This window comes from Clostridium nigeriense (genome assembly GCF_050585245.1).
Taxonomy (GTDB): Bacteria; Bacillota; Clostridia; order Clostridiales; family Clostridiaceae; genus Clostridium; species Clostridium nigeriense_A.
The window spans coordinates 57,672-115,342 of sequence record NZ_JBNOOF010000007.1 but is presented as its reverse complement, the minus strand read 5'-3'; the positions used below and the strand labels follow the sequence as shown (position 1 = coordinate 115,342).

Below are 57,671 nucleotides of genomic sequence, written 5' to 3'. Positions count from 1 at the left end.
CTAGCTGATATTTCAGTTATTTCTTGCTTTCCTATGTTCTCTTTAAGCCATTTTACGAACTTAACCATAGCGACTCCATCTCTCACTTGAGACACTTCCCAGTTAGCTATCTCTACATCATTTTTTATAGCCTTTAAATTAGTAGTTACATTAACTTCTCTTATTATCTTTACTTCTTTATTTAAAGCAGTAAAGATCTTCGAATTTAATTTATTTGGATCAAGTATTACTGTTCCAGTTAATACTTTTACATCATCTTCAATATCATCATACCCTTTAACTGTAAATCCTTCAGCTTTTAGCTTAGATTCAGTTATATCATCAACTTTATCGCTATCTATATAAAGAGTTGAATAGTTGTTTCCAACTATCACATAAGAAAGAGCTACTGGATTAAACTCAATATCATTACCTCTTGTATTACATAACCATGCTATGTCATCTAAAGAAGATAATATAAAATAATCAGCGGATTTTTTAGCCATATTTTTTCTAACTTCATTTAGCTTTTCACTAGCTGATTTTCCTGCATACTTTTCATCATGTAAAAAAATTTTATTTTTAGGTAATTCACTTCTTGTATTCCACACATTTTCTAATAAATCTTTTTCCATGTTGATAGTAAAGTTTTTTTCATTAGCTATCTTTAAATATCCTTCATACTGATTAACAGAAAATAATCTTCCATCAAAACCTAACACTTCATTTATTTTTAAGTTATCATTTATCCACTCTTCAATAGTTGGATATCCTGGAGTTCTCATTTTCATAAGAGAAATTCCACTTCCATTAAGCTGCTTATCAGCTTGAATAAAATATCTTCCATCTGTCCAAAGATATGCTTCTTTTAATCCAACTAGAAGAGTCCCTGCAGAGCCTGTAAAACCAGATATAAACTCTCTTCCTTTAAAATATTCTGCTACATATTCACTTTGATGAGAATCACTACTTGGAATAATATAATAATCTATATTTTCTTTTTTCATAACTTCTCTAAGTTTTTCTAAATTACTCATAACTTTTGCCCCCTATGTTAATTTTCTAATTATTATTATACCTATATAAATTACTATAATCCATAGTATACCAATTTTTAATTTACATTATTTTCTGAATGTTTATAACACAGATAAATTTTCCTACATAATTTATTCTTCTACCTTTTTACCAAAAATTTGTACTCATATACATATAAAAACATTATCTTAATTTAATTTTTCTTATTATTAGACATAAATTTTTCAATTTCTTCTACAGTTTTAATCATTTCTTTTGTTAAAACTTCATAACCATTGTCTGTTATTAATACATCATCCTCAATTCTTATTCCTATTCCCTCTTCTTCTATATAAATACCTGGTTCAACTGTATAAATCATACCAGCCTCAAAAATAACATCTCTATTTTCAAGTTCTATATCATGAGTATCCATCCCCAAACTATGACCTATACTATGATAATAATATTTAGACACATCTTCTTTACTAGTTATAAGTCCTAATGAAATACATTCTTCTGCTATCCATTCTTTAGCCTTTTTATTTAACTCTAAAAAGCTTACTCCTGGTTTCATTTCTTCTATTACTTTTTCATTTACTCTTAAAACTGCATTATAAACTTCTTTTTGTCTATCATTGAATTTTCCATTTATAGGAAAGGTTCTTGAAATATCACCATTATAATATTTATATTGAGCTCCTAAATCAAATAAGATTAAATCTCCATCCTTTAATTCAGAATCATTAGTTACGTAATGTAAAACTGTTGCATTCTTTCCTGCTGCGGCAATGGTTTTAAATGCTAAATCCTTAGCTCCATTTTTCTTACATATAAAGTCAAAATAAGCTTCAAGTTCATACTCTTTAATTCCTGGTTTAGAGTTTTTCATAAGCTCATTTACTCCATCTATAGTTATAGATATTGCTTTTCTTATTCTATCTACTTCCTCTTCAGTTTTTATAAGCCTTAATGATCCAATCAAGTTAAATGCATTTTTAATATTTATATTATAGTATTTATTCTTAATTTCATTTAAAAAATCATAAGATACATTTCCCTTTTCTAAGTCTAGATAAATATTTATCTCCTCTTTATTAAGAATAAGCTTATCTGTAAAAGCATCAAAATCTCCTAAGTATCTTACCTCTTCAACTCCACAAATATCAAAAACTTCGTCTTTTCTAATAGTCTTTCCTTCCCACTTTTCCCTAATAGGATCAACCTCTTTTATAAATAGGTATTCCTTAGCTATACCATTTAGCTTAGATAAAACTAATATATGATCTTCTTCATCTATTCCTGTTAAGTAATAAAAATTTCTATTAGGTGTAAAAGGATAATTTTCATCTGCTGTTTTCTTAGGAGATTTTCCAGCAAATAATATTAATAAAGAATTATCCTTAATCTTATTTAATACCTTCTCTCTATTATTTTTATAAAATTCTCTTTTCATTATTAAAACCCTCCTTATTCCATAGCTAATACCTTAACACTTATAACATTTGATAAACTTCTCAAGGTATTAACTAAATGCTTCAAATCTTTCTTCAAATTTGATATATCTAAGGTTATAGTTACATTGGCAGCCATATTTATAGGTATATCTTGGTTAATTGTTAATATATTTCCCTTGTTAAATGCAATGCAGTCTAGGACCTTAGATAATGTTCCAGTTTCATGTGATAATAGTACAATTAAGGTTATCTTTTTAGTATTTAATCCCTCAGACATAGGAAAAACATAATCTTTATACTTATAAAAAGTACTCCTACTTATCCCTGCTTGTTTTACAGCTTCGCTTATATCCTTTGCCTTTCCTGTTAAAAGATTCTCTTTAACTTCTAATACCTTTTTGAAAATTTCTGGTATAACCTTACTACTTACTATGTAATATTTTTCTGAAGCCATCCCATCACCGCCCTTAATAAAATAAAAAAGCTATATAATTTAATATTATATAGCTTATTAACTCTAAAATACATATTATTCCTAAAGTTTATTTATATGAATTCTATTGGACTTTTTAGTCCTTTCTATATAACTCTTAAAAAGCGAAACCACAATAGAAATAACTCCACCTAATGCAAATCCCATCTCAACATTATTAAAAAATAAACCTGCTAATACTCCTAAGCCAACTCCATATGCTAAGAATATAGCTAATGTTTTAATTTCATCCTCACTTAAAAATAAGCTATCAAGCCATTTCATATCTCAATCACTTCCCTCTATTATTTATGTTTTTATTATATATTATTTTTATAATAAACTAGTTACAAAATTATTACGTATTGATTAAAAAATATTAAATCTTACATTAATTAGGATATTCTACATTAGAAGTTTCGAAACTAATAAAATTGATACAATAATAGCTGTTAAATCTGCCAATATCGCCGCCCATACTGTATGCCTTATTTTTTTTATTTGAATGGCTCCAAAATATACTGTTACAGTATAAAAGATAGTTTCTGTAGTCCCCATAATTACTGAAGCTATCAACCCTATGTAGCTATCTGGTCCATAAGTCTTTACTATGTCTGTTAATATACCTAGGGCACCACTCCCTGATAAAGGTTTTACTAATACTAAAGGAACTATTTCTTTAGGCAGCCCAATAAGACTACTCACAGGTGATATTATATTATTTAATATATCCAGTAGTTTTGCCTCTCTAAATATGTTTACTGCAATTATCATCGCTAAAAGATATGGAAAAATATTAAGACATACTTTTAATCCTTCCTTGGCCCCTTCTATAAACCATTCATAAACCTTTTTGCCTTTTATCATTCCATAAGTTATTATAATAACCACTATTATAGGAATTATACTTTTTGTTATATATTGAAACATATACTCATCCCCCTAAAAATATCTCTGTAAAATCTTACAAAGAATTACTCCCGTAATAGCTGCAACTGTACTTGCTAATACCGCTGGTAAAATTATCGCTCCTGGATTATTAGATCCTACAGCTGCTCTTATAGAAATAACCGTTGAAGGTACTAACTGGATGCAAGCAGCATTTAAAACTAAAAATAATGACATATCATTAGATGCAACTCCCTTTTCCTTATTAAGTCTATCCATTTCTTGCATAGCCTTTATTCCAAAAGGAGTAGCTGCATTTCCGAGTCCCATCATATTAGCAGTTATGTTCATGACAATAGCTCCTAAAGCTTTCTCATCCTTGGCTGCTTCTTTAAAAATAATTTTCAAAATTGGTCTTAATAGCTTAGCAAGCTTATTCGTAAATCCACTCTTTTCAGCTACTTTCATAACTCCACACCAAAAGCACATAAGGCCGACTAATCCTATTATCATTGTAACTGTTGAATCTGCTGAATTAATTATAGCCTTAGAAATGGCCTCTCCATTTCCAGTAAATAATCCAAATAATATTCCTAGAAATATCATTACAAACCAAATATAATTTATCAAACTCCCACCTCTTAAAATTACTTATATAAATATATGACTTGAATCTAATATTTATTAGTGATAGGATGAATATATATAACATTAATTATGTTTAAATACATAAAGGAGAGTAATTATGAAGGAATCAAACTTAAAACTAGCTCAACAAGATATAGATGAGGCTCTTAAAACTGTAGAAGACATGGTGAAATTTATAGATGATGCTGATCTTCCTAAGGATGTATTAAAAGAAAAGTTTCTTACCTTAACAGAGAAGGTTCAAGAACTAGAAAACATATTAAAACTTGAAGGTATATTATAAATAATAAAGAAAGGAGCTATCAGATTAGCGGCTTATAATCCGCCATTGATAGCTCCTTTTTAATTTAGAGTAATTAAAAATATATTTACTTTAATAAATTTTTTACCTGCAATACCAATAGAATCCTTATCTATTTTTAAATTTACTATAATTTTAACGGAACAAAAAATATTTCATTCTCTATTTCACTAATAAAACCACCTATTTTATATACTTTATTAAGCAAATTCATATCTATTACTTCATTTACTTTACCACTAGCAATAAGTTGCCCACATTTCATTACTATTACATTATCACTATATTTTATTGCTTGATTAATATCGTGCAAAACCATGATAACAGTTAAATCTTCTTCATCATTTAATTCTTTAACAAGCTCTAATATTTCAACTTGATGATAAATATCTAAATATGTAGTAGGCTCATCTAAAAATAATATTTTACTTTTTTGAGCTAATGCCATAGCAATAAAAGCTCTTTGTCTTTCTCCTCCTGATAAACTCATAACAACCTTATCTTTTAAATCTTCAAGTCCGGTCCTCTTTATAGCCCAATCTATTATCACATCATCATTTTCATCATGTCCTTGAAAATACTTTTTATGAGGAATTCTACCATAAGAAACTAATTCTTTAACAGTAATATCACTAGGAACTGTATTTTGTTGATGAACCGTTGCTATTTCCTTGGCTAAATCTTTTTTCTTTATTTTTTGGATAGCTTTATTATTTATTATTACTTCTCCAGATGTAGGCTTATTTAGCCCTGCAAAAATGCTTAATAATGTAGATTTACCACTACCATTCGGCCCTAATATAGTTGTTATTTTTCCCTTTTCAATTTCAACATTTAACTTACTAATAAAACTTTTATCTTTATCATAAGAGAAACATAAATCCTTTGCTGTTATCATTACTTTAAGTCACTCCTTCTTAAAAGATATAAGAAAAATGGTGCTCCAAATACACATGTTACTATTCCTACAGGTATCTCATTAGGTCTCATTAGCATTCTACCAATAGTGTCTGCAAATAAAACTAAAATTGCTCCTACTAATCCACTACACGGAATTAAATATTTGTGATCAGAACCTATTACCATTCTACAAATATGCGGTACTAATAAACCTACAAAAGATATAACTCCTGCTATTGCAGTTGATATACTAGCTAAAAATACTGCCACTGCTGTAACTATCACCATATAAATATCAGAATTAAATCCTAAACTTTTTGCATTTTTACTTCCTAAAGATAATATATTACAAACCTTGCTTAACAATATTGCTAAAACTATCCCTATTACAGAATATACTAATAGTATGTTTACATTGCTCCAATTAACTGTAGCTAAGCTTCCCATCATCCACTTTTGTATATTACTTGCACCTAATCCAGCACTTATAGTAATCATAGATGAAAATCCTCCTAGTAATGCATTGCAAGCAGCCCCTGCTAAAACTATTCTTATAGGAGATAATCCCTTCTTATATGCCATACAATAAATAATTGCGCAACATACTAATCCACCTAGAAAACCAAATAATGGTCTTAAAGTTGTAACACTAGGCATAAATACCATAAAAAATACTGTAACTGCACATGCTCCAGATGATATACCTGTTACATATGGATCTGCTAATGGATTTCTTATTACGGCTTGTAATAAAACTCCTGAGATAGCTAAGTTAGCTCCAATTAATACAGCTATAATAACCCTTGGCATTCTCAAATCCTTTATAATAGCTATATTTTCATTTGATTGTCCAAAAAATATACCACTTATAAGCTCTTTATATTCAACATTAATACTACCTAATTTTAAAGAAATCAATACATTTACTACTAATAATATCCCTAACAATATTATTATTGATATCTTTAATTTTTTATTTGCAACTATCATAACTATTCCTCATCACCATGAACTATATCACTTAATAAATCTAAACCTTCAATAACCTTAAGATTTGCACTCATTCCAAAGTAATTATTATCTAAATATATTACTTTACCTTCTTTAACAGCATTTATACTTTGCCAAGCGGTATCCGTAGCCATTTCAGCTTCTAAAGCAGCCTTTGTTTGTTCTGGTAGAGCATGAACCATAACTAGAATCATTTCTGGATCGAGCATAGCTAAATCCTCCTTGTTATATGTAATAAAAGATGTACTATTATCCTCAACTATATTTTTTCCACCAACTAACTCTACTAGGCTTCCAACATAAGATTTTGCTGTTGCTATCATTGTTGCTCCAGGCGCTGCAAATAATACAAGCACGTCTTTCTTTTCTAAAGATTCAGCCTTTATTTTAACTTCCCCTTCTTTTTGCTCTATCTGATTTAATAAATCATCTGCTTTTTCTACTGCATTAAATCTTTCTCCTAAAGTTTCAATCGCATTCTTTAATCCATCTAAGCTTTCTAAAGAAACAAATTCACTGGGAATATTATTTTGTGTAAATAATTCCATATAATCTGATCCTAATGTATCTACTGAAACTACAATAGATGGATTTAATGATTTAATGATTTCTAAATCCGGATTCATTGGATTTCCAACTTCAACTGCTCCTTCAGTACTTGATGGTAATTCATATGATGTGGTTGGTACCCCAGAAATCTTTACTCCTAATGCATCTAAAATTTTAACTACAGCGACTGATGTAGCAACAACTACCTCTTCGCCATTTTCACTATTACCTTCTATAATATTTTCATTACTTTCTGAGCTACAGCTAATCAATCCTAAAGTCATTAATCCTGCCAATATCATAGATAAAATTTTTTTACATTTCATTATATATATCCTTCCTATAAATTATTTTTAATAATTTACTATTTCTTCTTTCTCTTAACTACTATTAAAGCTCCAACTACTACAACTAAAGCTACTCCTATTATCACTATAGCCCCATTATTATTTTTAGTTGTGCTTTCTATTTCTTCTTCTCTAACTTCTTCAGTTGATATTATTTCTTCTTCTGATTTTTCTTCTATTTCCTCTTCTATTGTCTCGATTAAATTTAATGTTTCTATTTTAGGTATAACCTTAAACTCAACATCCCTTTCCATCGGACCTACATATATTAAAGCATCCATATCTGCATCTACTTTATCAACTTCTACCTTTAATTTAACTGTTCCCTCTTCATTATTATCTTCTACTAATTCAACTGGAACTTCTTCTCCATTAACCTTAATTCTATAGTTTTCCATATAATCACTACCCGAAAATCCTATAGTATAAATAATATGTTCTTTTGTAACTTCTAAAGTCATTGTCGGTAAAAGGTAAGTTCTCGACATCGCCATTCCAGTTTCAGATTCATGATAAACATCATTTTCAACTTCATATATTCCACTTACAATATCATCCGTTATAGCATATACATTTTTGCTTCCCAAAGTAAAAAATATGCCTAAAACCATTGTAATCATTAATACTTTCTTTAATTTATTTAATATTTTCATCCCTAACTCTCCTTAAAAATTAAAATCAAATTAGGAGGTAAACAAATAGATCTACTATTTTATTTACCTCCCTTTATAATACCTTCTAATGAAAAAGTAAGTTACTTTCTTTTTCTTACTAAAACTGCTCCTGCTGAAGTTAAAATTAATCCTAATCCAGCCATAGTTGCCGAGCTAGCAACTGCTCCTGTTTGTGGTAATGTTTCTACTTTATACTCTTTAATAAATGTTAATGTATTTTCTAATAATTCAACTTCGAATTCTACTTCTTTTGCCATTGGTACAACATAAACTTTAACTTTTATTATATCGCTTAAACTTGATACTTTAAATCTAAAGCTTGTAGTATCCCCACTTGTAGTTTTACTTGCACTTACATATGATCCATTAACATAAATCATATGATTTTGCATTAACTCTGCTCCTGTAAATGTTAAAGTAACGTAATATTGACCTTCTATTTCCTCAACATTTGAAATTTCATTTAAATATTTTCTAGCCATTGCCTGACCTGTTGCACTCTCATGCTTTACATTATTTTTAATAGAATATAACTTTCCTACTGTTACTTTAGTTTCCTCTTCTGTATTTGTTTCTGAAGTTGTTCCAGATGTAGTGTTGCTTTCGCTTCCAGATGTAGTTCCTTCTGTAGTATTTTCAGTGTTACCTGTGCTTCCACTATCATTTGAACTATCAACTAATACAAGTGTATCATTTAATAAATTAACTCCAAAATCAACGTTACTACCCATTGCATCAACATAAGCTGAAACCTTTAGTGAATCTTCTAAACTTCCAACTACAAATCTTAAACTAACAACATTATCACTTACTGATTTAGTAGCATCTACTTTATTTCCATTAACATATATTATATGATCCTTCATCATTGTTGATCCCATAGATGTAAATTTCAATGTTACATAGTATTTACCATCAATAAGTTCAACCTTTGATACTTCTTCTAATGCTTGTCTAGCCATTTTTAATCCAGTATCACTTTGATGTGTTACTTCATTTTTTATTGTATAAGTCTTAGTTGCTGAACTTTCAGCATTGCTTCCATCATTTGAGTTTTCATTTCCTGAATTTCCAGAGTTGTCTACATTTCCTCCAGTATTTTCAGATTCACTTTCCTCACTATCTCCCATATTATTTGAGCTATCTTCTGAAACCTTTTCTAATGTATTCATATCATTAACTAAATCAATTGATTGAACTTCTGTGAATCCCATTTGTGGAACAGATATAGTCATCTCTATCTCAACCTTTGAATCTATTGATGGCACTTCAAATGTTACAGACTTATCTTCATTTATAACAGTGCTAACAGCTACTCCATTTACTTTAGCTGTTGTTCCAGTTATATACTGTAATCCACTTTCTGTATACTTCATAGTCATTGTAATTTTTCCGTCTTTTACAGTAATAGTTGTTTTATCTTCTATATATTTTCTGGCTCTACTTTCTTCTTCTGTTCCAACCTTATATATAGCATTAGAAACTTCGTATTTTCCATCTTCTAAAACATTTTCTTCTTCATCAACAGAAGTATCACCTGAATTACTATCTTCAACTTTTACTAATGTATTCATATCATTAACTAAATCAATTGATTGAACTTCTGTAAATCCCATTTGTGGAACAGATATAGTCATTTCTATCTCAACCTTTGAATCTATTGACGGCACTTCAAATGTTACAGACTTATCTTCATTTATAACAGTTCTAACAGCTACTCCATTTACTTTAGCCGTTGTTCCAGTTATATACTGTAATCCACTTTCTGTATACTTCATAGTCATCGTAATTTTTCCGTCTTCTACAGTAATAATTGTTTTATCTTCTATATATTTTCTAGCTTTGCTTTCTTCTTCTGTTCCAACCTTGAATATATTATTAGAAACCTCATACTTTCCATCTTCTGTAGACTCTTTTGCATTCACCTCAGATTTTGTAGTGTTGTCTAGTTCTGTAGCACCTACAACTCTAAAATTTCCTGATAACACTGTAGTTGCTATCATAACAGCTGCCAATAATTGACATACCTTTCTTTTTAACATATATATCCCCCTAAATGTATTTTTTGGATTATTTATATTAATTGACATATTATAAAATTTCTTTCATAATAAATGAGATTGATTATTACTTTCTATTAGATGATATCATACTATATTTTTTTTATTTTAACGATATTTATATTTTTTTTAACAATATTTCGTTATTGATTAAAATCATTATTTTTTCTATAGAGGGGGTTCCTAAACAACTATGACTTCTCCTAATAATTTTGCAGATTTTTTTAATGCTTTTATGTTGCCTACTTCAATTTTAGATCATAATTTCAATACTCTATGTACTTATAAATATGAATTGAATATAAAAAATTCAATTTATACCTCAAAAGCAATTGAAATTCTAAAAACTTATGATTTTGTACCAGGAGTTATTTCTATTGATATATTTATCAATATTAAATATACATCTATACAATTTTATCACTACGATAATAAACCTATGTATATTTTAATTGGACCATATACTATCAAAGATACTAATGAAAATAATACAAATGATATTTTATGTATAAATAAGACGAATCTAGATAATGCCATAAAACTATATACATTCATTATAGAAAATAACTCTTTAATTTATCCTGTTAATAAGGACAAATCGCCTTGTGTTAGTCGCGCTATTGAATATATTGAAAAAAATTACACGAATGAAGTTTCTATAGATATGCTTTGCAAAGAACTAAATATTAACAAATGCTATTTTTGTAATATTTTCAAAAAAGAAACAGGCTATACATTTATTAATTATCTTAACAACTATAAAATAGAAAAAAGTAAAAAATTATTAAAAAACCCAAATCTATCACTACTTGAAATTGCCATCGCTGTAGGCTTTAATAATCAAAGCTATTACAGCACAATATTTAAGAAAATAACATCTAAAACACCTCTTCAATTTAGGGAAAGTATCTTAAAACATTAAAATATAAATATAATACAGGTAATATTATTTATGTAGTATTTTAAAATATTATCTAAATTGATTTTTCCCTAAATTTATACTTATTCAACAACTTATTATACTCTATCACTATTAATTCCTAATAATAGGCCACAGCATATACTTCTATAATTAAGTTGTATATATCTGAACATAAAAAAGAAGCTGTTTATTAAATTTTAATTTAACAGCTCCTCTTTTATTTAACTATGACCTTAACTCACATTTTTCTCAATGATTAGCTACCCATTCTAATCAACATACAACATATATTATTTACACATAGTCAAAATCTGAAAACGTTTAATAATTTGTTAATATTATTATAACATGGTTTTTATTTCCTAACAATATATAATTAAAAAAATTTGTATATTTTAAATTGTTATTTGTATATATAATTAAATAGAAGTGCAAAGATATCTTTACACTTCTAAACTAATTCCTATTTACAACTATCTCTTTCTATTAACTCATAATTAAGAACAAATTGAGATTCATCTAATTCTCTCTTACTTAAAAGCTTAATAAGCATTCTCATTGCTACTGATCCCATATCATAACTCGGTTGCTTTATTGTTGTTATTTTAGGGTAGAAAACAGATGCCATAATATTATCGTTAAATCCTATAACACTTACATCTTCTGGAACTTTTTTACCCTTTTCTCTTAAAGCATTTATAACACCCATAGCAATTTCATCAGATGCACAAACTACTGCATCATATTCTTTATTGCTATTTTCAAAGTATTCTACAGCATCATATCCACTTTTAACTTTTAAGCCTCCAGCATATACTAAACCGTCTTCTACTTTTAGCCCTTTATCCTTTAATGCTTCTTCATAACCTATGTATCTATCTTCCCAAGCATTCATATTGTCTCTTTTTGCACCTGCAAAAGCTATTTTAGATAATCCTTTGCTTAGTAGGTAGTTTGTAACTTCCTTTGAAGCCTTTGTATTATCAATAGTTACGCTAGGTAGACTTTCTTCTTTATCTTTAGTCTCAACTAATACAGTTGTTAGATTTAATTCATTTATTATATCTAAAGTTTCTTCTTGTAGTGATGAACTCATATAAATAACTCCATCAACCATCTTTTCTTTTAATACTCTTAAGTATTCCTTCTCTTTTTCACTGTCGAAGTCTGAATTACATAATATAACATTATAATCATAAATATTAGCAACATCTTCAGCCCCTCTAACTATCTCAGGATAAAATCCACTTGATATATCAGGAACTAAAATTCCTACTGTCTTTGTTCTTTGAGTTTTTAGACTTCTTGCTACAATATTAGGTCTATATCCTAACTTACTAATAGCGTCTAAAACCTTCTTTTTCGTGTCCTCGTTTACAACATCTATGTCATTCAAAACTCTAGAAACAGTTGCAATTGATACCCCAGCCTCTCTAGCAACATCTTTTATAGAAGTAGCCATATAACACATCACTCCATTTTTAAATTTATACTTTTATCTCATTTTAACAATAATTATACTATTTGCAAATAGTTTATACAATATTCAAGACTATTCTTTATAACAACTCACTATAAAATAAGTAAAAAGTTAGAAATTTCATAGAAACTTCTAACTTTTTACTTTAAGATTTTCCTACTTTACTACTCTAACTGTCATATTTAATTTTTCACCATTAATAACAGTTTCAGTATAATCAGCTTCTTCATTTACAGCAATTTCTTGAGTTAATGTTTCTCTCTTTATTACATCTGAATACTTATTAATAACTTTAATTAAAGTATCATTACCTGAAACAAATAATTCTATCTTATCAGCAACTTCAAATCCTTTTTCTTTTCTCATGTTTTGAATTTTTGAAATTACTTCTCTTAATTGTCCTTCTTCTTTTAATTCTTCTGTAATAGTAGTATCAAGAACAACTCCAATTTCACCTTCACCAGCAAAAGCGTATCCTTCTAACCCTTGCATAGTTATAAGTACACTTTCACTATTTAATACTATTTCAGTTCCATCTACAGTAATAGTTTCAGTTCCACCACCTTGTAGCTTTTGAGCTAATTCCATTTGGTTCCTTGAAGCTATTTCTTTTCTTATTCCTGGAATTAACTTGCCGTATTGTCTTCCAAGTACAGGTAGATTAGGCTTAATTTCAAAATTAACATGTTCTGATAAATCAGCACCAAATTCTACTGACTTAATATTAAGCTCATCTTTTATAATATCTCCATAGTAAGCTGGAATAGCATCTGTTGATAATAACATCTTTGAAAGTGGCTGTCTATTCTTAATGTTAGCAGCATTTCTTGCACTTCTTCCAAGCTTAACTATTGTATAAGCTAAATCCATTTCTTTTTCTAATTTTTCATCTATAGCACTTTCATCTACTAATGGCCATTTACATAAATGTACACTTTCTTCTGCAGTTTTATCTAATCCTATTACTAGATTTTGATAAATTTCTTCTGTTACAAAAGGTACAAATGGAGCTGCTACCTTAACTAGAGTAGTTAATACTCTATATAATGTAACATAAGCACCTATCTTATCTTCTGTTAATTCTTCAGACCAATATCTTGCTCTATTTCTTCTTACATACCAGTTAGATAACTCATCTGTAAAATCTTCAATACTTAATGCAGCTTGGGTTATTTGATATGAAGCTAAGTTTTCATCTACTTCTTTTATTAAAGTATTAAGCTTAGACATTATCCATTTATCCATTACATTTTCTGATTTAAAATCTTTATAGTCTAATGGATTGAAATTATCTAATTCTGCATATAACACATAGAATGAATATACATTCCATAAAGTGCTTAAGAATTTTCTTTGTGCTTCTTGTACATCATCAATGGAGAATCTTGTTGGAAGCCATGGTGCACTTGCAGTATAGAAATGCCATCTTGTAGCATCAGCACCTTGTGAATCTAATACATCAAATGGATCTACAACATTTCCCTTTGATTTTGACATCTTTAAACCTTTTTTGTCTAAAACATGACCTAAAACTATACAGTTTTCAAATGGGTTTGTATCAAATATAGCTGTTGAAATAGCTAATAATGTATAGAACCAACCTCTTGTTTGGTCAACTGCTTCTGAAATAAATTGAGCTGGGAAGTTCTTTTCAAATAGCTCTTTATTTTCAAATGGATAGTGTAATTGTGCAAAAGGCATTGATCCTGAATCAAACCAACAATCAATAACTTCAGCAGTTCTAGTCATTTCTTTTCCGCACTTAGAACATCTTAACTTAACTCCATCAATATATGGCTTATGAAGTTCAATATCTTCTGGAACATCAATTCCTTTATCCTTTAATTCAGCTATGCTTCCCACACATTCCTTATGTCCACATTCACATTCCCAAATAGGAAGTGGAGTACCCCAGTATCTATCTCTTGATATACCCCAGTCAATAACATTTTCTAAGAACTTACCAAATCTTCCCGTTCTTATGTTATCTGGATACCAGTTAATTTTATTATTATTTTCTAATAGCTTATCTCTAAGCTTAGTCATTGCAACAAACCAGCTTTCTCTTGGATAATAAAGAAGTGGTGTGTCACATCTCCAACAATGTGGATATGAGTGAGTGTGTTTTTCAGCCTTAAATAGTTTATTTTCTTCTTCTAAATATTTAACTATACTTTCATCACACTTCTTAACGAATTTTCCAGCCCATGGAGTTACCTCTTCAACGAAATTACCACTAGCATCAACTAGATTTATAAAACCTATTCCATTTTGCTTAGCAACTAAATTATCGTCTTCTCCATATGCAGGAGCTATATGAACTATACCTGTACCATCTGATAATGTTACATAGTCACCATGTATAACTTCAAAAGCCTTTCCATCGACTTTACCGAATGGAAGTAATCTTTCATACTTAGTTCCTAGTAATTCTGTTCCTTTAAATTCCTTAACTACTTCATAATCTTCTCCTAATACCTTTGGTGCTAAATCTTTAGCAAGTATTAATATTTCATCTCCAACCTTAGCTTCAATATAATCATAAGCTTTGTTTACACATAAAGCTAAGTTCGATGGTAATGTCCAAGGAGTTGTCGTCCATGCTAATATATATTTATTTTCTTCTCCTTCAATCTTGAACTTAGCTATAGCAGTTAAATCTTTAACATCCTTATAACCTTGTGAAACTTCATGAGAAGAAAGTCCTGTTCCACATCTTGGGCAATATGGCATAACCTTGTGACCTTTATATAAAAGTCCTTTTTCCCACATTTGATTTAATGCCCACCAAACAGATTCTATATATGAGTTATGATATGTAACATAAGGTTGTTCCATATCTACCCAATAACCTATTTGATTAGTCATTTTTTCCCACATGTTTACATAAGTAAATACTGATTCCTTACACTCTTTAACGAACTTTTCTACGCCATAATCTTCAATTTGCTCTTTACCTGAAATTCCAAGTTTCTTTTCTATTTCAAGTTCAACTGGAAGTCCGTGAGTATCCCAACCAGCTTTTCTTATTACTTTATATCCCTTCATAACCTTATATCTTGGGATAATATCCTTCATAACTCTAGTTAATACGTGTCCTACATGCGGTCTTCCATTTGCTGTTGGAGGTCCATCGTAGAATGTAAAATACTCACCATCTTGGTTCATATCAAAGTTCTTTTTAATTACGTTATTTTCCTTCCAAAGGTCTGCTACTTCTTTTTCCATACCTACAAATCCCTTTGGTAATTCAACCTTTTTGTACATATCTAAACTCCCTTCCGTATATTAATTATATTTACAAGTTATCGGCTCTAAGATCATATAGACTTTAACTAAATATATCTTACATTATTAACTATAAGTAACTAATTATTCAGAAATACATCTATATTATCCTTGTAAAATAAAAAAACTCCGTCCAATAGGACGAAGATATTCGCTATACCACCTAAGGTTATAAGTCTCCTATAACTTATAGGAAACCATTATTTTCGAGTACAAACATACTCTATCCCTTAACGCAGGCTAACGTGAAAAACTTAATAAGCTAAATAACCTTTCAGCCTCAAACTCCTAGGTGATTTTCCTTAATTTTCTCTATAGCTTTACACCAACCAGCTACTCTCTTAAAGTATCCAATTAAGTACTTTTCCTAATCTTAGTTTTTAATTTTATAAATTATATAATTATTTTACTACAAACTAAAATAATATAAAAGTCTCTATTTGAGAATATTTTAATAATTTTAAGAAAAAATAGTAATATACCTGATAAATCGAATAAAATTGATACTTAAAATTAATTAATAATTTCTATCAATTAGTATTGACTTTCTATTCCAGTGCTTATATAATATAAGCATAAAGAATAAATATTAAAAATTTATTTTTTATCCCCTTTATTTTCCTTAATCTATTTCTTTATATTAGGAGGAAAGATAAATGGAAAATAACTTAAACGAACAAGTCCTTGATAAGATTACTAAAGTTTGTACTTGCAAGGCAATACCAAGATCCAAAATTAAAGATGCAATCAAAGCCGGAGCTCATACTGTAGAAGAAGTTTCTAAGACAACAGGAGCTTGTACAGGTGGGTGCAGAGGCTACAGATGTACCCCTACAATCCAAAATTTGATTGATAAACATCTGGAAAATAACTAATATAGTTCCCCCAAACTATATTAGCATATAGATTATATCTCCCCTAAAACCACCTGTAATAAAAACAGGTGGTTTTTTTATTAAAATATTCTAATTGATAATCCAAAGTTTTTAAAAACATCTTTTGTAACATTAATATGTTCTACTTCTTTATCTTCACTAATTTCTTTAGTTATACTTTTACAAGCTAATTCGTCTATTTTATCTTCCACAAATTTTCTAATTCTTTGTGGTGTTGGTACAACAATAGCATTAAATATCATATAATATCCTCCAAATTAATTGCTTTATACTATAATTTTATTGTTATTTATATTTTATATTCCCTCAAAATAAATAAAATCCCAAACTCCTTAAAGAATGGGATTTATAGTCAAACCTTAATATAAAATTAATTAGTTTATTATTTAAAACTAATTATAAACCAATCTATAGCTCCTCCATATAAAACAATAATTAAACTAACTACTATTAAAACAATTTTATATGAAAATACATTGTACCTTTTTTTCCATTGATCAATAAATAATAATTCTTTTTCATCTCTTTTCTTTAGTATTAAAAGAGCTCCTAAAATCATTCCTAGTGGTCCAATTATAAGAAATGCGCTTCTTACAACTTGTAATGCTTGTTGCCAATTAAATTTCGATACTAATAATGAAATTATTCCAACCACTAAAATAATTACTAATGATATAAGGCTTCCAACAATAATACACTTAATAAAATCCTTCAATGCTCCAATTAATTTTTTCATATGTTTATCTCCCAAGATCTAATTAATATAAATGACAAGCGACAAAATGCCCCTTTTTAATTTCCTTAAATTCTGGAATTTCTTTTTTACATATCTCCATACATTTACTGCATCTACCTTGGAATTTACATCCCTTAGGTGTATTAATTGGACTTGGAACATCTCCCTCTAACATAATCCTTTGTCTACTTTCTTCTACATCTGGATCTGCTATTGGAATAGCTGACATCAATGCTTCTGTATATGGATGTTTAGGATTATTGAATAATTCATCTGATTCAGCTAATTCAGCCATACTTCCTAAATACATAACTGCAACTCTATCCGAAATATGCTTAACCATAGATAAGTCATGTGCAATAAACAAGTATGTTAAGCCCAATTCCTTTTGTAACTTAATTAACAAATTAGCTATTTGTGCTTGAATTGATACATCTAATGCAGAAATAGGCTCATCACATAAAATGAATTTTGGTTCAACAGCTAAAGCTCTAGCTATACCTATTCTCTGTCTTTGTCCACCGGAGAATTCATGAACGAATCTATTTGCATGTTCCTTGTTTAATCCTACTTGCTCTAATAATTCATAAATCCTTTTATTCTTGTCCTCTTTTGATTTAGCCAATCCATGAATCTCTATTCCTTCTGAAATTATATCAGCAACAGTCATTCTCGGATTTAATGATGCATATGGATCTTGAAATATTATTTGTACCTCTTTATTAAATTGCTTTTTTTCCTTACCTTTAATTCCATCTATTGATTTGCCTTTATAATAAATTTCTCCATCTGTTTTATCATACAATCCAATAACAGTTCTTCCACATGTTGTCTTACCACATCCTGATTCTCCAACTAATCCTAAGGTCTCTCCTTCTTTTATGGCAAATGAAACGTCATCTACTGCTTTTAGAATATCTTTATTTCCAATTTTGAAATACTTTTTTAAGTTTTTTACTTCTAAAATTATATTTTCTTCATTAGCCATTTTTTCTTTCCTCCTTAATATTAGCTAAGATTTCCTCAGGAAGCTCTTCACTATATAACCAACACTTAGCCTTATGTATATCTCCGAATGAATATTCCTTTGGTTCCTCTTCTAAACATATATTCATGCAATATTTACAACGAGCTGCAAATGCACATCCCTTTGGTGGCGCAATTAAATCTGGAGGTGTTCCTTTTATTGTATCTAGTAATTGCTTACCCTTCCATCCTAATCTAGGAACCGAATTTAATAGTGCCCAAGTATATGGATGTTTAGGGTCATAGAATATTTCTCTCTTTTCACCTTTTTCTATAATTTGTCCTGCATACATTACTGCAATTTTATCTGCCATCCCTGCAACTACTCCAAAATCGTGAGTAATTAATATTACTGCTGTATTCAGCCTATCCTTTAATTCATTGATAAGCTCAAGTATTTGTGCTTGAATTGTAACATCAAGTGCTGTAGTAGGCTCGTCCGCAATTAAAATTTTAGGATCACAAGCAACTGCTATAGCAATCATAGCTCTTTGTCTCATTCCACCTGAAAATTCATGTGGATATTGATCTATTCTCTTTTCAGCATTTGGAATTCCTACAGATTCTAATATTTTTATAGCTTCTTCCCTTGCAGACTTTTTATCCATATTTCTATGAGCGACTAAGTTTTCAACTATTTGATTACCAACCTTCATAGTTGGATTAAGAGATGTTAATGCATCTTGGAATATCATTGCACATTCCCCACCTCTAAATTCTCTAATTCGCTTCTTATCATAAGATAATATATCTTCTCCATTATAAAGTATCTTACTTTCCTTTTTAATCTCGCCCTGTGGTGCTTGTATTAATGCCATAATTGCTCTAGCTGTAACACTTTTTCCACATCCTGATTCTCCTACTATAGCTAATACTTCACCTCTATCAACATCAAAAGATACTCCTCTAACGGATTGAACTTCCCCTGCATAAGTATGATAAGATACTTTCAGATCTTTTACATCTAGAATTGATTCATTTTTATTTACTAACTTCTCCATACCTTATATACCTCCTATTGTCTTAATTTTGGATCTAGAGCATCTCTTAAGCCATCGCCTAAAATGTTGAATGATAATATTAATAAACATAAAATTATAGTAGGGAATAATAATTGATAAGGATAAAATGCCATAGCTTGTTGTCCAGCTGATAATAATGATCCTAAACTAAATGCTGGAATATTTAATCCCAATCCTAAGAATGATAATGTTGTTTCCGAAACTATTACACTTGGAATTGTTGATGCAACGTCTAATATTATTAATCCAATTGTATTTGGTAATAAATGCTTCAATATTATCCTCATTGGAGATGCTCCTAGAGCCTCAGCTGCTAAGACATACTCACTTTCTCTTAATTGAAGAATTTGTCCTCTTATCATTCTTGCTGTACCTGTCCATGCAGTTAAGCATAAAGCTAACATTAATTGAAAATATCCGTTTCCTAAAACAACTAAAATTAATAAAGTTATTATTAAATATGGAATACTATTTAATACTTCAACAATTCTCATCATTACTTCGTCTACTATTCCGCCCATATATGCAGCTATGCCTCCATATAAGCAACCAATTACTATATCTATTACAGTAGCAATAATAGCTACACTTATTGATATTCTTGTTCCTATCCAAACTCTAGTAAATAAGTCTCTTCCCATAGCATCAGTTCCCCACCAAAATTCACTATTTGGCGATAAATTTTTCTTTGTTGTTACAACTGTTTCATAATCCATATTTCTAATAATTGGTGCAAATATTGCCATCAATATAAGTGCAATTAACACAAATAAGGCTCCCATAGCAACAGGGTTCTTTTTAAGTCTTCTCCAAGCATCTTGCCAATAACTAATATTAGGCCTAACTACTAAATCACTCTCTAATGTAGATGAATCTACAAATTCAAATCTTTTATCTTTTACCTTTAATTTTTTCATAAAGTCCACCTCTAACTACTTAACTAATCTTATACGCGGATCTACAACTGTATAAAGTATATCTGTTATAAATATTGCTATAAGATAAATTAATGCATACAGTAATGTTAATCCCATAAGTATTGGAATATCTCTATCGTTTGCTGCTTGAATAAAATATTGTCCTGCCCCTGGAATAGCAAAAACTCTCTCTATAAAGAAAGAACCAGAAATTACTCCTGATATTGCTACTGGTAATACTGTAATTATTGGAATAAATGAATTTCTAAGAACATGTTTTCTAACTATAGCTGATTCTGACAATCCCTTTGATCTTGCTGTAAGTGTATAATCTTGATTTATACTATCCAACATACTAGTTTTCATTAATCTTGCATAATATGATAAATATGCACCTGCTCCTGCTATTGTTGGTAAAATAGTATACTTCCATCCCCCAAACCAAAGATCAGCTCCCTTTGGCCAACCTATTATAGGAAGATTTAATATGGCTCCCTTTGCTAAATATTTTTGTAGTAATAAGGATAATACTAGAGATGGTACTGAGGCAAGTAGCATTACTCCCACCAGAATCACATAATCAATAGTCTTCCCTCTGTTCATTGCAGCAACAATACCTAAAATAATACCTAATGATACACCTACTACTATTTGTTGTATTCCAAGTCTTGATGATACTGGCATCTTATTTTTAACTATACTTGAGACTGTATCTCCTGCATGTACTAAAGACTCACCAAATTCACCTTTTAAAATATAGTTCTTCAAAGTAATAAAATATCTTTCAACAACAGGCTTATCATAACCATATTTAGCTATAACAATTTGTTTTGTTTGTTCTGGAAGCTTTTGAATTTTTTTATCAATCGCAGTTCCTGGAATTGCAGCTAAAAGAAAAAATGTTGCTGTTCCAATTAAATAAAGTGTAATAACCATTTCAACAAATCTTCTCACAATGTACTTTGCCATATACTTCTCTCCTTTATATTTAATTAATGCACATCAACATTAGTCGATGTGCATTAACATACAAATAATTAGCTTAATTAATTTTTCCCTTGTATATATGCATGTTTAAATTCATAAACTGAACCAAATGAAGGGAATTGCATATCTTTAACATAGTTTTGATAGAATGAATATTTATCAGTATAATAAACTGGTGAAATAACAGCATCTTCTTCTACTAATTTATTTTCTAATTTTTTATAAATTTCTGTTACCTTATCTTCGTCTGTTTCTTTTGCTACAGATGCTAATAATGCATCATATTCAGCACTAGCATATCCAGTATGGTTATTTCCACCATTTGATACCCATATGTCTAAGAAAGTCATTGGATCATTATAATCTGCTGACCATCCAGTCATTGTAAAATCATACTCTTGCTTGTCCATTAGATTTAAATAAACTCCCCAGTCACCTTGAGTTTCAACATTAATTTTTATTCCTAAGTTTCCATTGATTTGTTGAGCTAACCATTCAGCTCTTTGTTTTGCTAACTCTGAATCTCCTTGAGCTAAATATGTTAATTCATATTGACTTAAGTCATCTGTTTGAAGTCCTAATTCAGTTAAACCTTCTTTAAATAGTTCTTGAAGTTTTTCTTTATTATTTACATAAGTTTTAGCATCATCTGCTAATGGTCCTTCTACTTTATCTCTATATTTTTCGTCTCCAGAATTTATAGCAGTTGGTATTAATCCATAAGCTGATTCATATCTACCAACTAAATCCTTAGTATAAACATCTCTATCTAATGCTAAGCCAATAGCTTTTCTTATTTTAGCATTCTTTAATATTCCATTTGATGTTTCACTATCTTGATTAAAGTATAAATAGAATACTCCTGGATCTTCCCCTGTAAGTTCTTGGAACTCACCAGCCTTTGCTTGCTCTGTCCATTTTTCAAGATAATCTGTTTGAGCTCCTGATATATCTAATTCTTGAGCTTCAAATAATTGAGCTTGAGTAGCAAACTCTTTAATATTTGTCATATTAATTGTTTGAAGATGTACATTATCTGCATCCCAATAAGTATCATTTTTTACTAATACCATTGAGTTACCATTATCCCAACTTTCTATCTTAAATGGTCCATTATATACTCTATCTGTAATATTACTAGCGTATTGATCACCTAATTTTTCTATAATATCTAATCTAATTGGGTGGAATACTGTATAAGATACTTTTGATACAAAGTAAGGTACTGGATTCTTTAATGTAAATTCTAAAGTGTATTCGTCAATAGCTTTTACTCCTACAGCATCAGCTGAACCTGAACCTGTATTGTATTCTTCTGCTCCTTCAATATCATAAGCTAAGAAAGAATAAGCAAATCCATTGTCTGGATCTAATATTCTCATAAATGAATCAACATAATTTTGAGCTACTACTGGTTCCCCATCTGACCAATCCATTTTTCTTAAATGGAATGTCCATGTTAATCCATCTTCTGATGTTTCCCAACTTTCTGCACCAGCTGGTACTATCTCATCGCCACTTCCATCATTTTCAATTCTTACTAATCCTTCTTCTACTGCATTAAGAATAGTAGAACTTTGGTTATCTGTAGTATCATTTGCATCTAAAGTAGCTACATTAAAATAAATAGTGTTTAACACTTGTTCACTATCCATTTGTACACTGCTAGATCCTCCATTTCCTGAATCATCATTTCCCTTACTTCCACAACCTGCAAGTAGCATCATGCAGCTTAAGCCCATTGCTAGTAAAGATATAAATTTCTTTTTCATAATTTTCCCCCTTTTTATTATTCGTAACAATAATGTAGTTAATATATTCACCCCTTATTTTCCCAAAACATATATATACTTTAATATAATCTAATAGCATAAATGGTTAAATATATCCATCGTTACATTTTATTACATTTGCTTTATTGATAACATTATATCATTTATTTTATTAAAGTCAATTTATTTATAGGTTATTTTTTAACAATTTACTTAAATTTTATATTTTATTTTTTATTTTTATATATAAGATATAACTGATATGCTTATTATTTTATATTGATTAACTTTAATATTGATTTTCTTATAGGTATGATATAATCTTATAAGATTAGTTTTGGAAGGAGATAAAGCATGACAAGTAAGTTTTATTTACATAAAGGTAAAAATAAAAAAGCAGAACAAGGTAGACCTTGGATATATATTGATGAAATAAATGAATATGATGGAGAATATGAAAATGGTGATATAGTTGAAGTCTATAATCATAAAAATTACTTTCTAGGAAAAGGATATATAAATGACAGAAGTAAAATAACTATCAGAATTATGACCAGAGATATAGATGAAGAAATTGATTATAATTTCTTTAAAAGAAGATTTGAAGCAGCTTATGAATATAGAAAAACAGTTATTGATACTTCATCATGTAGACTTATTTTCGGTGAAGCTGACTTTCTACCTGGCCTTACAGTTGATAAATTTGAAGATTATTATGTAATTCAAATATCAACCTTAGGAATGGATAAGTATAGAGATATAATAGTTAAAGTATTAGTTAATGAATTTAATGCTAAAGGTATTTACGAAAGAAGTGATATTAAGACTAGAGAAATTGAAGGTCTTGAACAAACTAAGGGATTCTTAACTGAACCTTTTGATACTAATATAGAAATAATTGAAAACGGAGTTAAATACATAGTTGATCTAGAAAATGGTCAAAAAACAGGATTCTTCTTAGACCAAAAAGAAAATAGAGCAGCAATGCATAGAATTTGCAAAGATAAAGATGTATTAGATTGCTTCACACATACAGGATCCTTTGCTTTAAATGCAGGAATCGCAGGAGCAAAATCTGTTTTAGGTATTGATGTATCTCAACATGCTATTGATTGTGCTAGAAGAAATGCAGAACTTAATAACCTACAAGATACAGTTAAATTCGAATGTCATAATGCCTTTGATGTTCTTGGAGATTGGTCAAGAGAAGGAAAACAATTCGATGTTGTAATTCTAGACCCACCTGCATTTACTAAATCAAGAAATACAATAAAATCTGCTATTAGAGGATATAAAGAAATAAATCTTAGAGGTTTAAAAATGGTTAAACCAGGTGGTTACTTTGCAACTTGCTCTTGCTCTCACTATATGAGTGAAGAACAATTAAAAAAGACAGTTCAAGAAGCAGCTCATGATGCTAGAAGGACTTTAAGACAAGTAGAAATAAGAACTCAAAGTGCTGACCATCCAATCTTATGGAACTCTGATGAGTCTTACTATCTAAAGTTCTTTATATTCCAAGTTGTTTAAAAAATAGTTGAAATATCATATCTTGGTTCCATCGTAAACTCCAATTCATCCCTCTATGATATTTTAACTATCTCTAAAAAATGGTTGGAATTAAGCAAAGCTTAATTCCTATTTTTTCTTATTCCATAGCTTTGCTCCAAGTCATCGCAAACTTATATATATCCACACCCTCATTAATATTATCCACATTATTTTCCCCTTAATGTTAGTAATCTATTTATATTCTATTCTTTTCAATCCATTTAACAGCAAAATCTACAATATCACGTTGTCTCATAAATCTTACATTTGCATTTCCGATTTTTATCTTTTTAACTTCATAATTTTGCTCAAATTCATTACCTATATCTATAAAATCTTCACCATCAACATATAATGTTGAATAAGTAATCCGCTCACGCTTTCCATCTTTTAATACTGCACAACTATTTTCTTCTATGTGCTTTGATGGATAATTTGCTCTTTCATCTGCAAGATGTATAGATGTATTTTTATCATATCCAGTTCCTAATAATAATACATATCCGTCCAAATCATATAGCTTTGCAACTGGAGAAGTTTCACCAAAAATATCACTTAAACTATGGTTATTTACTAAATAATTTGCATTTTTTCCCCATGCAGCAAAGGATCTTACTGGATGATTACTTCTTATAGTCCCTGGCCATCTTCTAAACATTTCTGCTACAGCTCCCATTGAATTCGTTGGGGTAATTTCTTTATTGTAGGCTGGCCAATTATTCCCAATAATATCCCACCATTCTTTTGGTTCTTCCCAATGAACTCCATAAGATGGATCTAGATTCTTCCATGTCTGTGTTGGCATCATAATTGTTCCATCTTCTCCTACAGACTCTATCAATGCTTCAATTATAATCTGCGGTCCACCACAAATAAATCCAAAACTCTTCATTGAAGTATGCACAATTATATTATGTCCATTTTTAACACCTATTTTTTTTAACGCATTTAATACATCTTGTTTTATTACTATTCTCCTATTGTCCATATACCTTCCCCTATAAATTACTTATTTTAATTCTTCTCATAAATCCCTATAACTAATTAAATAAATCACTTTTCCATATGTTATCACTAAGTTAATCTATTGTAAATAATTGTATATAAAAAGAAATCCAGCCAAAAAGCTGGATTTCAATCAAAAGTTTAAATTTTATTATCTATAGAATTCTTGTGTAGCATAATAGGTATTTCCTATCTTATACACACCTATTCCTATACTACTAAAGTTTGTTGATAATATATTTGCTCTATGTCCTGATGAATTCATCCAGTTGTCCATAAATTTAGTTGCTAGAGCACTATTATCATTCATTCCTTGAATATATGCAATATTTTCTCCCCATGCTCTATAGGACACCCCATCAGCCTTCATTTGAACTGTTATTAGATTTCCTTGTTGGTCTTCATGTGAGAAATATCCATTATCGCCCATATCCTTAGACTTAATTCTAGCATAGTGCTCCATAGTGGTGTTATAACTTAAAGCTGGAAGCCCTGCTGCTGTTCTTTCTTGATTAACTCTTTGGAATATAGCTTGTTCGATTTCAGCTATATAATTACTATCTGAAACTGTAGGCTGATCACTTGGAGTTTCAGATGGTGTATTAGTATCCTGTGATGGTGTATCACTCGGAGTATTAGTATCAGTCGACGGCTTATTGTATGACGGCCTATTGCATGAAGGCTTATTATTTGACGGTCTATATTTTGATACTCCTTCCACTCCACTTTCTACTTCTTCAGCAGAATCATCTGATTCACTATTTGAGCTAACAACATTATCATTATTTAAACTTATATTATCATTATTTAAACTTATATTATCATCGTTAATTACAACTTCATTATTTGCAGCTTCTTTACTTGAATCAACTTCCTTATTAATTACATCATTATCAGTGTCAGCATCATTGCCTTCTACTACGCCTGCTTCATTTAATGCTACTTCTTTATTTTCAGTCTTTACTATATTATCTTTAGGAATTTCTCCATTAGAACTTAGTAAAACACCTCCTGCACCTAATGTAGCCACCAATCCTATTGATGATATTACCATAATTAATTTTGATTTAATCATTTGTAAATCCCCCTTCAGATTTAATGTTTCGTGTCCCACTTATAGTAACATAAGAACTGCATGTCCCAAATATGAGTTAGTTTCTAATTATTGAAAATATTCTAACTATAGTTATTTATTATGTTTTTTCCTCATTTTTTCCAATCAAAATCCACATTATTTTTCTGATAAGATTTTTATAAATCAAAATTTAGTCCTAATTAGCACCATTATCAAAATAAGATGGCTTTATTTTAAATAATAAACCCACCTTATTTTGCCTAATGTATTCAATTTAACCATATTTTTACCATGGTAATACTACCAAATATTTTCTGGTATATTTTCTGGTATATTTTATTGTTCTATTGTAAAATTCCAACTTTCTTTTTGAAATACATATAATTCATTATGTTTATTCTTATATTTATATAAAAAATGAAAGATGGCTAAAATATCTATTAGCCATCTTTTACTGAAATAAATTCTATAATATAGGAGTTTAATTATATATATTTATATAGTATATTATTAGAAGTGTGGAGCTTTTAATAATATATTTAGTTACTTAATTGATATTGATTATCAATCTAATATTATAATATATCTTTTCATATTCATTGTCAACTAAAAATTTCAAATAATTGAAATTTATTATCAACTATCTATATTTAATACTTTTTGTACTCTTTTCTACCTTAGGCACTATATCTATAATATCCTTTTCACAACAGTATTCTAAATCTTTCATTAAATTTAGGCTTTTTAAAATACTAAAATGTCTAGCATCTTTTATATAGTCAATTAGGTTTGTATTATTTTCATAAATATATTTTGCTGTCTTTGCTATATCAGAAAGCTCATGATTATCTTTTTCACATAAAAGACTTATCATGTAGCCTGAACAAATGAAATCATCCATAGAAAATTCTCCATTTGTTCCTGCATTAATAAAGACTACATCCTTATTAAGTTTCTTCAACTCTTCTGTAACTGCTTTAGCATTTATTATAGCTCCTATTAGTATTTCCTTTGCCTTTAAACTTAAATTAATTGCTCTTGTGCCATTTGTGGTACTTAAAATTACAGTTTTTCCTTCAACCTTTTCTAAAGTATATTCTAGAGGTGAATTTGAAAAATCAAAGCCCTCTATTTTTAAGGCCTTTCTTTCTCCACCAAGTAAAACTTCTTTCTCATCTCTTAAAAGTTCTTCTTTCTTATTGAAGGCTTCTTCTACAGTAAGTATAGGAAATACTTCTTTTGCCTTATTTGCTAATGCAGTTATTATTACAGATGTAGCTCTTAACATATCTATAACAACTACTATCTTATCTTCTAAATACTCTTCTTTTATGTTATCAGCAGATATAATTACATCTAATTTCATATAAATTCCCCCAATGTTATAAATTTATATCTATTTAAAATCTTTTCCTTGCCATATATCATTATCTTCTAATGCTTTATCTATAGCATTTAAGACTTCCCACTTCTTCAAACTCCACATTGGACCTATTAATAAATCTCTAGGAGCATCTCCTGTAAGCCTATGAACTACCATATCTTCTGGTATTCTAGCCACTCCCCTACATACTAGGTCTATATATTGCTCTTGAGTTAATAATTTTAGCTCTCCACTTTCGTATTGTTCTACCATCTTAGTTCCCTTCATTAAATGAAGTAAATGAAACTTTATTCCCTTAGCACCTGAATGAGCTATGTAATCAACAGTTTTTAACATATCTTCTTCAGTTTCTCCTGGTAATCCAAAGATAGTGTGAGCAACTACTTCAATATTTCTTTCTAATAATCTTTTTAATGTATTATCAAAAACTTCAAAGTCATATCCCCTATTAAAATTTCTTGCAGTTTCATCATTTATAGTTTGTAATCCAAGTTCCACTATTAAATATGTCTTTTCATTTAATTCAGTTAAGAAATCTAAAACATCATCATCTATGCAATCTGGTCTTGTCGCTATAGATATGGCAACTACATTTTCTTGTTTTAACGCTTCTTCATATTTACTCCTAAGCTCTTCTACTGGAGCATAAGTATTTGTATAAGCTTGGAAATAAGCGATTAGCTTTCCATTCTTCCACTTTTTCTCCATCATATCTTTTCTATCTTCAAATTGCTTAGTTATTGATAAGATTCTACTACCTGCAAAGTCCCCTGATCCTCTTGCACTACAAAAAGTACAGCCTCCCTTAGCAACTTTTCCATCCCTATTTGGACAAGTAAAACCTCCATCTAAAGATATTTTATACACCTTCTCATTAAACTTATTTCTAAGATAATAATTCAAACTATGATATCTTTTATCATTCCATCTTTTCATAAATTCCTCCAAAAAATAAAAGTACCACTTTCTTTTATTTAAGTTGTACTTTTATTCTACTACAATATTTTTATATGTTAAGAGTTTTCTATATTTTTTTAATTTCTTCTTTTTCTATATCTATGTTATACTCTCCAAGAATTTCATTATCTAAATCTTTTATTCCATCTTTAGCTGAAACATTAATTTTCAATTCATCCTTTTCAAACTCAAGTAATTCTATATTATATTTATTATCGGAAAACATTTCATCAAAGTTTAAGGATACTAAGTCACCAGTTGCACTATTATAAACCTTCATTCTTTTAACATCACTTGAATTCATATATTCAACAATTAAATATCTTTCTTCTTGAGTAAAAACTAAATTATCTAATTTAACTTCATTAAGCATATCTAAAGGAATAACCTTCTTTGCTATTGGTTTATCTGTTAATTCTTCTAATCCAGTTTCAACATTTCCTCCTTGTTGTTGAGTATTTCCTTCATTTTCGCCTTGTGTTGCTGGCCCTTGAGTCTCTTTACTTTCTTCTATAAAGGCAATAGATATGAAAGCTCTATTATCACTAGTAGTTGATATTGCTATCTTCTTTCCCTTATATCCTAAAGAAACTGGTCCAAAGTTCTCTGCTGGCACCTTTTCCTTATATAACATAAGCCCATTTTCCTTTAAGTAAACATCTTTTGGAATATTATTTAAAGAAATAATTAAATCACTTTTTCCTCCATCTTCATTAATCATCCTTAAAGATTTATTTCTAACAAAAACTTGCTTCAAATTCGTTGCTTTTATTTCATCTATTTTATATTCATCACCTTCTTTTATAACCTTAATTGCATAGTTATCTAAATCACACTTAGGTTCTGATGATGAATTTCTTATAACATTAAAAGTTATAAATGCTGACTTTGAAGATTCTATTAAATTATCAGGAGCATAGGCTATAATTCGTGAGGTTCCTGTTGATATTTCTTTATTATTACTTATTAAATCTTCTGTACATAACTTATTTGCTTCTTCAATATTATTATTTTTAATTAGTTCTAAATATTTATCCGCAACTTCATAGGATTTTTTAGGATTAAATATCTCTATATCTTCTGACTTATCCATCGACTTTGTGCATGCTGAAAATAGCATTAGAATAAATAATAATAGTGAAGTTAATGATAAAATCTTTTTCTTCAATTTCATTCCTCCTTAAAGCTTCCTTAAGGTTATTTTTCCTAAGATTAGATAGCTTATTCATTTTTAAGAATAAAACACTAATAACTTATATATATTGTTAGTAGAGATGAATTAGGGGGATTTTAAAATGAAGGATGAACTTTCAAAGATTTTTCAAATAGCTGTAGTTTTTATAGGAACTATAGTAGGTGCAGGACTAGCTTCTGGACAAGAAATTAAAGAGTTTTTTACATCATATGGTATAGTTAGCTTTTTAGGAATTATAGTTTGTGGAATCTTCTATATTGCCTTAGGCTCAATAGTTTCCAAAATAAGTATTAAGTATAAGCTAAACTCCTATGGAGACGTTATAAATGTTGTTAGTCCAAATCTTCTTGGTAAAATTACAGGAGTCATAACTACACTTTATTTAATTTCAAGTGCTTCTATAATTTTAGCTGGTAGTGGAGCTTTAATTAATCAATTTTTTGGAATACCTAAAATTGCAGGATCTTTGATTATGATAGGGCTAGCTATCTTCTTTTTGCTAAGAGATACAGATGGGTTAATAGAGGTAAATTCCTTTATAGTTCCAACCTTAGTTGTAACTATAACAACTATTACCATTTTATATTTTATGTTTTGTAAAGATTTAGTTTCTTTTGAGCAAATGACTAAATTCCAACCTCAAAAAACAGGAATAGCTCTATCTACAATCCTATATGCTGGATATAATACACTTTGCTGCTTAGGAGTTTTAGTTCCTTTAAGCAATCAAATAAGAAAACCTAAAACTATGTTCTATGGTATTGTTGTAGGGTCAATAGGATTAGTTGCCTTAATCTTTGCTATTAATTTCTTACTAATGATAAACCAACCATATATACATAAGTATGAAATACCATTACTATTAATAGCTCAACCTTTCGGTAATATAATTCAAGCTCTATTATTAGTAGTAATCTGGCTTGAAATGTTCTCTACTGAAGTTTCAGATGTGTATTCAATAAGCAAAACCTTAGATAATACCTTTCATATAGATTTTAAAAAGGGAATATTTATAGTTATTTTAATTGCATTACCTATATCTAGAATAGGATTTTCGAATCTTATAGGTGCCTTATATCCATTGTTTGGGCTACTTAGTTTAGCATTTATAAGCCAAACAGTATATTTTTATTTAAAACATAGAAAAGAATTACAGTAAATATGTTATATTAGTTGCTCCGTCGCAAGCTCCAAGTCGCCCTAACATAACATATTTACTTCTACAAATTAAGGTAATAATTCCTCATTCTTCGGAATTATGAATTTTTATGCCCTCACTTGGCTTTTATTTAGAAACTCAAAGCTTTAGTTTTTGAGTTTCTAAATTCAGCTATATGATAATCTAATATAAAAAATTTTATGCCATATCATCGAAATAATTAAACCTTGGAACTGTCTTATCATAATAGTTATCAAAGGATCTTGGAGGTATGAATATCCTTTCTACTGATCTTACACTTCCTCTAAGTTCAGCAATTCTAGTTACCCCAACATAAACATCGGATATTTTATACCAGGTTGCATAATCTACTATCCCTGTTTGTGGCAAGTTAAATACTTGTTGGAATACCTTAACTGCCTCGGCTGTATTTTCTCCAAACACTCCATCTTGTGATACCTTTGGAATTAATGGATAGTTCTGAGATATTCTATTTAGATATTCTTGTATTGATTGAACTTCTGGTCCAGTAGAACCTACTATTAAATCATATCCTGGAAATGATTTAGGAATGCCCTTAACTTGTTCTGCAGTTACTAATTCTATATCATTACCGTAAAAGCTAGTTAATATTTCATACGGAGTCTTGCCTTGATCTCCTAAATACTTACTTCCCCATTGAGTCATCCACCCTGGACAAGTTACATTTTTGCCATCACAATACTGTGCTAATAATGGTTGTTTTCTTCCTATTCTTCTTATATAAGTTGAAAATATATCATCTACTACTGCACTTATACTTTCAAATGTATTTCTTCCATAAGTAAAAGCATGATCATAAGCCGTTGAATTAGTTATATCAAAATTCTTTCCCTTTCCTCTATACCACTCTGTGTATATTCTATTTAATGTAAAAGAAATTATAGCATATACATTTGATCTTATAGTATTTTCTGACCAAGTTGAATAAATTTCACAAGATGCTACGTTTTTTATATACTCTTTATAAAGCACCTTATAATTTGGTGCTGATGTATTGTTAGGCCCTCCTGCATGTACTACTATAAATTCTGGTACAACAGGCTTTGGTAAAACTACTCCACTTGTTGGTGGTGGTAGTGGCTTCTCCTCTTCTTCTGGAATTTTCTCTGGATAATTTCCATTTAATGTATTAGGTCCAATATTTATTATTTCATTTATATTCCCATCTTGTTGATTTTCTGATGTATTTGGTGGTATATTTATATTTTCCATTCTAGTTAATATTCCTGAAGATTCTATAAGATTGCACTGTTGTATCGCTAATTCATCCGGAAAAACTTGGCACCTATTTATTAAAATACTTTGAAATCCATCTCTTTCAACTCTTATATCATACATACTATAAGGAACTTGTCCTGTAGGCTGTTCTGAATATTCTAATGGTGGCGCTTCTAACTCAATAATTTGAGATTCTCCCATAGAATTGGTAGATAGTGTTATTACTTGCGTATCCGGACCACCTGCTGACGGCCTTATAGTTATTTTCGTATTGTCAACAGGTATATAAGTTTCATTAACAAAACATTGAACCTTTAATCTGCCTTGAGCCATATATTACTCCTTAATTATTTCTCTTCTAATTAATATATGTGTTATCTATGATTTTGTTCTTTTATTTTTGTTATAAATCTTTAGGTCTTCTTATAAATAACCCTCCTACGCTATATTCATCATACCCTCTAGTCTTCTCAACTCCTCCTAATAAGTTTTCTCTTAATGCATCAAATACTCCCTTAATATTTAAAATTCCATATCCCCACTGTTCATTAGGATAAATATCCCCAGCTCTCATAGTTGTTCCCCTTATAAAATAGCTTCTAACTTCTGTAGCATATAAATTAGCATCGTTTCCATCTATAATTCCCCACTGAAATAAAAGAGCACAACACCCTGCTGTAACTGCTGTTGCCACCGAAGAACCGCTTATAGTTTTAGTTCCACCTCCTGGAGTAGTTACCATGGCATTGATACCCCCTGCTGCTAAATCAGGTTTTATTCTGCCATCTCTAGTAAATCCTCTTCCTGATTGTCCAACAGTTGCATTATTATTTTGATCATAAAAAGCTGCCACAACAGCTCTTTTGGATGTCCCAGGCATAGTTAATGTAATATATGGACTAGGACTTAAAAACTTAGTATCTGCATCTAAAAGACTTCTTTGTGGTAGCCAGCTCCAATACCTTCCATCAACTATATAATCTCCATATAATCTAAACTGCCAAATACCTTCTCTTAATCCCCTTGCTTCAATGCTTATTACTTCTAAACCTGTAACTGGATCTGGATATAAATAAGAAATCCTCATCTTAGTTCCTTCATAAATAAACCCTACATTTTCTACTCTATTTAATTTTGCTGGTATTTTTTCTACAACTTCTCCTGATGGGGATACTATTCCAAGGGATACCCTATCTGGTTCTTGTACATATATTTGAAAATTTAAATCTTTTTGACCTTTACCAATTCTAATTTCTATATTCCTAATTTCTCCGGCCTTTTCAAATCTCCCTTCTGTATGAGTATCAGTATCCCCTTCATTTCCTGTTCCAGTTACACAAACAACTCCAACTTGATTGCTTACAGTATCTATAGATGTTTCAACTTCATTTGTTCCATCATGAGCTCCAATATTAGTTCCTAATGGAATACAAATCACCATTGGCCTTTTAATATCACTTGCTAATCTTGATAAATATATAATTCCTAATATAACTTCTACACTTGTATATCTTCCTACTCCCATTGTACTAACTCCAGCTTGCTTTTGTACTATCTCTGGTGCTTCTTTTAACTTTACAATAGCAAAATCACAATTAGGTGCTGCTCCTATAACATCCGGATTATACCCTCTAGCTCCTACTAAGCTTGCGACAGAAGTTCCATGCCCTATATCATCTTTACTATTTACTACTGAATATGGATCCCCTCCACTTTTGCTTGCCTGAATAGCTCTATTTATATCTTCAGCCTTATACTCTACTCCAAATCTCATACCATATATATCCTGACTATCTTTTAAATTTTGATCCCATATCCTTAAAATTCTTGTAGTATCATCTTCATTCATAAATTCTTTATTTAAATAATCTATTCCTGTATCTATAATACCTACAACAACTCCTCGTCCATTTAATTGAAGTAATGGGTTGTTATGAAATAAAGTAGCTCCACTAGCTTCAACTGGAGATATTTGTTCCAATGTATAAATTGCTGGAACTTCTATAGAAGCTATATCTTTTATATATGGTTCTATTTCAGAAACTCTATTGAAAGGTATATATACAACTGCATAATTATTATCTATCACAACAACTGAAGCTCCGGGAATATCATTTATTTTCTTTAAATCATCTAAAGAATTATACTCAACAAAGAATCCTACAACCTCTCCATTAGTATCTTGCCGAGCTCTACTAATAAAATTATCAAAGTTAGGTTTCCTACTATTTATTTTATATGGCTGAAATTCATTTCTTAATGTATTATAACTTTTAAAGTCTTTTATCATTTCATATTCACCTTTCCTAGACCTCATAGTAACACCTATATTCTCAATTATTTTTCCAATAGCAGAATATAAACAAACCTCACCATATCCCCAGCTTGGATCTGGATATGTTATATCTGTTCTGCTTCTCTTTGCAGAAACTACTAGATAATATTTAAGCCTTTCACCAAAAAGATAGGGATCATTTCTTCTTAATATTCCCCACTCCATCATTAAAGCTGCTATTCCAGCTACATGAGGTGTTGCCATAGATGTACCACTTTTAGAATCAAAGCTTCTATTAGGAATAGTTGACATTATTTTTTCACCTGGTGCCACTAAATCTGGACGAATAGGTTGATATATAGTCTTCCTTCCTCTTCCGCTAAAAGAAGATATAGTATTAGTTAAATAATTATAGCTTCCAACTGCAATAATATTAGTAACTGTTGCTGGTATCCCTAAAGTATTCAAAACTGTCGGTTGTAAAAATTTGGTATTGACATTAAGACCCTCAGATATAGGTAACCACATATCATATACTCCACTATAATTATTTAACAAGTTTATTGTTATTTCCCATTGACCTGATGAAATATATTGTCTGTTTGTTAATATAGCAATAGTTATTTCTCCTATTATATCAAAGGGTTTTGGCCCTGAATAATAAATTTGGTATCTATCTAGACCTATTATTCCTTCATAATACCCTTCCCTTACAACTACCTCTCCACTAATAACTGCTGTAGGACTTTTAATTCTAATAGAAATATCTGATAATACTGGTTTATATAAATTAAATAAAATTCCAGCCTCATCTCCAGCTACATTTATAGCTATCCTATTTTCTCTCTCTAAATTTCCACCAATATGATGTGCTGCATCACCCTCATTACCTGCTGCGATTACTATAGTAATTCTCTCTAAGGTTGATATTGTTGATATATATTGTTCTAAAAGGCTCGTTCCATTATGTGCTCCATCATTAGTACTCATACTAATATTAACTACTAAAGGTTTATTTAATTCTTTTCCTGCATCTATCAAGAACTTTAAGCCCTTCATAATATTGCTGCTTAATGCAAAATTACCCCTAGTAGACTTAACCATAGCAATTGAACTTTTAGGTGCAACGCCATAATACTTTGGATTTATTGGACCTCCAGCACAGGCTATTCCTACTACATGAGTTCCATGCTCAACAGTATCATAAGATGGTACTATAGAATATGGATCAGAATTTTTTAGTGCATTATCTATATCATCTCTATTGTATATATTACCTCCAGTACTTAAATCATATATATAATCTATTCTTGTAGTTCCATCTTCATTTCTAAAAGCTGGATGAGTATAATCTATTCCAGTATCTATAAACCCAACTAAAACTCCTTCTCCTTGTATTCCATAAGTATCTCTAGCTGTATTTACACAAGCTGCCCTATTGCTTATAGAGTCAGTAGTAAATAATTGCTTAGGTAATTCTATATATTGTATAGATGAACTATTAGCAAGATTTACTATATTTTCAACAGAAATTGTAACTATTCCAAAGCCATATCCTAGATCTTCATATTTTCCATCAAGACTTTCTACTAACCTTCTCACATTTTCTGGTGTATCTGCTGATATAATCGTTACCTCTATTATATTTCCAACTTGATTATTAATTGCAAAATTAACACCTAACTTACTTAATAGCCCTTTAGGCATATTTTGTATTAGACCTAATGTTGAATTTATCTTGCTTGAGCTTAAATTTTCTATATATATCACCTCTTTTAATTCATTTATACCAATATATGTTATTAAAAAATAAAGTGAGATATTTCTCAAAAAAATAAGAGATATACTATTTGCTAAAATAATATATCTCTTATAATCTTATAATCTTATTTCTAATCTTTCTAACTTAGCTACTACAGAAATTTCATTTAAGTTCATAGTTTCAGTTAAAAGACTTCCACCATTACTTACTAATAAAGCCTTTGAGTTGCCTAATAACTTTATTTGCCTTATTGCTCTTTTCCCTTTATAATCAACTAAGAAAATTCCATTATTACTTGGCTCTTTTGCTAAACTTGAAAAAGCTAAGTCTCCTTTTAATATTCTGAATCCAGACATTTCATCATCTTGAATTTCTAAATATAAAACCTTATCTTGAGAAAATCCTTCTACCTTATTTGAATGAATAGGTAGCTCTTTAAAACCTTTATTATTTCTCAAAGTATAATCAAATATAGGAACATTCTTTAATACTGATGAAAAGGCACTAGTCCAAACTTCCTCTTCATTAGCCTTATTATTTCTATGAAAATTGTCTTTAGCCTCCTTAATAGATTTTTTCTCCTCTAATAAAGCCTCATCTGTTACTACCATGCTAACATCATTAAAATCAGACTTTAATATTTTGGATACCTTATCTATAAAAGACTCTTGAGCTATTCTTCTTCCCATCTCAACTTCGTTAATGAACTTTTCTGCAACTCCTAATTTCTTTGCTAAAGCCTTTTGACTCATTCCACTTTGAAGCCTAGCTTCCTTTATCTTCTCGCCAACTCTACTCACTTAAGCTCTTCCCTTCTGACTTTTTAAATACCATTCCCTTTCTTCAATTAAATGTTCTACTAAATAGCTAATCTTCCACTTAATTGAATTTGGTGTCACTGCCGCAAAAATTCCACCCTTAAACCTTTGTCTAATACTACTTATAGCTTCTTTAATTTCTTCATCCGAAAAATCATTAAATAAAATAACTGTTTCATTTGGTAAATTAGCATTAACAGTTTCGAACCTTAATCCATCTAATATATTTGAAATAGTCATTTCTGCCATTTCTGCTGAAATCTCTATTACCTTAAACCCATCTTCTTTTAAAGTATTCAATTCTTCTTCTGGCAAACAATATGCTAATATACATTTATTATTACTAAGCATAAACCTCTCTCTTCCCCCTATCTACTATCTTCCTACTTTTTCAGGCTCATCGTATGTTTCGCCAAAAGTATCCACAGTAACTTTAACCATCTTTTGATCTTCAAAAGGCTTATCATTATAATCTCTCTTAGATTTTACTATAGCATCAGCTACTTCCATTCCTTCAATAACTTTACCAAAGGCAGCATATTGATTATCTAAATGTGGTGCATCTTCTACCATTACGAAGAATTGGCTTCCTGCTGAATCATGAACCATAGTTCTAGCCATAGAAAGAACTCCTCTTGTATGTTTTAAATCATTTTTAAAACCATTTCTAGAAAACTCTCCTTTTATGCTATATCCTGGGCCACCCATTCCATTTCCATCTGGGCATCCGCCTTGAATCATAAAGCCAGGTATTACTCTGTGGAATATAACTCCATCATAAAATCCTTTATTAATTAAACTTACAAAATTTTTCACTGTATTTGGAGCTACTTCTGGATACAATTCAGCCTTAATAACTCCTCCATTTTCCATATTTATAGTTACTATTGGGTTTTTCATATTAAATCTCCTTCCAATCTAAATTCTTTCTTATTATTAACAAGTTTGCACTTATAAATCCTTATAAAACAAATCCTTTAACTAAGAAAGTTATTTATCTCTTATAGTAATTATATATTATTTGGTAACAAAAACAACAGATAATTACAGTTACAAAGTCTAATACATATAAAATTAATAGTTTTACTTAAGCACTGAAGAATTAAAGCTATAAATAGTCATTAACCGGGTTAACTTTTTATGCTTTACTGTATATTAAAGAAAAAAACTCCCTTAGGAGTTTTAAATCAAATATTTTTATTATTTTACATCAATATAATCTTGTTAATATTTAAATGTAGTTCCTAGTACCACTCTTGAATAATCAGTATAATTTGATAAATTTTTAACATTAACTTGTTCAAAAATTAAGCTTCTTCCAAAGCTATTTATTAAATCACCTAATAAAACATTTAAAAATGTTGTTGGAATTCTTTTAAATCCTTCAAAGTCTAAAGATACCCCAACATTTAAATTATTTCTAATCATTTCTCTTAATAATATAGCATCCTCTATAGTTATATCTTCTCCTAATATATCTCTTACCTTAATTTCCATAAAATCTCCCCCTAGAATTTATTTAAATTTTCTGAATATTCTCTTTACTACAATATATCAACTTCTTCGTATTTTGTCAACATTTTAACAAATATTTTTTTAAAGCTTATAAAATTTTTCAATCTTATAAGCTTTTATTCTATCCTTTTAATAATCTATAACTTAAGTCTATAATTTCATCTTTATTAGATGAATTAATTATTTCAATCTTTCCTTCATTAAGTGAATCTGTTCGCAAATTCTTTTCATTTAATCTTCTTCTAAGTTCCTTAGCTGTTCCTAAGCCACCATCTATAATTTCTATATCTTTTCCAACTATATTAACTAAAGTTCCTTTTATAAACGGATAATGTGTACACCCCAAAACTATAGATGCTATCTCACCCTTTTTATATGTATTTATTTTATCTAAAAGATATCCTTCTACCTCTTTACCTTCAAACTTTCCTGCTTCTATAAACTCCATAAGTCCTGGACATGGAACTGGAATTATTGAAGCTCTATCCTTGTATTTTTCCATTAATCTTTTGAATTTTGTTTCCTTTAATGTCATAGCAGTAGCCATAATTAATATATCACCTTTATTATTAAGTTCTACTGCTGGCTTTAAAGCTGGCTCTATTCCTACTAAAGGCAAATTGGGATACAACTTTCTTAAATCTGCAACAGCTGCACTAGTTGCAGTATTACATGCTATGGCTATTCCCTTAACTCCCTTACTTAATAGAATTTCTACTGCCTTAAATGTTAATTCTCTTACCTCTTCCACACTTTTCATTCCATATGGTGCATTTTTAGAGTCCCCAAAATATATATAATCCTCATTAGGCATTATTTTTATTGCTTCTTTTAATACACTTAATCCACCTACTCCTGAATCAAAAAAACCTATTGGCCTATTCTTATTGTCCAATCGTATCACTCCATTTTCTTTAATTCTATCTATTATTTTATACCTTTATTAATCATAAATCCATAGATTTATTATCAGTAGTACAAGTTCTAATTTACATGATATAATTAAATATGTAATTTTACCCAATAAATTCTAATGGAGGTTTTTATGAAAAACAAATTACCCTTTTATAAATTAACAACATATGTATCTATAGTTACAGCTGGAATAATAATATATTTAACATTTAAAATAGGGCCTTCTATAGGTGGTAGAGCCTATCAAATAGGAATTGCATTATTTATCTTATTTGTTATAATATCTTCTAACTTTTTTGATAAAACTAAAAAAATTGAAGAAATTCAATACTTAATTAAAGCTTGGCCAGAAGCTTATGATAATAAATTTGACTTTGATAAAATTCATAAATTTTATGAGGAATATGGACCTACTAAACTAAAAGAAAAAGACTTTTATAATATAGATGATCAAACTGCTTATGATATAAATGTAGATGATTTATTAAAGGAGATAAGCATATGTTCATCTACCCCTGGAGAACAAATGCTATATTATCTTTTGAGAACTCCTAAATTAAATTCAAAGGAACTTGAAAAAAGAAATAAAATCATAGAAAAATTACTTGAAGATAGCAACTTAAGAGGAAAGATTCAACAAAGCCTATCTAATCTTGGAAGACAAAGAAAAGGTGAAATTTTCGATTTATTTAATACAACTACAATTATCAAGAAGTGGAAGGTAATAATATTTAATCTTATAGCTCTTTCTTCATTAATACTGTTAATTTTTTTCTTATTTATTGGATCTAATTATTTTCTAAGATTTATAGGGATTTTTGTTATTTATATGTTTATTTCAATGAGAGCTTCAGCAGAAGTTGAAAATGAACTTTCTTCACTTAACTATTTAGGAAACCTTATAAGAGCTGCTAAAGAAATATCTAAAATTGAAGATGAAGCATTGAAAGAATATATTGAAGAAATAAATAAAAGGGTTATACCTGTTTCTAAAATAGATAATAAAACTAAATATATTTATAATTCTAGTGAATTAGACATATTTACAGAAACCCTAAATGGATTCTTCTTAACAAAAATTCGTTCTTATTATTCAATTATCAATATTGTTAAAAGCAATAAACAAAACCTAATAGAATTATATGCATTAGTAGGAAAACTAGAAGCTTATATATCAGTTGCTTCATATAGATGTAGGGTATCTAATTATTGTATTCCTAAATTTTTAAATAATAATGATAAAACATTAATAGTTAAAAATGCTGTTCATCCATTATTAGAAGATGGGGTTCCTAATAGCATTACCTTAAAAAATAAAGGTGTAATATTAACCGGGTCAAATATGGCTGGTAAATCTACTTTTATGAGAACATTAGCTACAAACATATTATTATCTCAATCAATTTCCATGAGCCTTTGTGATGAATATTCTGGTTCCTTCTTTAGAATTATATCTTCATTAAGTTTATCTGATGATGTTTTATCTGGTACTAGCTATTATTTAGAAGAATGTAATTCTGTTCTTAGAATATTAAATTCTCTAGATGATGAAATTCCTGCTTTTTGTATAATAGATGAAATATTTAAAGGAACTAATCCAATAGAGAGAATAGCAGCATCTAAAGAAATATTAAAATATATTATGAATAAAAATGCTATTTCAATTGTTGCAACTCACGACTTAGAATTAGCTGAAAGCTGTGACGATAAATATTTAAGATATTATTTCTGTGAAGATATAGATGAAAATGAAGGCTTAACCTTTGATTTTAAATTAAAACCAGGAATCTGCAATACAGGAAATGCATTAAAACTATTAAATTTTTTAGGCTATCCTAAAGAAATAATAATAAACTCACAAAAACATATTGAAAAATAGTTATTATTATTTTTCAATTCATAAATTTTATTATTGACAGTGTAACTTCTATATAATAGAATTTCTTTATAAATTATTTAATTTTACGAATGTTATGATGTCTATACCACCCAATCATTCGAATAAATACAGAAAGGAAGTGACTTTTCCTTGTTATTTTTCGGCAAGGAAAAATTTTATGAAAGATTTAATTTACACAATTCCCAAATCAAAACATAATAAAGAAGACCTATTTAAAATCTTTAAAGAACATCCTGAAATAAAGTTCGTATCTATCGTTGGAATAGATTTATCTGGTAATGATACTGATGAGAAAATACCAGCTAAACTTTTCTTAAATGATATAGATTCATTTTTAAACGGAGTTGCTATCCAAACAGATGGTTCTTCGGTTGTACTTCCTGGAATCGCAACTTTAAATGACGCAAAAGTAGATATGGTAGCAGACATTAATGCAAATTGGTTTGTTGACTATAATTACGATCATATTGACTATTCTACTAACAAGCCTGTTGGTACTCTTAGAATCCCTTCATTTTTAATTCATAATAATAAGCCTGTTTGTTCAAGAAATATTTTAAATTCAGCAATAAATACCTTTAAATCAAACCTTTTAGATATATTCAAAAATAAGCCTGAAACATTAAAACCTTTCGGTATTTCATTTGATGATATTGATGAAATAATTATTACATCTGCAACAGAATTAGAATTTTGGGTTAAAACTCCAAATGAACAAGCTCATATTGAAGAATTATCTACTTCACAAGTTCTACAAGAACAATATTGGACAAGAACTAAAGGTGCTGTAAGAACTGCTCTTGAGGAAACTCTATTACTTATGGAAGAATACGGGTTTGAACCAGAAATGGGTCACAAAGAAGTTGGAGGAGTTAAATCTAAGTTAGATAGTAATGGTCAATTTAATCATATTATGGAACAACTTGAAATTGACTGGAAATATTCAGATGCAGTTCAAGCTGCTGATAACGAAATTTTTGTAAAAATTCTAACTCAAGAAACTTTTAGAAGACATGGTTTAGATGTTACATTTAAAGCAAAACCTATCGATGATGTTGCCGGATCAGGAATGCACGTTCATTTAGGTGTTAGCCTAAAACTAAAGGATAAGAAGAGAATAAACTTATTCCATGCTACAAAGGAAGATTTCCTAAGCACTATCGGTTATGGAGCTATAATGGGTATCTTAAAGAACTATGAAGTAATGAATCCATTTATTTCTTCAACTAACGGAGCCTTCAAGAGATTAAAGCCAGGATTTGAAGCACCAATATGTGTTGTTACTTCATTAGGTGTATCTCCTGATAATCCATCTAGAAACAGAACTATACTAATAGGATTAATAAGAGATTTAGCAAATCCTCTTGCAACTAGATTTGAGCTTAGATCTCCAAACCCACATAGTAATATATATCTAACTCTTGCAGTTTCTTATATGTCTATGCTTGATGGAATTCTTTATGCTCTTGAAAATAATAAAACTGAAGAAGAGCTTCTAGCAGAACTTTCTAAAAAGCCAGGAGAAGATGCAGCTTACTTAGAAAAAGAAAGAGCTTACAGAAGTGAAGAAGATGTATTTGAATTCTATACTGAGGAAGAAAGAGATACATACTTCGGAAAAGCTCCTGCGACAGTTTATGAAAACTTAATTCAATTAGATAAATACACTGATAAGTTAGAAGTATTAAAGAGAAATGATGTTCTTGGTGATAAGCTAATAAATAGCTTTAAACTTGCAATAATCCAAAGATGGACAACTGATATTATCCATAGAACTATTGTAAATCACGCAAATGAAGTTAGAAGCTTTAAAAAGTTACATTCTCATAACGCATTAGATTTAGATATATCTAACTGGATGACAATAAATAATTTAAGACATTATATAATGAAGGATACTTATACTGACAAGAGCTTATTTACACGTATTAAGGATGCCATTGCAGTTGAAGACTACTCTTTAGCATCTAATCTTCTTCTTGAATTAGAGGATAGCATGAAAAAGCTAAGAGATCTTTATTCTGATTACACTAAGAATTTATTAGACATTTAATAAAATTTAGAGTTTTACCCAGCAATAATTGCTGGGTTTTTCTATTTATAACTAATATAATATGGAATTTTATGTATATATAACTTATAATTGTATTATAAACAATTATTGATTATATTCTTTGAGAGGTATTATATGAAATTAATTTTTATAAGACATGGACAAACAGATTGGAATGTGCAAGGTAAAATACAAGGAAGCTATGATAGTGAACTTAATTCTACAGGAATAAATCAAGCGATGAAGTTAAGTGAAAAATTATTAAGCCTCAATTATAAATTCTCAAAAATTTACTCAAGTCCACAAAAAAGAGCGCTTAAGACTGCTGAAATTTTAAGTAAATCAAGCAATGTAGACTATGTCTTAATGAAAGATTTACAAGAAATGAATATGGGTAAATGGGAAGGACTATCATGGAAAGAGGTAGAAGAAAAATATCCAGCTGAGTATAAAAAATGGTATTTAAATAGAAGGTATACTAAAACTCCTGATGGAGAATCCTATGAAGATATGCTTGAAAGAGTTTTAAAATCTATAGATAAAATTATAAATGAAAATACTGATGATGTTGTAATTGTAAGTCATAGTGCTGTAATAATGTGTTTACAATGTTATGTGACTAATACTCCATTTAATGAGATGCTTAAGTTTAAAACTAAGAATGCTAATATTACAGAAATAGATAGTAGTTTATTTAATATACGTAATTAATTTTATTAAAAGGATGAATGGGGATATATATGAAGAATATTAAAGAAGGTTTTTTTGATATCTGGTATTATGATGGATTATCAGATACAAATTTAAAAGACATTATTATAGAATATAAAAAATCTTATAAGTTTTTTGAGGATTTTTTTCATAGAAAAATTGATTTCGAATTAAAATTATTTGTATATGAAAAACCAGAGGATGTAGGAATTGCTTATGGAGACAACGAACCATGTAATGGATTTGCTAGAAATCCTAATGAACTACATTTTGTTTACAATAAAAAAATTAAATGTACTGGAAACCATGAGCTTGCTCATATATTGTCTTATTTATATATGGGAAAACCTGAATCAACCTTTATAAGAGAAGGATTTGCAGAATTTACAGAAGACTATTGGGCAAATATGATTGATGGAGAACTTGTACGCAAATCTCATTATGAATGGGCAAAATTATATTTTGAATCAAATAAAGAATTTGATATAAAAGATATATTATTTAATTCCGAAAGATTTTATAAAGAAGTAGATAAAGATGGCTGCTTCTATACTTATCCTTTAGCAGGAGCATTTACAAAATTTTTAGTAGATAAATATGGTGAATCAAGATATTTAGAATTTTATAAAGATGGAAGCACAGAAAAATTCACTTTGTTATATGGCAATTATGAAAAGTTATTAACTGAATTTGAAAATTTTATAGTTAAAGCAAAATAAAGGCTCAGTTTAATCTGAGCCCTTATTTATATCCAAGCTGGAATATGTATTTTATCACTATTTATTAGTGTTATGTTGTCTTCAATTATTCTTTTTTTACTAATTATATTTTTTCTTTTTATTGAATTTTGATTAATAAAATCTTCTGCTTCCTTTAAGCTATTTGCTTTAAATATAAATGTCCAACCATTCTTATCATATTTTCCTGTGCAAATCATATATTTATTATTATCATAATCTCTATGTTGTCTATCTACTATTAAACTCTTAAATTCACCAATTGTTTTATAATTCAATTTTACAAAAATATCATTATTCATTATGACCCCTCCAACCAAACATAAGTTCTATAATCATATTAACCGAACACACGTTCAAAGTCAATACTTTTGCTAAATTTTATTTGCATAATCAGCTCTAATAATAATTTATTGTAACTTACCCATTTATTATAAAATAGTGCTATAGTAATATTACGTTTATTCATAATTGTTGGATGGTGTTTATTATGTTTACTAATTTTATAAATAATAAAAAATATAAAGATACTCTTTTAGAGTTAATCTATTTAATATCTATTAATGCTCTCATATTTAAATTTACTAATTATTCTTCAAAGCTTATATTAATTATAGATTTTTTTATAATTCTCTTATCAATTTATGATTATTTTTATAATGCAGAAAGTGAGAATAAGATTAATAAATATATGGCTAATAATAAATCAAAGTATTTGGTTCTATATGCCCTAGCTTTCAATCTTATTGTAAATAACTTTAAATTTAAGGGTAATTACTATATGTATATAATGCCCTTAATATATCTATTTTCTTTATTCATATTGTTATATTTATTTAGAATAAACATATTTAAATTTAACTATAAAACCTCCATAAAATGGATAATAATAACATTACTTGTATACTTTTCAATAAAGACAACCTTAATAAAAACAAATTACTATAATAATATTATTGATTTTACTATAGTTGTATTAGTAGGCCTGATATGGAACTTCGGCTTAGAAGAAATTGTTTTTAGAGGACTTTCTTTTTCTACTTTAAAATATTATAAATTAAGCGATGTTCAATCTAATATTCTTCAATCAATTATATTTATGCTAGCTCATTACGGCACTTATAACTTAAGAGCTTCATTATTAACATCATTAATTGGCTATCTTTTAGGAAAATTATATACTTGTTCCAAATCTTTAACCCCATCCATAATACTTCATGGTCTATATAACTATTTTTATTAATTTTTAATATTTAATTAGCAAAGAGGAATTTAGATCCCTATCTAAATTCCTCTTTTTATTTTCATTCTATTCTGTTATATCAAATACTTCTAAATCCTTCTCTTCTATTCCTTGAACCTTAACTTCTGCTATTGCCTTTAATGTATCTAATGCAGTTATTACGCCGATATTTCTTTCTACTGCTGCTCTTCTTATTATAAATCCATCCCTATTAGAGTCATTCCCCTTAGTTGGAGTATTAACTACTAAATCAACTTCTTTATTCTTTATTACATCTAATATATTTGGCTTTTCTTCATGTAACTTTCTTACTACTTCAACTTCAATATCAGCTTTCCTTAAAAGATCTGCAGTCCCTTCAGTTGCTATAAACTTATATCCCACTAATGATAACATCTTAGCTATTGGTAAGAATTCTTCCTTATCATGATTCTTTATAGTTGCCAATATCTTGCCTTTCTTATTTGAAGGATACATACTTCCCCCTACAAATCCTTTGTATAATGCTTCTTTAATATTTCTTCCTACTCCTAGAACTTCTCCTGTAGATTTCATTTCTGGTCCTAAAGATACTTCAACCTTTGGAAGTTTTTGTGTTGAGAATACTGGAACTTTAACAGATACTAAATCTGGTTCCTTATATATATCTACTCCATATCCTAAATCCTTTAATTTATGCCCAAGCATTACTTTTGTAGCTAAGTCTACTATTGGAACCTTACTTACCTTACTTATATATGGAACAGTTCTTGACGCTCTTGGGTTAACTTCTATTATATAAAGTTCTCCTTCAAACTCTATGAACTGAATATTTATCATCCCTTTTATTCCAATTGCAACTGCTAATTTCTTTGTATAATCTAAAACTTTATCTTTAATTTCCTTACTAATGTTTTGGCTAGGATACATAGTAACTGAGTCTCCTGAGTGAACTCCAGCTCTTTCTAAATGCTCCATAACTCCTGGGATTAATATTTCTTCTCCATCAGATATAGCATCTACTTCTATTTCTCTACCCATTAAGTATTTATCCACTAATATTGGATTCTTTTTATCCTTGGCAAAAGCATTCTTTAAGTAGTATTTTAATTCACTCTCATCATGAGTAATTTCCATTCCTTGTCCACCTAGAACATATGAAGGTCTTACTAATACTGGGAATCCTAATCTTCTAGCCTCTTCTAAACCTTCTTCCATAGTCCAAACACCCTTACCCTTTGGTCTATCGATTCCTAGACTTTCTAATAATTCATCAAACTTTTCTCTATCCTCAGCCATATCAATTTGATCTGCTGTAGTTCCTAAAGTCTTAATTCCTTTTTCTTTTAAGAAATTAGCAAGCTTAATAGCCGTTTGACCACCAAATTGAAGTATAACTCCATATGGATTTTCTTTTTCAATTATATTTAATACATCTTCTTCTGTTAATGGTTCAAAATATAATTTATCAGAAATATTAAAGTCTGTACTTACTGTTTCTGGATTATTATTTACTATTATAGTTTCAATACCCATTTTCTTTAGTGATTTTACACAGTGTACTGAAGCATAGTCAAATTCAATACCTTGTCCTATTCTAATTGGACCTGATCCTATAACTATTACCTTCTTATTATTAGATACTTCTACTTCATCAAATTGCTCATAAGTTGAGTAGTAATATGGTGATAATGCTTCAAATTCCCCTCCACAAGTATCAACCATCTTATATGCAGGTTTAATATTCCATATAGTTCTTAATCTATAAACATCTTCTGGACTAACTCTAAGCATATCTGCTATAGCCTTATCTGAGAATCCTTTTTTCTTTAAGTTTAATAACCATTCTTTATCTAAATCTTCTATTTTACTTAATTTCAATCTAGTTTCTTCATGAATTATCCATTTGAATTTTTCTAAGAAGAATATATCTATTCCAGTTATCTTAGCAATACTTTCTATTCTATAATCTCTTCTAATCATTTCAGCTAAGGCAAATAATCTTTCATCATCTGGTTTAACTACTATTGATTTTAGCTCTTGAATACTTAGTTCCTTAAACTTTGGATGATCCAATGAATATTTTCCTATTTCTAAGCTTCTTATTCCCTTTAATAATGCAGCTTCTAGGTTTGCTCCTATAGCCATTATTTCTCCTGTTGCCATCATCTTAGTTCCTAAAGCTCTATCTGCTGTAAAGAACTTATCAAAAGGCCACTTTGGAATCTTAACTACTACGTAGTCTAAAGTTGGCTCAAAGCAAGCATATGTCTTTTGAGTAACTGCATTTTTAATTTCATCTAATCCATATCCTAAAGCTATTTTTGCAGCAAGCTTAGCAATTGGATATCCTGTAGCCTTAGACGCTAAAGCTGATGATCTTGAAACCCTTGGATTAATTTCTATTACTGCATATTCAAATGAATTTGGATTTAATGCAAATTGTACATTACATCCACCTTCTATTCCTACTGCATTTATTATATTTATAGCTGAAGTTCTAAGCATCTGATATTCCTTATCAGATAAAGTTTGTGATGGAGCTACAACTATACTATCCCCTGTGTGGATACCAACTGGATCTATATTTTCCATGTTACATACAGTTATACAGTTTCCATAAGAGTCCCTCATTACTTCGTACTCTATTTCTTTCCAACCCTTAACTGATTTTTCTAAAAGAACTTGTCCGATTGTACTTAATTGTAATCCTGATGCTAATATTTCTCTAAGCTCTGCTTCATTATTAGCTATTCCGCCACCAGTTCCTCCTAGTGTATAAGCCGGTCTAACTATTACTGGATAACCTATTTGTTCTGCATATCTAATTCCAGATTCCATTTCAGTTATTATTTCACTTTGAATAACTGGCTCGTTAATTCTATTCATCATATCTCTGAAAAGTTCTCTATCTTCTCCTTCTTTAATAGATTGAATAGATGTACCAATTACTTTTACATTGTACTTATCTAAAATTCCTGCTTCATATAAATCTACTGCTAAATTAAGACCTGTTTGACCACCCATTCCTGTAATCATACTATCTGGTCTTTCTTTTTCAATAACTTTTTCTAAAAATTCTACTGTTAATGGTTCTATATAAATCTTATCAGCAACTTCTGCATCAGTCATAATAGTTGCTGGGTTTGAATTAACTAATACTACTTCTATTCCCTCTTCCTTTAAAGCTTGGCAAGCTTGAGTTCCTGAATAATCAAACTCTGCAGCTTGACCTATAACTATCGGTCCTGATCCTATAACTAAAACTTTTTTAATATCTTTATTTAATGGCATATCCTAACCCCTCCTATAGTGCATACTTCATGAATTTATCAAATATATATTCGCTATCCTTTGGTCCTGCTGAAGCTTCTGGATGGAATTGAACTGAGAATATTGGAAGTTTCGTATGCTTCATTCCTTCAATAGTTCCATCATTAATATTAACGTGAGTCGCTACAACATCCTCTGGTAATGTTTCAACTACATATCCATGATTTTGTGATGTAATATGAACCTTATTTTCTTCTAAATCTTTAACTGGATGATTACATCCTCTGTGTCCAAATTTCAACTTAGTAGTTTTACCACCTAAAGTTAATGCTAGAAGTTGATGTCCTAAACATATACCTACTAAAGGTTTCTTTCCTACTAACTTCTTTATATTTTCTATTACATCCTCTAGGTCTTCTGGATCTCCAGGTCCATTTGATAAAAATATTAAATCTGGATTTACCTCTAAAACCTCTTCTGCAGTTGCACTCATTGGGAATACTGTTAATTTACAGCCTCTCTTTTTAAAGTTTCTAATTATATTTTCTTTTATTCCAAAATCAATTATTGCTATGTGCTTTCCTTCACCATCTATAGTGTACTTTTCTTTTGTACTTACTCTACTAACTGCGTCCTTGTTTGAAAAGCCTTCTACTCTCTCCTTAACATCTTCTAAAGTAACATCTTCTAACGAAATCATTCCCTTCATAGTTCCATAATTTCTTAATACCTTAGTTAACGCTCTTGTATCTATTCCTTCTAACCCTATTATCTTATTTTGCTTTAAATAGCTTTCAAGGTCCATTTCACATCTAAAGTTATTTGGAAAATTACATTTTTCTCTTACTATGAATCCCTTAACCTTTGGTGTTTTTGATTCCATATCCTCTAAATTTATTCCATAGTTACCTATAAGGGGATAAGTCATAGTAACTATTTGTCCATAATATGATGGGTCTGTTAAAACTTCTTGATAACCTGTCATCCCTGTAGTGAATACTACCTCTCCAATACTATCTTTTAAGTATCCAAAGGCTTTACCCTCAAAAATCATGCCATTCTCTAATATTAGCTTTGCTCTCATATTTAGCCCTCCTAAAAATTAAATATATATAGCTAAAAATACACTTCATAAAAGCTTATCTTACTAAAATAAAAAGGATACTAAGGAGACAACGAAATTACAGTTCTCTCCTTACTATCCTTTTATATTTAATATCAGTACTAGAAAATGTCCCTACTGACATAGCTATGCAATTATCTTGTGAATATAAATATAACATAATCATATACTCCCTTTCTGGCCTCACAGGACCAATTTAAAGTGTACTTTTTAACTTATGAATTATCTTTTTGATAATTATTTATCCTTTTGATAATATTTTATATTTTATCCATATATATGTCAAGAAGTTTTATATTAATAATTATACAATAACTGTTATTATAATAATATTCAATATATTATCTATTTTACATTTTCAAATACGCGTTACCGATATAAATACTTAGATAGTAGATAACTCTTAAATTATATACTTATTATATATAATACCTTATATTTATTTATAATTACACATATTTGTGAATAAATATTCAATAATTATAAATTTTTATACATCGTTATATATTAAATGCTTTTTTTGTAAAAATATCCTATAATTATTATTAAATAGTTACTTAAGTCATTTATATAGTGACTTACAGTAATAGAAAGACTTTGCGTATTGATTTATTATATAATTAGAATTAATTGGTATTTTTTTATAAATTCTATTGATATTTTAATTTTGAATGTTATAATGTAGTATATAATAACTCTTAAAAGAATAAATTTTACTATTAATAAGAAGGGGGTAAATCCGTGCTTAAAGTTAATAATGTTAGTAAACAATTTAAAAAATCAAAAGTAGTTGATAACTTATCTTTTTCAGTAAATAAAGGCGAGATAGTTGGGCTACTTGGCGAAAATGGTGCAGGTAAAACAACAACACTTAGGATGATATCTACTATGCTTGAAATATCCGAAGGAAATATTAAAGTTAATGATATCGACGTAAAATCAAACCCAGAAAGAGTAAGAAAAGAAATAGGAATTCTTTTTGGTGGTGATGTTGGTCTATATGATAGGCTTAGCGGAAGAGAAAACATCAGATATTTTGCTAACCTTTATGGAATGAGTAAAAAAGAGGCAGACGAAAGAATAGATTCATTAGCTAAAAGCTTTGAAATGGAAGATTATATTAATAAACCTGTTGGTAAATACTCAAGAGGTATGAAGCAAAAAATTTCTATTGCTAGATCAATAGTTCATAATCCTTCTGTTATGCTTTTTGATGAACCAACTACTGGATTAGATGTAAGTGCTGCAAGAATTGTACAAGACTTTATACTTCAATGTAAGAAAGAGAATAAAATTATATTGTTTTCAAGTCACTCCATGAAGGAAGTTGAAAAATTATGTGATAGGGTAGTTATTATCAATAAAGGCAAGCTATTAGAGGATTGTACATTACCTTATTTAAAAGAAAAATATAATAATGATGACTTAGAAGAAACATTCTTAGGTCTTATAGGAGGTCATACTAATGAGTAACTTTTTAACTGTTTTAAAGAAGGAACTTATAGATATTGTAAGAGATAAAAAGACATTAGTATTTACTTTAATACTACCAATTCTTATTTATCCTTTAATGTTTAAATTTATGTCATCATCTATGGAAAAAGCTCAAACTGATGTTGAAAAAGAAATTAATATTTATATAGAAGGTGATACTGATTCCTCTATGGCAAAAGTAATCACTTCCTTAGAAAATGTTAAGCTTCCTGAGATAGATTCTCCTACCGAAGCTTTAAAAAATGGAGATATTCAACTTATTATTAATATTCCAGAAAACTTTGATGAAAATATAGCCGCTGGTAAAAATGATACTATTGATTTATTAATAGATGAAGAATCTAATAAATCAATGATTGCTAGTAGTATGGTTAATGAAATTTATGAAAGCTATAAAAATACAATCATAGAACAGAGATTAACAGCAAACGGCATAGATCCTTCAATATTAAAGCCATTTGAAGTTAACATTCAATCTGGAATAAATTCAGATAGTGAAGATGTAAATGGTGTTGCATCTATGCTTCTTACTATGATACCAACACTTATAGTAATACTTATGGTTTCTTCAACCGTTGGTATGGCAGCTGATCTTGGAGCAGGAGAAAAAGAAAGATTTACTTTTGAACCATTGCTTTCAACTTCAGCAAAAAGATCCTCATTACTTTGGGGTAAGATAACAGCATTGTGCACAATTTCCTTTATAGCCCTAATAGCTAACTTAGCTGCTATGGTATTTTCAATGCAAAAATTTATGAGCTTTGGAGAAGGAGATATTCAGTTTAATTTAGCACCAGCAACTATATTAGGTATGTTAGTAATAGGTTGCTTAGTGTTAGTAACATTATCTGCACTACAAATTTCAGTAAGTATATATGCAAGGTCAACTAAGGAAGCTAACTCATATTTAGCTGCTATTACAATGCCAACTATGATACTATCCTTCTTACCATATATGATGGATGCAAAAGGCATAAACCCAGCATTCTTTAATATTCCTATAACTAATGCAATTTGCTTAATGAAGGAATTTACTGTTGGGATATTTGACATTAAACATATAGCTATAGTAGTCGGATGGCATATAGTATATATAGTTGCTTCAATTATATTTGCTAAATTCATGTTTTCTAAAGAAGAAGTCATTTTTAGAAACTAACGTTTCTAATGCATAATTGATAATGCATAATGCATAATTTAGGTTATAATTCACTGAAGTGAATTATTAAAAATAAAAATAAGGAAATTCAGCCAGAGACTGAATTTCCTTATTAATTACACCTTAAGTAATACATAATTGATAATGCATAATTTTTGAAATAATTCAGGCAAGCTGAATTATAAAAAATCTAAACTACAAAGAGTTTTTCTTCTAATTATCCATTAAGCATTATCCATATTAGAAATTTTACTATCAAAATTTCTAATGTCAGGCCAAGTATGATAATTAGCTCCTTCTTTAGAATGATGTTCTATAAAATCATCAATATTAATTTCATATGTTTCAAAGCCATCTAACTCGATGTCAATTATTTCACCATTTAATAGATCAAACTTAGTTACTTCTCCTGTTGGTATTGATTCACTTCCATAGTAAAAAGTAACCCCATTATCTACTAAGGTCTCATATAATTCTATAATTTCATCTTTTAGATTTTCTTCCACTAATATCACCTATCCTTTGTTCATCATTAGTATTATCTTTCTAGATAAACTTCTAGGTATTAATTTATTTAATGTTATAATTAACTTATTTTTAAATCCAGGAATTATTATTAGCTTTCCATTCTTAAAATCCTTATAAGCAATTTTAGCTACTTCCTTAGGTGTCATTAACGCCTTTTTTGCAGCCTCACTCTTTCTTATACCTGATTTTTCTTGAAAATTAGTTTTTACAGGTCCCGGACATAAACAACTTACTTTTATTTCACTGCCCTTTAATTCTTCATATAATGCTTCCGTAAAATTAAGTACATAGGATTTAGACGCATAATAAGTAGCCATTTTAGGTCCAGCACAAAAAGCTGCCGTTGATGCAACATTCATTATCGATCCTTCCCCATGCTCTATCATACTAGGCAAAAACATTTTCGTTAGTTCTGTTAAAGCTCTTATATTTACATCAATTAATTTAAGTTCCTTTTCTACTTCTATTTCACTTAAATATCCAAAGGAACCCATACCTGCATTATTAATTAAAATATCCACAGACAGATTTTTTTTATTCACAAAATCTAATACTTTTTCACAAGAGTTATCCTCAGATAAATCCAAGGCAATAGTATAAACTTTAATATTATAAAATTCTAACTCGTCTTTTACCTCTTTTAATTTCTCCTCATCTCTTGCAACCAAAATCAAGTTATTTTCATCTTTTGCATATAGCCTTGCTAATTCATATCCTATACCAGTAGTAGCTCCAGTTATTAATACACAGCTCCTACCATACGGTTTACCCATAAAAAATCCTCCATTTATATTTAGATATTAAACTTTAATTTTTAATATAACATATTGTACTAAAAATATAAATATTATTATCCTCTGAGAATTACATATTTATTTTGATATAATTATTTTATACAAAATAGTAAATTATAGTAAAATAAACTATTAGTTGCTTACATTCAATGTGAAGCTTATAGAACGCAACCATATAGAATGATAGATTATTATTAAAGGAAGTGATAAAATTCATGATTTCAAAGCGTATCCAAGAGCAAAGAAAAATAAAAGGACTAACTCAAGAACAGTTGGCAGAATCATTAAATGTATCTAGACAAGCTGTATCCAAGTGGGAAAGTAATCAATCATTACCTGAGATAGATAGAGTAATATTAATGAGTGAAATATTTAATGTTTCAACAGACTATCTTTTAAAAGGTATCACTATTGAAGATAGTAAAAATAATAATTTAAAGGATTATAGTCTTTTGGGAACAATATTTATTTCCATAGGTCTTATACTTACAATTACACTATGGTATGAGTATCAAACCTCCTTATCTATTGCTATAGGATTAATTATTCAGATTATAGGAATTTTCCTAACTCTATCTAGCAATATCAAAACTTTTAAAAACTATAAAATTAAAATTTTAATTAGCTTTTGCTTAATACCATTTATTCCTTTAAGCCTACTTATTAATTTATTTTTTAATAAAAGCTTAGGCTTAATTTTAACACTAAAAGCACCTATCCCATTTATATTCTTTGGATTATATGTTGTAATAGGCTTAATAGGCTCTATTATGATAAATAAATATTTAAAGAAATAAAAACTGGTGAAATATCATTTTAATCAATATGATATTTCACCAGTTAAATTCAATTATTATTTATCCCCAAAATTATTTCTATATTTAAAATATACTACATTGCATTGATTATGAAGCTTAGTAAGAATAATGCACTAACTACATACATTATTGGATGAACTTCCTTCGCTTCTTTCTTAACTACTTTAGTTAAGCAGTATGTTATAAATCCAGCTGCTACCCCATTTGAAATACTTCCAGTAAAAGGCATAAATGTTACTATGAAAAATGCTGGCATAGCTACTTCAAAATCTGACCAATCAATATTCTTGAAAGATTCCATCATTAGAATACCTACAACTATTAATGCTGGCGCTGTAGCTGCTGATGGTACCATCCCCATTATTGGTGATAAGAATAGTGATATTAAGAATAATCCAGCTACTGTAACTGAAGTAAGCCCAGTTCTTCCTCCTTGACCAATTCCTGCTGCACTTTCAACATATGTAGTTGTATTGCTTGTACCTAAAAGTGCTCCAATTGATGTTGCTGTTGCATCTGCAAATAACGCTCTTTCTAGTTTTGATGAGAAATTATTTTCACTTTCAAATAACTTTTCATCATTATCATCAAAGATTCCTGCTTTTCTACCTGTTCCTAAGAATGTTCCTATAGTATCAAAAGTATCTGATAATGAAAATGCAAATACAGTAGTAAATACTAAGACTATCTTAGAAGGATCGCTAAACAATCCTGCAAAATCTAGTTTAAAAAATGTTGGTGCTAAGCTTGGAATACCAAAACTTATTTGTGAAAAATCTGGTACTTGTGTTACTCCCATAAAAATCCCTATAACCGTAGTTAAAAGAATACCTACTAAAATCGCCCCTTTAAAATTTATAAGCATTAAAATAAGTGTAATTACTAGTCCAATTAATGCTAATAATGCTGCTGGATCTTTAAAGTCAGTCATCGCTAGAGTGACACTATTAAATATTGATGAACCTTCTGATGAAGCAATTTGATTTGCGGCTTCACCTGTAAAGTTAATAAATTGAGCTTGTTTAATACCTATAAAAGCAATGAATAAACCTATACCACCTGAAATTGCATATTGAAGTGAATGAGGAATTGCTTGTATAATCATTTTTCTTATCTTAGTAGTAGTAATAATAATATTAATAACACCGCAAATAAATACCATTGCTAAAGCTTGTTCCCATGTAAAGCCAAGACCTAATACTACTGTATATGTGAAAAATGCATTTAATCCCATACCTGGTGCTTGTGCAAATGGTACATTAGCTACTAGTCCCATTATCAATGTTCCTGCTGCTGCTGCAATTATAGTAGCAACAAAAACCGCATTTTTATCCATACCTGCTGCTGCTAAAATAGAAGGGTTTACAAATAAAATGTATGCCATAGTTAAGAATGTAGTTAAACCAGCCATTAATTCTGTTTTAACATCAGTTCCATTTTCCTTAAGTTTAAAAAACTTCTCCATATCTTTACCTCGTTTCACAAAATTCGAATGTTATATTGATATATTATCATTTCATTCGTATTAAATCAATATGTTTTTTCTCACTTTATAAATTTTCTCATATTAATCCAATTTTTTTAATGTTTATATCTTTTTTTTCATAGTTTTTACATTTCCCTTTTTAAAAATACGAAT

General features: G+C 29.1%; 51 protein-coding genes and 1 other annotated feature (1 of these 52 only partly in view). Of the genes, 13 read left to right on the top strand and 38 right to left on the bottom strand.

Features of this window, described 5'->3' with window-relative positions; translation table 11 throughout:
- The 6 genes from ACQPUY_RS12125 to ACQPUY_RS12100 all read right to left on the bottom strand — a co-directional run.
- Window positions 1-1,016, bottom strand: partial view of an aminopeptidase P family protein gene (locus tag ACQPUY_RS12125; RefSeq protein WP_430841496.1) — the 5' portion only. 751 nt of this gene lie to the left of the window's left edge; 1,016 of the gene's 1,767 nt are visible here — the first part of the coding sequence; it begins with the start codon at window positions 1,014-1,016; its stop codon lies off the left edge, out of view.
- 194 nt (window positions 1,017-1,210) lie between these two features.
- Complete coding sequence (locus tag ACQPUY_RS12120) at window positions 1,211-2,452, bottom strand: aminopeptidase P family protein (RefSeq protein WP_430841495.1); 1,242 nt, start codon at window positions 2,450-2,452, stop codon at window positions 1,211-1,213.
- Window positions 2,453-2,466: 14 nt separating this feature from the next.
- Window positions 2,467-2,907 (bottom strand): ACT domain-containing protein, encoded by a 441-nt coding sequence (locus ACQPUY_RS12115; RefSeq protein ID WP_430841494.1) that lies wholly within the window; start codon window positions 2,905-2,907, stop codon window positions 2,467-2,469.
- A gap of 81 nt (window positions 2,908-2,988) precedes the next feature.
- Entirely contained in the window at window positions 2,989-3,210 is a 222-nt protein-coding gene (locus ACQPUY_RS12110) for a hypothetical protein (RefSeq protein ID WP_430841493.1), read from the bottom strand.
- Between the two features lie 120 nt (window positions 3,211-3,330).
- Window positions 3,331-3,855, bottom strand: coding sequence for a spore maturation protein (locus tag ACQPUY_RS12105; protein ID WP_430841492.1), 525 nt, complete (start codon window positions 3,853-3,855; stop codon window positions 3,331-3,333).
- 12 nt (window positions 3,856-3,867) lie between these two features.
- Entirely contained in the window at window positions 3,868-4,443 is a 576-nt protein-coding gene (locus ACQPUY_RS12100) for a nucleoside recognition domain-containing protein (protein ID WP_430841491.1), read from the bottom strand.
- A 115-nt stretch (window positions 4,444-4,558) separates the two neighbouring features.
- Here ACQPUY_RS12100 and ACQPUY_RS12095 point away from each other — a divergent pair, with 115 nt between their 5' ends.
- Window positions 4,559-4,744, top strand: coding sequence for a hypothetical protein (locus tag ACQPUY_RS12095; protein WP_430841490.1), 186 nt, complete (start codon window positions 4,559-4,561; stop codon window positions 4,742-4,744).
- A gap of 145 nt (window positions 4,745-4,889) precedes the next feature.
- Here ACQPUY_RS12095 and ACQPUY_RS12090 read toward each other — a convergent pair whose 3' ends face one another.
- The 5 genes from ACQPUY_RS12090 to ACQPUY_RS12070 all read right to left on the bottom strand — a co-directional run bounded on the left by ACQPUY_RS12090 (window position 4,890) and on the right by ACQPUY_RS12070 (window position 10,285).
- The gene (locus ACQPUY_RS12090) at window positions 4,890-5,660 is read right to left on the bottom strand and encodes an ABC transporter ATP-binding protein (protein WP_430841489.1); all 771 of its coding nucleotides are present in this window, start codon (window positions 5,658-5,660) and stop codon (window positions 4,890-4,892) included.
- Window positions 5,660-6,652 (bottom strand): FecCD family ABC transporter permease, encoded by a 993-nt coding sequence (locus ACQPUY_RS12085; RefSeq protein ID WP_430841488.1) that lies wholly within the window; start codon window positions 6,650-6,652, stop codon window positions 5,660-5,662. The genes ACQPUY_RS12090 and ACQPUY_RS12085 overlap by 1 nt, the downstream gene beginning before the upstream one ends.
- Window positions 6,653-6,654: 2 nt before the next feature.
- Window positions 6,655-7,548 carry a heme ABC transporter substrate-binding protein IsdE gene (isdE, locus tag ACQPUY_RS12080; RefSeq protein WP_430841487.1) on the bottom strand — a complete coding sequence of 298 codons (894 nt, stop codon included), beginning with the start codon at window positions 7,546-7,548 and terminating at the stop codon, window positions 6,655-6,657.
- Between the two features lie 38 nt (window positions 7,549-7,586).
- Window positions 7,587-8,222, bottom strand: coding sequence for an NEAT domain-containing protein (locus tag ACQPUY_RS12075; protein ID WP_430841486.1), 636 nt, complete (start codon window positions 8,220-8,222; stop codon window positions 7,587-7,589).
- Window positions 8,223-8,323: 101 nt separating this feature from the next.
- Window positions 8,324-10,285, bottom strand: a complete 1,962-nt coding sequence (locus ACQPUY_RS12070) for an NEAT domain-containing protein (RefSeq protein ID WP_430841485.1) — start codon at window positions 10,283-10,285, stop codon at window positions 8,324-8,326.
- A 211-nt stretch (window positions 10,286-10,496) separates the two neighbouring features.
- On the opposite strand from ACQPUY_RS12070, the gene ACQPUY_RS12065 reads away from it, so the two are divergent.
- A complete protein-coding gene (locus ACQPUY_RS12065) occupies window positions 10,497-11,225 on the top strand; it encodes a helix-turn-helix domain-containing protein (protein WP_430841484.1) in 729 nt (242 codons plus the stop codon).
- 463 nt (window positions 11,226-11,688) lie between these two features.
- Here the strand turns inward: ACQPUY_RS12065 and ACQPUY_RS12060 are convergent, their stop codons facing one another.
- Complete coding sequence (locus tag ACQPUY_RS12060; RefSeq protein WP_430841483.1) at window positions 11,689-12,687, bottom strand: LacI family DNA-binding transcriptional regulator; 999 nt, start codon at window positions 12,685-12,687, stop codon at window positions 11,689-11,691.
- A 174-nt stretch (window positions 12,688-12,861) separates the two neighbouring features.
- A complete protein-coding gene (gene ileS, locus ACQPUY_RS12055) occupies window positions 12,862-15,972 on the bottom strand; it encodes an isoleucine--tRNA ligase (protein WP_430841482.1) in 3,111 nt (1,036 codons plus the stop codon).
- 155 nt (window positions 15,973-16,127) lie between these two features.
- Window positions 16,128-16,377, bottom strand: a binding site (T-box leader).
- 272 nt (window positions 16,378-16,649) lie between these two features.
- On the opposite strand from ileS, the gene ACQPUY_RS12050 reads away from it, so the two are divergent.
- The gene (locus ACQPUY_RS12050) at window positions 16,650-16,868 is read left to right on the top strand and encodes a (2Fe-2S)-binding protein (RefSeq protein ID WP_430841481.1); all 219 of its coding nucleotides are present in this window, start codon (window positions 16,650-16,652) and stop codon (window positions 16,866-16,868) included.
- An 80-nt stretch (window positions 16,869-16,948) separates the two neighbouring features.
- Here ACQPUY_RS12050 and ACQPUY_RS12045 read toward each other — a convergent pair whose 3' ends face one another.
- From ACQPUY_RS12045 to ACQPUY_RS12015, 7 genes are all read right to left on the bottom strand, one after another.
- A complete protein-coding gene (locus tag ACQPUY_RS12045; protein WP_430841480.1) occupies window positions 16,949-17,131 on the bottom strand; it encodes a hypothetical protein in 183 nt (60 codons plus the stop codon).
- A gap of 140 nt (window positions 17,132-17,271) precedes the next feature.
- On the bottom strand, window positions 17,272-17,625 hold the full coding sequence (locus tag ACQPUY_RS12040; protein ID WP_430841479.1) for a hypothetical protein: 354 nt from the start codon (window positions 17,623-17,625) through the stop codon (window positions 17,272-17,274).
- A gap of 22 nt (window positions 17,626-17,647) precedes the next feature.
- Window positions 17,648-18,613, bottom strand: coding sequence for an ABC transporter ATP-binding protein (locus ACQPUY_RS12035; protein ID WP_430841478.1), 966 nt, complete (start codon window positions 18,611-18,613; stop codon window positions 17,648-17,650).
- Window positions 18,606-19,652 (bottom strand): ABC transporter ATP-binding protein, encoded by a 1,047-nt coding sequence (locus tag ACQPUY_RS12030; protein ID WP_430841477.1) that lies wholly within the window; start codon window positions 19,650-19,652, stop codon window positions 18,606-18,608. Before ACQPUY_RS12030 ends, ACQPUY_RS12035 begins: the two co-directional genes overlap by 8 nt.
- A 14-nt stretch (window positions 19,653-19,666) precedes the next feature.
- A complete protein-coding gene (locus tag ACQPUY_RS12025) occupies window positions 19,667-20,590 on the bottom strand; it encodes an ABC transporter permease (RefSeq protein WP_430841476.1) in 924 nt (307 codons plus the stop codon).
- A 15-nt stretch (window positions 20,591-20,605) separates the two neighbouring features.
- Window positions 20,606-21,559, bottom strand: a complete 954-nt coding sequence (locus ACQPUY_RS12020; protein WP_430841475.1) for an ABC transporter permease — start codon at window positions 21,557-21,559, stop codon at window positions 20,606-20,608.
- 77 nt (window positions 21,560-21,636) lie between these two features.
- Window positions 21,637-23,349 carry a peptide ABC transporter substrate-binding protein gene (locus ACQPUY_RS12015; protein WP_430841474.1) on the bottom strand — a complete coding sequence of 571 codons (1,713 nt, stop codon included), beginning with the start codon at window positions 23,347-23,349 and terminating at the stop codon, window positions 21,637-21,639.
- A gap of 354 nt (window positions 23,350-23,703) precedes the next feature.
- Here ACQPUY_RS12015 and ACQPUY_RS12010 point away from each other — a divergent pair, with 354 nt between their 5' ends.
- Complete coding sequence (locus ACQPUY_RS12010; protein WP_430841473.1) at window positions 23,704-24,879, top strand: class I SAM-dependent rRNA methyltransferase; 1,176 nt, start codon at window positions 23,704-23,706, stop codon at window positions 24,877-24,879.
- A 217-nt stretch (window positions 24,880-25,096) separates the two neighbouring features.
- Here ACQPUY_RS12010 and ACQPUY_RS12005 read toward each other — a convergent pair whose 3' ends face one another.
- The 5 genes from ACQPUY_RS12005 to ACQPUY_RS11985 all read right to left on the bottom strand — a co-directional run bounded on the left by ACQPUY_RS12005 (window position 25,097) and on the right by ACQPUY_RS11985 (window position 30,489).
- Window positions 25,097-25,888 (bottom strand): aminoglycoside N(3)-acetyltransferase, encoded by a 792-nt coding sequence (locus ACQPUY_RS12005; protein WP_430841472.1) that lies wholly within the window; start codon window positions 25,886-25,888, stop codon window positions 25,097-25,099.
- Between the two features lie 168 nt (window positions 25,889-26,056).
- Entirely contained in the window at window positions 26,057-26,980 is a 924-nt protein-coding gene (locus ACQPUY_RS12000) for a CAP domain-containing protein (protein ID WP_430841471.1), read from the bottom strand.
- Window positions 26,981-27,620: 640 nt separating this feature from the next.
- Window positions 27,621-28,346, bottom strand: coding sequence for a 2-phosphosulfolactate phosphatase family protein (locus ACQPUY_RS11995; RefSeq protein WP_430841470.1), 726 nt, complete (start codon window positions 28,344-28,346; stop codon window positions 27,621-27,623).
- Between the two features lie 30 nt (window positions 28,347-28,376).
- On the bottom strand, window positions 28,377-29,300 hold the full coding sequence (locus ACQPUY_RS11990) for a TIGR01212 family radical SAM protein (RefSeq protein WP_430841469.1): 924 nt from the start codon (window positions 29,298-29,300) through the stop codon (window positions 28,377-28,379).
- 88 nt (window positions 29,301-29,388) lie between these two features.
- A complete protein-coding gene (locus ACQPUY_RS11985) occupies window positions 29,389-30,489 on the bottom strand; it encodes a hypothetical protein (RefSeq protein ID WP_430841468.1) in 1,101 nt (366 codons plus the stop codon).
- 127 nt (window positions 30,490-30,616) lie between these two features.
- On the opposite strand from ACQPUY_RS11985, the gene ACQPUY_RS11980 reads away from it, so the two are divergent.
- The gene (locus ACQPUY_RS11980; RefSeq protein WP_430841467.1) at window positions 30,617-31,675 is read left to right on the top strand and encodes a YkvI family membrane protein; all 1,059 of its coding nucleotides are present in this window, start codon (window positions 30,617-30,619) and stop codon (window positions 31,673-31,675) included.
- A gap of 198 nt (window positions 31,676-31,873) precedes the next feature.
- On the opposite strand, the gene ACQPUY_RS11975 is transcribed toward ACQPUY_RS11980, so the two are convergent.
- From ACQPUY_RS11975 to murI, 7 genes are all read right to left on the bottom strand, one after another.
- The gene (locus ACQPUY_RS11975; RefSeq protein WP_430841466.1) at window positions 31,874-33,268 is read right to left on the bottom strand and encodes a peptidoglycan-binding domain-containing protein; all 1,395 of its coding nucleotides are present in this window, start codon (window positions 33,266-33,268) and stop codon (window positions 31,874-31,876) included.
- A gap of 70 nt (window positions 33,269-33,338) precedes the next feature.
- Window positions 33,339-36,980: a S8 family serine peptidase gene (locus tag ACQPUY_RS11970; protein ID WP_430841465.1), complete on the bottom strand. Its 3,642-nt coding sequence runs from the start codon at window positions 36,978-36,980 to the stop codon at window positions 33,339-33,341.
- Window positions 36,981-37,088: 108 nt separating this feature from the next.
- Window positions 37,089-37,772 carry a helix-turn-helix domain-containing protein gene (locus ACQPUY_RS11965; RefSeq protein WP_430841464.1) on the bottom strand — a complete coding sequence of 228 codons (684 nt, stop codon included), beginning with the start codon at window positions 37,770-37,772 and terminating at the stop codon, window positions 37,089-37,091.
- Window positions 37,773-38,141 carry a DUF3783 domain-containing protein gene (locus tag ACQPUY_RS11960; RefSeq protein ID WP_430841463.1) on the bottom strand — a complete coding sequence of 123 codons (369 nt, stop codon included), beginning with the start codon at window positions 38,139-38,141 and terminating at the stop codon, window positions 37,773-37,775.
- 24 nt (window positions 38,142-38,165) lie between these two features.
- Window positions 38,166-38,690, bottom strand: a complete 525-nt coding sequence (locus ACQPUY_RS11955; protein WP_430841462.1) for a peptidylprolyl isomerase — start codon at window positions 38,688-38,690, stop codon at window positions 38,166-38,168.
- Between the two features lie 324 nt (window positions 38,691-39,014).
- Complete coding sequence (locus ACQPUY_RS11950) at window positions 39,015-39,287, bottom strand: STAS-like domain-containing protein (RefSeq protein WP_430841461.1); 273 nt, start codon at window positions 39,285-39,287, stop codon at window positions 39,015-39,017.
- A gap of 139 nt (window positions 39,288-39,426) precedes the next feature.
- Complete coding sequence (gene murI / locus ACQPUY_RS11945) at window positions 39,427-40,200, bottom strand: glutamate racemase (RefSeq protein WP_430841460.1); 774 nt, start codon at window positions 40,198-40,200, stop codon at window positions 39,427-39,429.
- Between the two features lie 150 nt (window positions 40,201-40,350).
- Between murI and ACQPUY_RS11940 the strand changes: the two genes are divergently transcribed.
- The 4 genes from ACQPUY_RS11940 to ACQPUY_RS11925 all read left to right on the top strand — a co-directional run bounded on the left by ACQPUY_RS11940 (window position 40,351) and on the right by ACQPUY_RS11925 (window position 45,603).
- The gene (locus tag ACQPUY_RS11940) at window positions 40,351-42,099 is read left to right on the top strand and encodes a MutS-related protein (RefSeq protein ID WP_430841459.1); all 1,749 of its coding nucleotides are present in this window, start codon (window positions 40,351-40,353) and stop codon (window positions 42,097-42,099) included.
- Between the two features lie 178 nt (window positions 42,100-42,277).
- Window positions 42,278-44,173, top strand: coding sequence for a glutamine synthetase (locus tag ACQPUY_RS11935; protein WP_430841458.1), 1,896 nt, complete (start codon window positions 42,278-42,280; stop codon window positions 44,171-44,173).
- Between the two features lie 135 nt (window positions 44,174-44,308).
- On the top strand, window positions 44,309-44,884 hold the full coding sequence (cobC, locus tag ACQPUY_RS11930; protein ID WP_430841457.1) for an alpha-ribazole phosphatase: 576 nt from the start codon (window positions 44,309-44,311) through the stop codon (window positions 44,882-44,884).
- Between the two features lie 29 nt (window positions 44,885-44,913).
- Window positions 44,914-45,603 (top strand): hypothetical protein, encoded by a 690-nt coding sequence (locus ACQPUY_RS11925; protein WP_430841456.1) that lies wholly within the window; start codon window positions 44,914-44,916, stop codon window positions 45,601-45,603.
- Between the two features lie 26 nt (window positions 45,604-45,629).
- Here ACQPUY_RS11925 and ACQPUY_RS11920 read toward each other — a convergent pair whose 3' ends face one another.
- Window positions 45,630-45,923 carry a hypothetical protein gene (locus ACQPUY_RS11920; protein ID WP_430841455.1) on the bottom strand — a complete coding sequence of 98 codons (294 nt, stop codon included), beginning with the start codon at window positions 45,921-45,923 and terminating at the stop codon, window positions 45,630-45,632.
- 176 nt (window positions 45,924-46,099) lie between these two features.
- Between ACQPUY_RS11920 and ACQPUY_RS11915 the strand changes: the two genes are divergently transcribed.
- A complete protein-coding gene (locus tag ACQPUY_RS11915; RefSeq protein ID WP_430841454.1) occupies window positions 46,100-46,864 on the top strand; it encodes a CPBP family intramembrane glutamic endopeptidase in 765 nt (254 codons plus the stop codon).
- A 66-nt stretch (window positions 46,865-46,930) separates the two neighbouring features.
- Here the strand turns inward: ACQPUY_RS11915 and carB are convergent, their stop codons facing one another.
- Together carB and carA are read right to left on the bottom strand one after the other, a co-directional pair.
- The gene (gene carB / locus ACQPUY_RS11910; RefSeq protein WP_430841453.1) at window positions 46,931-50,137 is read right to left on the bottom strand and encodes a carbamoyl-phosphate synthase large subunit; all 3,207 of its coding nucleotides are present in this window, start codon (window positions 50,135-50,137) and stop codon (window positions 46,931-46,933) included.
- A gap of 13 nt (window positions 50,138-50,150) precedes the next feature.
- A complete protein-coding gene (carA, locus tag ACQPUY_RS11905) occupies window positions 50,151-51,200 on the bottom strand; it encodes a glutamine-hydrolyzing carbamoyl-phosphate synthase small subunit (RefSeq protein ID WP_430841452.1) in 1,050 nt (349 codons plus the stop codon).
- Between the two features lie 780 nt (window positions 51,201-51,980).
- Between carA and ACQPUY_RS11900 the strand changes: the two genes are divergently transcribed.
- Window positions 51,981-52,712 carry an ATP-binding cassette domain-containing protein gene (locus ACQPUY_RS11900; RefSeq protein WP_430841451.1) on the top strand — a complete coding sequence of 244 codons (732 nt, stop codon included), beginning with the start codon at window positions 51,981-51,983 and terminating at the stop codon, window positions 52,710-52,712.
- Window positions 52,705-53,892, top strand: a complete 1,188-nt coding sequence (locus ACQPUY_RS11895) for an ABC transporter permease (RefSeq protein WP_430841450.1) — start codon at window positions 52,705-52,707, stop codon at window positions 53,890-53,892. The genes ACQPUY_RS11900 and ACQPUY_RS11895 overlap by 8 nt, the downstream gene beginning before the upstream one ends.
- 224 nt (window positions 53,893-54,116) lie before the next feature.
- Here the strand turns inward: ACQPUY_RS11895 and ACQPUY_RS11890 are convergent, their stop codons facing one another.
- Window positions 54,117-54,398 (bottom strand): hypothetical protein, encoded by a 282-nt coding sequence (locus ACQPUY_RS11890; protein WP_430841449.1) that lies wholly within the window; start codon window positions 54,396-54,398, stop codon window positions 54,117-54,119.
- A gap of 9 nt (window positions 54,399-54,407) precedes the next feature.
- Window positions 54,408-55,193 (bottom strand): SDR family NAD(P)-dependent oxidoreductase, encoded by a 786-nt coding sequence (locus ACQPUY_RS11885; RefSeq protein ID WP_430841448.1) that lies wholly within the window; start codon window positions 55,191-55,193, stop codon window positions 54,408-54,410.
- A 236-nt stretch (window positions 55,194-55,429) separates the two neighbouring features.
- Here ACQPUY_RS11885 and ACQPUY_RS11880 point away from each other — a divergent pair, with 236 nt between their 5' ends.
- Window positions 55,430-56,011 (top strand): helix-turn-helix domain-containing protein, encoded by a 582-nt coding sequence (locus ACQPUY_RS11880; RefSeq protein WP_430841447.1) that lies wholly within the window; start codon window positions 55,430-55,432, stop codon window positions 56,009-56,011.
- Between the two features lie 94 nt (window positions 56,012-56,105).
- Here the strand turns inward: ACQPUY_RS11880 and ACQPUY_RS11875 are convergent, their stop codons facing one another.
- Window positions 56,106-57,497, bottom strand: coding sequence for an NCS2 family permease (locus tag ACQPUY_RS11875; RefSeq protein ID WP_430841446.1), 1,392 nt, complete (start codon window positions 57,495-57,497; stop codon window positions 56,106-56,108).
- Window positions 57,498-57,671: the final 174 nt, after the last annotated feature.

Coding starts and splice junctions, on each gene's coding strand:
- ACQPUY_RS12120 (WP_430841495.1), bottom strand. CDS start 2,452: ATGAAAAGAGAATTTTATAAAAATAATAGAGAGAAGGTATTAAATAAG.
- ACQPUY_RS12115 (WP_430841494.1), bottom strand. CDS start 2,907: ATGGCTTCAGAAAAATATTACATAGTAAGTAGTAAGGTTATACCAGAA.
- ACQPUY_RS12110 (WP_430841493.1), bottom strand. CDS start 3,210: ATGAAATGGCTTGATAGCTTATTTTTAAGTGAGGATGAAATTAAAACA.
- ACQPUY_RS12105 (WP_430841492.1), bottom strand. CDS start 3,855: ATGTTTCAATATATAACAAAAAGTATAATTCCTATAATAGTGGTTATT.
- ACQPUY_RS12095 (WP_430841490.1), top strand. CDS start 4,559: ATGAAGGAATCAAACTTAAAACTAGCTCAACAAGATATAGATGAGGCT.
- ACQPUY_RS12090 (WP_430841489.1), bottom strand. CDS start 5,660: ATGATAACAGCAAAGGATTTATGTTTCTCTTATGATAAAGATAAAAGT.
- ACQPUY_RS12085 (WP_430841488.1), bottom strand. CDS start 6,652: ATGATAGTTGCAAATAAAAAATTAAAGATATCAATAATAATATTGTTA.
- isdE (WP_430841487.1), bottom strand. CDS start 7,548: ATGAAATGTAAAAAAATTTTATCTATGATATTGGCAGGATTAATGACT.
- ACQPUY_RS12075 (WP_430841486.1), bottom strand. CDS start 8,222: ATGAAAATATTAAATAAATTAAAGAAAGTATTAATGATTACAATGGTT.
- ACQPUY_RS12070 (WP_430841485.1), bottom strand. CDS start 10,285: ATGTTAAAAAGAAAGGTATGTCAATTATTGGCAGCTGTTATGATAGCA.
- ACQPUY_RS12065 (WP_430841484.1), top strand. CDS start 10,497: ATGACTTCTCCTAATAATTTTGCAGATTTTTTTAATGCTTTTATGTTG.
- ACQPUY_RS12060 (WP_430841483.1), bottom strand. CDS start 12,687: ATGGCTACTTCTATAAAAGATGTTGCTAGAGAGGCTGGGGTATCAATT.
- ileS (WP_430841482.1), bottom strand. CDS start 15,972: ATGTACAAAAAGGTTGAATTACCAAAGGGATTTGTAGGTATGGAAAAA.
- ACQPUY_RS12050 (WP_430841481.1), top strand. CDS start 16,650: ATGGAAAATAACTTAAACGAACAAGTCCTTGATAAGATTACTAAAGTT.
- ACQPUY_RS12045 (WP_430841480.1), bottom strand. CDS start 17,131: ATGATATTTAATGCTATTGTTGTACCAACACCACAAAGAATTAGAAAA.
- ACQPUY_RS12040 (WP_430841479.1), bottom strand. CDS start 17,625: ATGAAAAAATTAATTGGAGCATTGAAGGATTTTATTAAGTGTATTATT.
- ACQPUY_RS12035 (WP_430841478.1), bottom strand. CDS start 18,613: ATGGCTAATGAAGAAAATATAATTTTAGAAGTAAAAAACTTAAAAAAG.
- ACQPUY_RS12030 (WP_430841477.1), bottom strand. CDS start 19,652: ATGGAGAAGTTAGTAAATAAAAATGAATCAATTCTAGATGTAAAAGAT.
- ACQPUY_RS12025 (WP_430841476.1), bottom strand. CDS start 20,590: ATGAAAAAATTAAAGGTAAAAGATAAAAGATTTGAATTTGTAGATTCA.
- ACQPUY_RS12020 (WP_430841475.1), bottom strand. CDS start 21,559: ATGGCAAAGTACATTGTGAGAAGATTTGTTGAAATGGTTATTACACTT.
- ACQPUY_RS12015 (WP_430841474.1), bottom strand. CDS start 23,349: ATGAAAAAGAAATTTATATCTTTACTAGCAATGGGCTTAAGCTGCATG.
- ACQPUY_RS12010 (WP_430841473.1), top strand. CDS start 23,704: ATGACAAGTAAGTTTTATTTACATAAAGGTAAAAATAAAAAAGCAGAA.
- ACQPUY_RS12005 (WP_430841472.1), bottom strand. CDS start 25,888: ATGGACAATAGGAGAATAGTAATAAAACAAGATGTATTAAATGCGTTA.
- ACQPUY_RS12000 (WP_430841471.1), bottom strand. CDS start 26,980: ATGATTAAATCAAAATTAATTATGGTAATATCATCAATAGGATTGGTG.
- ACQPUY_RS11995 (WP_430841470.1), bottom strand. CDS start 28,346: ATGAAATTAGATGTAATTATATCTGCTGATAACATAAAAGAAGAGTAT.
- ACQPUY_RS11990 (WP_430841469.1), bottom strand. CDS start 29,300: ATGAAAAGATGGAATGATAAAAGATATCATAGTTTGAATTATTATCTT.
- ACQPUY_RS11980 (WP_430841467.1), top strand. CDS start 30,617: ATGAAGGATGAACTTTCAAAGATTTTTCAAATAGCTGTAGTTTTTATA.
- ACQPUY_RS11975 (WP_430841466.1), bottom strand. CDS start 33,268: ATGGCTCAAGGCAGATTAAAGGTTCAATGTTTTGTTAATGAAACTTAT.
- ACQPUY_RS11960 (WP_430841463.1), bottom strand. CDS start 38,141: ATGCTTAGTAATAATAAATGTATATTAGCATATTGTTTGCCAGAAGAA.
- ACQPUY_RS11955 (WP_430841462.1), bottom strand. CDS start 38,690: ATGAAAAACCCAATAGTAACTATAAATATGGAAAATGGAGGAGTTATT.
- ACQPUY_RS11950 (WP_430841461.1), bottom strand. CDS start 39,287: ATGGAAATTAAGGTAAGAGATATATTAGGAGAAGATATAACTATAGAG.
- ACQPUY_RS11940 (WP_430841459.1), top strand. CDS start 40,351: ATGAAAAACAAATTACCCTTTTATAAATTAACAACATATGTATCTATA.
- ACQPUY_RS11935 (WP_430841458.1), top strand. CDS start 42,278: ATGAAAGATTTAATTTACACAATTCCCAAATCAAAACATAATAAAGAA.
- cobC (WP_430841457.1), top strand. CDS start 44,309: ATGAAATTAATTTTTATAAGACATGGACAAACAGATTGGAATGTGCAA.
- ACQPUY_RS11925 (WP_430841456.1), top strand. CDS start 44,914: ATGAAGAATATTAAAGAAGGTTTTTTTGATATCTGGTATTATGATGGA.
- ACQPUY_RS11920 (WP_430841455.1), bottom strand. CDS start 45,923: ATGAATAATGATATTTTTGTAAAATTGAATTATAAAACAATTGGTGAA.
- ACQPUY_RS11915 (WP_430841454.1), top strand. CDS start 46,100: ATGGTGTTTATTATGTTTACTAATTTTATAAATAATAAAAAATATAAA.
- carB (WP_430841453.1), bottom strand. CDS start 50,137: ATGCCATTAAATAAAGATATTAAAAAAGTTTTAGTTATAGGATCAGGA.
- carA (WP_430841452.1), bottom strand. CDS start 51,200: ATGAGAGCAAAGCTAATATTAGAGAATGGCATGATTTTTGAGGGTAAA.
- ACQPUY_RS11895 (WP_430841450.1), top strand. CDS start 52,705: ATGAGTAACTTTTTAACTGTTTTAAAGAAGGAACTTATAGATATTGTA.
- ACQPUY_RS11885 (WP_430841448.1), bottom strand. CDS start 55,193: ATGGGTAAACCGTATGGTAGGAGCTGTGTATTAATAACTGGAGCTACT.
- ACQPUY_RS11880 (WP_430841447.1), top strand. CDS start 55,430: ATGATTTCAAAGCGTATCCAAGAGCAAAGAAAAATAAAAGGACTAACT.
- ACQPUY_RS11875 (WP_430841446.1), bottom strand. CDS start 57,497: ATGGAGAAGTTTTTTAAACTTAAGGAAAATGGAACTGATGTTAAAACA.